The following is a 56,931-nucleotide window of genomic DNA, read 5'->3' as shown; positions in this document are numbered from 1 at the left end:
GCGGCGCCCCCAGCACCTCGCGACTGCGCAGGGCGTCGGCGCGCACGCGTTCGGCGCTGCCGTCGGAGTCCCAGGCGGCCCGCCCCAGCCGGAAGTGACCGGCCTTGGTGATGATCGGAAGGCTCGGCGACCGCTCGCGCGCGACCTGGGCGATCCGCTCGCCCGCGGCGTCGTCGTCGACCGTCGCGTACGCCCGCGCGGTGTCGATCGCGACCACGCCGGCATCGACCGCGGCGCGCACGACCTCCAGGGCACCCTCGATCGTCGCCCCCTCCTTCAGCACGAGGGAGGCCACGCCCAGCACGACGCCGCGGCCCGACAGCGTGAAGCTCATCGACTGACCCCCTCGACGCCGACCGCCGGCGACGGACGCGATGTCGTCATGGTCTGAGAGTAGGGGGCGCCGGACGCCGCGACCAGCGTCGCGGCCGTGCGGTGCCGCCGAGCGGACCGCCCGGTAGCACCACGCGCAGCGACCTGCAAGGCCATCGACGCTCGGCCCACCGGCGGCGAGCATCGCGGGATGAACAGTTCAGAGGTCCTGTCCGATTGGCCCGAGGAGTCGCGAGAGGCGGCGCAGCTCGTGGTCGACACGTACGGCGAGCCGCACGAGGTCACGCCGTCGCAGCTCACCTGGTTCGACGTGGGGGAATGGAAGCGGGTGGTGGCCACGCGTGCGTTCTGGGAGCACCAGTTCCCGGCGCCCCACTTCGACTCCGTCGAGTCGATCATCGACTACCCGGTGCCGCCGTCGAAGTTCAGCGACCTCGCCCGCTTCGACGGCAGCGTCGTCGCGCGGCGCACGGTCGGCGAGCTGTCGGCGACCTGCCATGACGAGGAGGCGAACCGACTCGCGCTGAACCTCGCGCACGACATCGTCGACGGGCAGCGTGACGTCGACGCGGCCCGCGCCTACTACGCCAAGGAGTTCCTCGACGCGCGCCGCAACCAGCCGACGCCGTACATGGAGCGACTGCGCTTCGAGCCGAAGGACGGCACGCCGGATCCCGACCAGCGGATGCTGTCCGACGACGAGCTCGAGCAGGCGGAGGCGTCGTCCTCCTGAGCACCTGGAAGCTCCACCGTTCGGCGCGCTCGCGCGCGGCGGCGGCGCTTTCTCAGCCGCCGGCGACGCGCATCGTCTCCCCGGCCCGCCCGGCGAACGCCGTGGCCGTTTCGGCGATGGTGCGCTGCATGACGTCGACCGCGGCGGTGGGCGCGACATCCGCCGGTCTGGCCAGGCTGATCGTGCGCTCGAGCGTCGGCGCCTCGAGTCGCACGGCACGCAGCCCGGGCCGGTCGATGAGCACCATCGCGGGCACGATCGCGACCCCGAGGCCGCGCTCGGCGAAACGCAGCACGGCGTCCATCTCCGCGCCCTCGAGCACGACCTCGGGGGTGAGCCCGGCGGCGCGGAATGCGGCATCCGTCGTCGACCGCAGGTCGTAGGTCGAGCTGAAGACGATCTGCGGCAGGCGCGCGACCTGGGCGAGCGAGATGCTGGGGCCGTCCGTCACGGGCGCGGCGGCGGCGGATGACACGACGACGAGCTCTTCGACGAGCAGCGGCGTCACGGTGAAGCGTTCGGCGGTGGTGGCATCCGAGGTGACGATGAGCGCGAGGTCGAGTTCGCCGCTGCCGAGCTCGTCGAGCAGCCCCCGCGACCCCTGCTCGGACAGGTGCAGCTCGATGCCCGGATGCTCGGCGTGGAACGCGCTGAGCACCTCGGCGACGAGGCTGATGCAGAGGGTCGGCGTCGCGCCGAGCCGCACGCGGCCGCGTTCGAGGCCGGCCAGCTCGGCGAGTTCGCGACGTACCGACTCGGCGTCGGCGAGCATGCGTCGCGCGAGCGGCAGCAGCGACTCCCCCGCCGCCGTCAGCGTCGAGCCGCCACGGGCGCGGTGGAACAGCTCCGCGCCGAGGCTCTGCTCGAGGGCGGCGATCTGGCGGCTGAGCGACGGTTGCGAGAGGTAGAGCTCCTCGGCGGCACGCGTGAAGTTGCCGAACCGCGCGACCTCGACGAAGGATCGGAGCTGCTCGAGGTTCATGTCGATAGCGTACGCGCATCGCGGCGACACAAAAGATGCATTGGACGCATCCGCGGCGCCTACCTACCGTGGATCACATGAGTACTGCAGAGCGCCAGATCTCCACGACCGTCCTCGTGATCGGCACGGGCGGCTCCGGCCTGCGCGCCGCGATCGAGCTCGCCGAGGCGGGCGTCGACGTGCTCACCCTCGGCAAGCGCGCGAAGTCCGACGCGCACACCGCCCTCGCGGCCGGCGGCATCAACGCCGCCCTCGCGACCATGGACCCCGACGACAGCTGGCAGCAGCACGCGGCCGACACGCTGAAGGAGAGCTACCTCCTCGCGAACCCGCACACCGTCGAGATCGTGACGAAGGGCGCAGCCCGCGGCATCCAGGACCTCGAGCGCTTCGGCATGCCGTTCGCCCGGGAGCAGGACGGTCGCATCTCGCAGCGCTTCTTCGGCGCGCACACGTACCGCCGCACGGCGTTCGCGGGAGACTACACGGGGCTCGAGATCCAGCGCACGCTCGTCAACCGGGCCGCCCAGCTCGGGGTGCCGATCCTCGACACCGTCTACGTGACCCGAATCCTCGTCAACGACGACGGCGCGGTATTCGGCGCCTACGGCTTCGACCTCGAAGACGGCACGCGCTACCTCATCCACGCCGACGCGGTCATCCTCGCCGCCGGCGGCCACAACCGCATCTGGCGTCGCACGTCGTCGCGCCGCGACGAGAACACGGGCGACTCGTGGCGCCTCGCCGTCGAGGCGGGCGGCCGGGTGCGCGACCCCGAGCTGGTGCAGTTCCACCCGTCGGGCATCCTCGAGCCCGAGAACGCGGCCGGCACGCTCATCAGCGAGGCGGCGCGCGGCGAGGGCGGCATCCTCACCAACGGACGCGGCGAGCGCTTCATGTCGAAGTACGACCCCGAGCGCATGGAGCTCTCGACGCGCGACCGCGTCGCCCTCGCGGCCTACACCGAGATCAAGGAGGGTCGCGGCACCCCCAATGGCGGTGTCTGGCTGGATGTCTCGCACCTGCCGCGCGAGACGATCATGCAGCGCCTCCCCCGCGTGTACCAGACGATGCTCGAGCTGCAGATGCGCGACATCACGAAAGAGCCGATCGAGATCGCGCCCACCGCGCACTACTCGATGGGCGGCGTGTGGGTGCGCCCCGACGACCACGGCACCGACGTGCCGGGGCTGTATGCGATCGGCGAGGCCTCCTCTGGCCTGCACGGCGCGAACCGCCTCGGCGGCAACTCGCTCATCGAGCTGCTCGTGTTCGGCCGCACCGTGGGCCAGGCCGCGGCCGAGTATTCGCGCGGGCTCGCCGCGCAGCGCCGCTCGCCGACTGCGGTCGCCGCGGCCCGCGCCGAGATCGACGACCTGCTCGCAGCGGATGGCGCGGAGAACGTGCGCGCCCTGCAGCGCGCCATCCGGAACACCATGACCGAGCACGCCGGCGTCGTGCGCGACGAGCAGGGCCTGCTCAACGGCCTTGCTGAGCTCGACGCGATCGAGGAGCGCACGCGGAACATCGGCGTGCACCCCGACCTCGCCGGCTACCAGGACCTCGCCCACGCGTTCGACCTCAAGTCGGCCGCGCTCGCCGCTCGCGCGACCCTCGAGGCCGCGCTCGAACGACGCGAGACCCGCGGATGCCACAACCGCTCCGACTTCCCCGAGACGGATGCCGCGCTGCAGGTCAACCTCGTCTGGTCGCCCACGACCGGCGTGACCCGCGAGGAGATCCCGTCGATCCCGGCGGAGATCGCGGCGCTCATGGACCGAGAGGTGTCGGTCGCGGGCAAGCTGCTCGAGTAGGTCAGCCGGCGGCGCCGGGAACCCGAGCGTCGCCCGTCAGCGGGAAGACCTCGAGGGCGCCCGCCGATGCCCGCACGTGCAGGTCGTCACCGGCCGGGCTGAGTGCCGCGCTGAAGAGCGCGGCCGGTGAAGCGAGCTCGAGCACCGGCCCGTCGAGGATGAGGCGCAGTCCGTCCGCGGCGGGCACCGTCCACTCCTCGGAACCGATCGTCACCACCGCGGCATCCCGGTTCCGGGTGATCCGGACGAGGCGTTCCCCGCCGCTCGCCACGGTGAGTTCGCCGGTCGGCCCGGTCCACTCGATGTCGGCCGCCCGGCCGGCGATGCGTCCGTCGACGGCACGATCGCCGCGGTGCCGCGCGACGTCGGGGTGCGGTTCCGCCGCGAGCGTTCCCCCGGCTGCCGAGAGCCGGAAGGGCACGCTGTGCGCGCCGACCCAACCGGCCTCCTCGTCGGCGATGCCTCGGATCCAGAACGTCAGGCACGGGCGGCCCTCCGCGTCGAAGAAGAGGGATGGCGCATAGTACCCGTCACCGTAGGTCAGGCGCCCCCATCCGACCGCGTCGAACCGGCCGTTCCGGTACGTGCCCGTCGCGTAGCCGGCGTAGTGCAGCGTGTCGGCGTCCCACACCGAGGAGACCATCGCCTCGACCCCGTCGACCTCGACGAACTGCGGGCACTCCCACAACGCGCCCATCCAGACCGGCTCCCGCTCGGCCGAGGAGCGTGACAGCACCACGCCGTCGTACGACCACGTCCGCAGGTCGGGCGACGTCCAGGACAGGGCCATCGCGGTGCCGTCGCGACGGGCGGCACCGACGAACATGCGCCAGCCGGATCCCTCGCGGCGGACGAACGGGTCGCGGAACGCGATGAGGTCCAGCCCGGCGGGCGCCTCCACGACGACGTCGCCCTTGCGCCAGTCCCGCCATTCCGGGTCCGACGGGAAGGCGGCACGGATGCGACCGATGCCGAAGTCCGGAACGGACGTGGCCGTGTAGAAGATCACGGTGTCGTCGCCGTCCTCGACGAGGCACCCCGTCCAGATGCCGTCGTCACCGTCACCGGGTGCGATGGCGACCGGTCCCTCCGTCAACGACAGCAGATCCGGACCGGTCGCGTGCCCCCAGTGACAGTTCGGCGCCCACGAGGTGCGGTCGGGCACGTACTGGAAGAAGACGTGGTACCGACCGTCACGGCAGGTGATGCCGTGGGGGTCGTTGATCCATCCGCGTCGGGCGGTGAAATGCAGGCTGGGTCGCATGTGGGTCCTCACGGTGGGCGAAAGGCTGGACGGGACGGATGAACGAAGGGGTTCGGGCGAGGGTCTGCTGGACCGCCCGAACCCCTCCGAGTACTCAGGCCGCGGCTCGGCGGCGCGGCGGCGCGACGGAGTCCCGCTCGATGAGCGGGCACTCGAGCACCTCGGGATCGGCGGCGCGGGGTTGGCCGTCGCGGGTTCCCTGGATCAGGTCGGCGAGCGCCGCCACCGCCCACGCACCCATCTCGTAGTGCGGGAGTGCGACCGTCGTCAGTGCCGGGAACAGGCTCTCCGGCAGCGGCGCCTGGTCGTCGAAGCCGACCACCGAGAGGTCGCTCGGGATCTGCAGTCCTCGATCGGCGGCCGCGCGGTAGGCGCCCATCGCCATGCGGTCGTTGTAGCAGAACACCGCCGTGGGCTCGCGCTCGAGCAGCGCGAGCGTCGCGCGGTAGCCGCCGCGCGCGTCCGATCCCCCCTCGACGATCAGGCCGTCGGTCGACAGCCCCGCCCGCGCCATCCCGTCGAGGTATCCCTGCAGGCGACCGCGGGTGGCCGGCACGTCGTCGGCGCTCGCGGCGAAGCCGATCCGGCGGTGTCCCCGTGCGACGAGCATGTCGACGACGGATGCCGCGCCCCCGCGCTCGTCGGGCAGGACGGCCGGGATCGAGCCGGCGGTGTCCCGCGCACCGATCAGCGCGGCCGGACGCATGAGGAGGTTCTCGGGCGCCTCGATCACGTCGTGGTAGACGGTCGCGTAGATGATCCCGTCCGCCTGCCGGTCGAGGAACGCCTGGATCTGCGACTCGTCCATCTCGGGATCGGGGTGCAGTTCCGAGTTGATGATGGCGAGGGTGAGGTTTCGGCGGCTGGCTTCCTCCTGGGCGCCGAGGATGATCCGTCCGGCGTGGGGGGTCGTCGCGATCTCCTCGGTCAGCAGGCCGATCATGTCGGATGCCTGGGTCCGCAGGCCTCGCGCGAGACGGTTGGGCCGGTATCCCAGCTCCTCGGCCGCAGCACGGACGCGCGCCGCGGTCTCCTCGCTCACCCGGGTGTGCGGCGTCTGGTTGAGGACGTGCGACACCGTGGTCGGCGACACGCCGGCCAACGCGGCGACATCCCTGATTCCGCTCGTCTTCTCGGACACCCGGCTCCCTGTCATCGTCGACCCCTCACGTTCGTACCACCTTCGAGCCCGACACGTCGGGCGACGCCGCCGGAAGCGGCGGCAGGGCCCTGACGGCGTTGACCGTGCGGTCCGCCTGCACCTGCGCCTCGGTGCCGGAGTCGAGGATCGTCGTGCGGGCGGCGCTGGGTTCGACGGAGACGGTCGTGACCTCCAGGGGCAGGTCGCCGTCGGTCGCCAGCAGCGCGTCGACCTGCGCGGCGAAGCAGGAGTCGCTCGAGCCCACGGTGACATCCTTCGCGACGATGTGGTTGGCGGCGATGTAATTGCCGTTCCCCTCGAGCACCTTGATGATCACGGGCGTCGCGCCCTCGGGCCGGATGCGGTGCGCCTCGACGATCTCCGAGAAGTGGTTGCCGATCACGGAGTTGTCGTCGCCGCTGATCGTGAGGAGGCCGTAGCGATCGTCGAGGCCGTTGTCCGCGTCCAGGAACGGCGTCCACGGCTCCTGGTCCCGCAGGAAGTGGTTCGATCCCACGAGGTTCTCCGAGCTGTTCGCGGCGAGGATGACCATGCCCGGATAGAAGGAGTGCAGCCGGTTGTTCGTGACGCTGGACCGTGTGACGCCGTGCAGGTGGATGCTGCTCGCGCCACGCGGGAACACGTTGTTCGCCGTGATGAGCAGGCCCCCGTGGTGCTCGGCGTAGATCGATCGGCCCGTGAAGCCGGCCCCCACCAGGTTGTCGGTGATCTTCGACGCCTGCCCCCAGCCGCGCAGTTCGATGCAGCTGCCGCATTCGGCGATGAAGTTGTCGTGGATGGAGAGGGCATCCGCGTGGTACACGGTGATCGCGTTCTCGAGGTAGACGAACCCCATGCCGGTGATGCGGAAGGAGTCGTTCGCGTCGGCGACGTAGATGCCGGTCTTGCCGTTGACGTACGAGTTCTCGGGGTTCCCGGCGGGGCCCTCGCCCGTGAAGTGCAGGCCGTCGATGCAGAACCCCGAGAGCTCGACGGAGCTGATGCGGGGACTGCCGCTGCGGGCGATGCGGAACGCCGCCCCGTCGGCCTCCTCGCGGAGATCGCGTTCCGGGAGGTCGACGATGATGCGACTGCCGCCCGGCCACAGCTCGTGCAGCTCGGGCCACTCCTCCTGCGGGACGTTGAAGCGGATGCTCGACGAGGTGAATCCGTGTCCGGCCCCCTCGATCCTGAGGAAGCTGAGGTCGATCACGACCTGCGTGCGCAGGCGGTAGTCGCCGGGCGGAATGGTGATGACCGCCCCGGGCTTCCCTCCGTCGTCGGTGGTCGACGCCGCTTGGCGCTGCTTCACGTCGGCGATGATGCTGTTGATCACCGCCCCGATGTCGTCGAAGGGGTCTCCGTCGGGCCAGGCGGTGACGTCGTACGTGGTGGTGCTCGACATGGTCGTCCGTTCGGATCGGAGGCTCAGCCCTTGACTGCGCCGAGGGTGAGGCCGGCGACGATGTGCCGCTGGAGGAACAGGGTCAACAGGATGACGGGCAGCGAGTAGATGGCGGCGAGCGCCGTCATGCCGCCCCAGTCGAGCCCGAACTGGCTCTGGAAGTTGGCGATGACCACGGGGGTGGTCTGCGCACGCACCGAGGTGAGCAGCAAGGCGAAGAGGAACTCGTTCCACGACGCGAGGAACGCGAAGATCGCGGTCACCGCCAAGCCGCCGGACACGACCGGCAGGACGACGCGGACCATGGCCTGGACGCGGCTGCAGCCGTCGACCTCGGCCGCTTCGCTGAGCTCATCGGGCACCGCCTCGAAGAAGCTCGCCATCAGCCAGATCGACAGCGGAAGCGAGACGGTGGTGTGCGCGAGTGCGAGTCCGAACGACGTGTCGGTGAGCCCGAGGGTGCGCATCACCTCGATCAGCGGCGCGCCGACGGCGATGGTCGGCACCATCCGCGTGACCAGTGCGGCGACGATGAAGACCCGACCGCTCGGCGTGCGGAAGCGCGTGATCGCGTAGGCGGCGGGTACGGCGAGGACCAGCGACAGCACGGTCGAGACGACGGCCGTGGTGACGCTGTTGATCAGCGCCGCTGGCACACCGCCCCTCGTGAGTGCGGCGACGTAGTTGTCGAGGGTCCACGTCTCGGGCAGGATCGACGGCGGCACCGAGATCGCGTCGAGCGGCGTCTTGAACGACGTGAGCAGGAGGTACAGGAACGGGAAGCCGTAGATGACGATGGCGACGGCCAGCAGCACCCACAGGAGGATGCGGCTCTTGCCTCGGGTTTCGAGTGGATTCATCGTGCGCTGCTCCCGGGTCGCCAGATGAGCATGATCGCGGCGATCGCCACGGCCAGCATCACGACGAGGTAGACCGTCCCCATGGCGCTCGCGAGTCCGGGATCGCCGAACCGCGTCATGGTGCGGTAGATGAGAAGGCTGAGGGTGGTCGTGCTGCCCTGGGGTCCGCCATCCGTCTGGATGAGGATGATGTCGAAGGCGCGCGCCGCGTCGATGCCGCGGACGATCAGCGCGACGGCGATCACCGGTCGCAGCAGCGGGATGATGATGCTGAACAGGATCCGCGGATACCTGGCTCCGTCGATGCGGGCGGCGTCGATCACGTCCCCCGGGATGTTCTGCAGTCCCGCGAAGAGCACCAGGGTGACGAACGAGGTCGTGAGCCAGATGTCCGGGATCGCCACCGAGAACAACGCGATGTTCGGGTCGCTCAGCCACTGGATCTGGCCGGGACTGGAGATGATGCCGGCTTCGAAGAGCAGCTGGTTGACGATGCCGAAGTTGTCGATCAGGAGGAACCGCCACAGCAGGCCGGCGACCACCGGCGCGATCATCAGCGGGTACATGAAGGCCGTGCGGAAGAGCGCCGAGCGACGCCCCAGCGCCGTGAAGAGCAGGGCGACCGCGAGACCGAGCACGAACTCGGCCGTCACCACGACGATCGTGTAGACGAGGGTCCGGAGCGATGCCGACTGGAACGCGTCGGATGCGAACGCGGTCGCGTAGTTGGCGAAGCCGACGAACGTGCGGGATGCGCCGGCGAACGGCGAGATCTCGAAGAAGCTGTCGTAGACGAACCGCACGAGCGGCCACAGCACGAACGCCGTCAGGAACAGGGCGGCCGGTGCCAGCAGCAGGAGCGCGAATCGTCGGTCCCCCCGGTCCTTGCTGAGGTGCCGGCGCGGTCGAGCGGGACGACGGGTCGGGCCGCCGGGGCCCGGGGCGGGGGCGGCCGGAGCCGCCTCCGCCCGGGCCTGGGGAGCGAGTGTCTCCACGATTGCCTTCCGGGTCGGCCGTCTACTCGACGATCGCTTCGATCTGGGACTTCGCCTCGGAGAGCAGTCGCGCGGTGTCCGCGTCCGGTTCGACGGCCTTCTGCATCAGCGGGACGAGCACCGAGTCGACGATCTCCTGCCACTCGGGCGTCGCGGGACGCGGGAGCGACTGCGGCGCCTCGAGGGTGGTCACGAGCGCCGGGTAGTTCTCGAAACCGGGCTCGCCCGCCTTGCTCTCGAACGCGCTCTTCCGGGCGACCAGCCCGAGCGATGTGTCGGCCGCGAGGGCGTTGTGCTCGTAGGCGAACGCGACGAACTCCTTCGCGGCATCCTGGTTCGCCCCGGAGGCGGGGACCGACAGGTACCAGGCTCCCGGCACGCCCGCGACGCCGGCGGGTCCGCCGATCATCGGAGCGACGCCGATGGAGTCCATCACCGGGGAGTCGTCCGGGGTCTGCCGGTAGGCGTGCCCCCAGAAGCGCATCATCGCGAGGTTGCCCTGATAGAAGAGGTTCTGCGATCCCGCCCAGTCCAGCTGGGCCGCCCCGGCCGGGGCGAAGGGCAGCAGGCTGACGTAGAAGTCGAGGGCCTCCTGGTGCGCGGCGCTGTCGATCGTGACCTCGCCGGTTGCGGCATCCAGCACCATGGTCTCTTCGCCGGCCTGCGAGACGGTCGCGAGCCATTCCGTCTCGACGGCGCCCTTCACGTCGGTGCCGTAGAGGTCGACGGTTCCGTCGCCGTCGGTGTCGCGGGTGAAGAACTCCGCGACGTCGCGGTACTCCTCCCAGGTCGTCGGCGCGGCGAGCGCGTAGCCGTACTCCGCCTCGAAGTCGGCCATGTTCTGGGCGTCCTCGAACAGGTCGGTTCGGTAGAAGAGGATCTCCGAGTTCGTCCACACCGGCATGCCGACGAAGCTGTCGTCGACCTTCGCCTCGCTCACGAGGCCGCCGAAGAGGTCGGACTCGACGTCGTCGGTGTACAGGTCGTCGAGCGGGGCGAGCGCCGGCGCGAACGCGGGGAGCCAGATGGCATCGAGTGCGGCGACGTCGAACGACGGCTGGCCGGCCTGCAGCTCGGACGAGACGCGGTCGTACAGGCCCGCGTAGGGCAACTCGACGAGCGTCACCGTGGTGCCCGTCTCCTCCTTGTAGAGATCGGCGATCGGCTGCAGTTCGGCCTTGCCGCCGCCCTCGACGACGACGGTCAATTCGTCGGTGTCGGATGCGGCCTCCCCCGAGCCGCCCACGCCGCAGCCGCTCAGGACGAGTGCGGCGGCGCTCACCGACGCCGCTGCGATGAGCGTGCGGCGACCGGGCCGCCCCGATCGTGCTGTGCGAAGCTTCATCACTTCGACTCCATTCGATTCATGTGTGACAGGAACGCAGACCCTCTTGGGACGAGTTGCCAATACGTTTTGCCAAATCGTCTTGGCAGGACGGTAGCCGACGCCGGACGGGCCCGTCAAGAAGTCGGCGGTGCCAAAGTGTTTTGCTGCGTCGCCGTCCGCTACAGTCAGCGGCATAGACCTCATCACCGCCCCGTCATCCGCGACCCCGTCGACCCGCCGGTGGGGTCTTCTTCATGCCCTCGTCGGGGTCGGCATCTTCGCCCTCTGCATCCTCGGGCCGTCGCTGCTCCCGGCCGAATGGGTGAGCTACCCGGTGTGGCTGGCGATCGTCTTCGCCCTTCCCGTGCTCGTCACGGCCTGGATCGTGGTCGTGTCGCGAAGATGGGGCACCGGCGACCTCATCCGCGACTACGGGCTGAGCTTCCGGTGGATCGACCTGCTCGGCATCCCCGCCGCATTCGCCGCCATCTGGTTCATCCAGCCCGTCGTGGTGTACCTCGCGCTGCTGATGTTCGGCGACCCGGGCGGTCTCGACTCGAACGTGTTCGTCACGCCCGAACCGGCGATCTGGGTTCCGAGCCTCATCCTGTCGGTCATCGCGGCGCCGTTCATCGAGGAGGTCGTCTTCCGCGGCATGCTGCAGCCTTCGCTGAAGCGCTGGTTCGACGGGCCGGACCCCGACCAGATCCGCAGCTTCCGGGCGACGAACGCCGCCGTGCTGATCACCGCCGCGACGTTCGCCGCGCTCCACCTCCCCCAGAGCCTCGCGGGCGTGAACGGCGTCGCCCTCACCGCGGCGACGCTGTTCGCCGGTATCGTCCTCGGCGCCCTCGCCATGGCGACCCGGCGCACCGCACCGTCGATCGTCGTGCACGCGGCATCCAACCTCGTCGCGAACGCCACGGCGTACGGGCTCGTGGCATGACCGCCAAGGAGGCGATCGTGCAGTTCGTCGGTCGGTTCGCGGCGCTCCCCAAGCGGGTCAGGATGGCCGCGATCGCCGGGGGCCTGGTGGTCGTCGTCGGTGCCGTGTCGATCCCGGTCGCCGCGGTCGCCGTCGAGGAGCATCACCGGCAGCATGCGCTCGAGGTCGCCGCCATGCAGGCGGCCGCGGAGCGGGTCGCCGAGGAGGCGAACGCACTCGCCGAGGCGAAGGACGAGGCAGCCGGGCTGAATGCGGAGCTCGCCGGACTGACGGGCTCACTCGGGGCCACAGTGCATCCGGATGCCGCGGCGGCACTCGAGGATGCGCGCATCCGACTCGCGTTCGCCATCGCGGGCGGGGATCACGATGCGGTCGCGTCGAGCTTCGCCGACGTGACCGAGGCCCTCCGCGCGCTCGTCGCGAGCGCCGAGGGCCAAGCCGCCGCACTCATCGATGCGAGCCCCCTCGCCGGCGGATCCAGGGATGCGCTCACCCGAGCGATCGCCGATCTCGCGACCGCCGACGACGTGGTGGCCGCACTCCACCTGGTGAAGGATGCCTCGGACGCCGTCGTCGCAGCGCAGAAGGCGGGCGTGGCAGCGGCTGAGGCTGCCGCGAAGGAGGCTGCCGCGCGCGAGGCGGAAGCGCGGGCCCGAAGCGGTGGCAGCGGTGGCGGGGGCGGTCAGGCCGCCCCCGACGGCGGCAGCGGGGCGGGTTCGTCCGAGAGTCCGGGCATCATCGGCATGGAGCCGGGCGCACGCGGAAGCTGCGGCGAGAACCCCACCGGACAGGTCGTCACCCTCGGGTTCGGCTGGCAGGCCCGCGAGGGCAACACCGTCGCCATCTCCTACGCCTACACCGATGGCGACTACCAGGCGACGGGCGGGTTCATCCTGCTGGCATCCGGCCTCGGGCCGTCGGGTTCGGTCAGTATCCCGGTGCCGTGCCCGGTCGGTCCCGGACCCCACACCTTCGTCACCGTCAAGGCCGTCGCGAGCAATGCGAACGGGTCGGCGGCCGCGTACTACTGGGGGCTGTGACCGGGACGGCACGCAATGAGACGTGAACCGACCGATCGACCTCGGCGACGATACTCGACGGGAGGTCAGGCAGGCGCCAACCCGGTGGCGCGCAATTGCAGCCATGCCGCGAGTCTCCGGTCGGGTCGATCCAGACGGATGCCGCGCTCCTCCTCGGCTCGGCGCAACCGGTGTCGCACCGTGTTCTGGTGCACCCCCAATCGATCGGCGGTCTGCGCGACATTGCCGAAGCACTCGAGCCAGACGAGGAGCGTCTCGGCGACGCGGCGGGTCGACGGATCCGCCGACAGCGCTTCGAGGGCCGGGTCGCTCAGCTCGTCCGCGTCGGCGAACAGTTCCGCGACCCGCTCGATGACGAGCCGGGGGCGGACGCTCGAGGTGGTCACCACCCGACCGGCACCCGACTGGGGATCGTCGGCCGCCGCCTCGAGCAACCGGTCTGCGAGTTCACGGGCGCCCGCGACCGCGCCCGAGCGGTGCACTGGGTCCGCCACCGCGATGAGGGTGCCCGCCCCGACGAGTCGGTCCAGCAGCGGGATGAGCGGCTGGGCGGCTCGGACGGCCTCATCGGTGTCTCCCGCTGTGAAGAGCGCGTAGACGCGTCCCCGGTGGGCGACGGCGACGGTGTCGGGTCGGTGGAGCACGAGGTGGCGGATGACCGTCGAGCGGAGCTGCGCGACCGCGGTCGGGCTGGCGTGCGGGACGTCGAACGCGAGGAGCGCGGCACCGGGCTCCTCGGGGATGCCGAGCTCCGCGAACTCGGTGCCGGTCAGGTCGATGCCGGTCAGCAGCGTGCGAAGGCGATCCTCCCGGGGTCGTTGGCTGGTCGCGTGCGCCCGGAGGTCGTCCAGCAGGTGGGCCCCCGCGAGGGCGCTGGCGCGACGCATCCGCTCGGCCTGCTCATCGGTCACGGGACCGTCGCCTGACGCGTCGATCGCCCAGATCGTGCCGAGCGGGACCGCGCCCGCCCGGATCGCGTACGCGACGCGCGGCTCCTCGTCGCCGAGCCGCGGGTACTTGATCGGGTGATCCGACCGCAGCACGGTGCGGTACTGGTCGTCGTTGTACGGCGAGGCCGGCACCCGCCGCGCAAGGATGCCGTGGGTTCGCAGCTCGTCGATGAGCTGTCCCGGCACCGAGGAGTACGCGAGGATGTTGCGGCTCAGGTCCTCGATCGCGACCGACCCGCCGAAGTGCTCCGCCAGCTCGTTCGCCACCGCGAACAGCGGCTCGGCACCGCGATCCTGGGGCGTCGAGAGCGTGGCGTCGGACTCGCCGAGCAGGTGCGTGAGCTGCGCGTCGAGGAGGCGCCAACTGATCCGGTCGGCGACCCGCAGCATCGTCAATCCAGTCGACTCCGCGATCGCCGCGATCGCCCCGACCCGATCGGGGCTGCACTTGAGCGCCAGGCCCGCCGCGCCGGCGTCCGCGGCGGCGGCGGCGACGGCCGCGAGGCGGGCCGTGCTCAGCGATGCGGTGGAAGGCGCCAGCAGCAAGGTGCCGGCGGCATCCGCGATCTCGTCGGCGATGTCCAGGAACTCCGTGCCCGTGACGGCCATGGAGGCGTCGGCCGGGCCGATCGCGGCGATGGTCCTCGGGCCGAGCTGGTCGATCAGTTGGGCCAACGTCGTGCGGGGGATCGCCGCGGGCACCTCCGTTGGAGAAAGCGCTGCACTCATATGCCGAAGTTATCGCACATCTCCAACCCAGTGGAGGCGTGATCTTCCTAGGCTGGCCATCGCGATGGCGAAGACGCCACTGAGGAGGAACGAATGACCGCGAACCGGCCGGCCCCCGTGGGCACGCGTCTCGACGAACTCTGGCGCATCCTGCCCGAGGAGGCGACCGCGACGCCCGACGGGGTGCTCGAGATCGGCGGCGTGGCCGTCACCGAGCTCGCCGAGCGGTTCGGCACGCCGCTCCACGTCTACGACGAATCCGGGCTGCGCCGGCAGGCCCGCCGCTTCGTCGACGGGCTGCGGGCGCGATGGCCGAACTCGGACGTGCTCTTCGCCTCGAAGTCGCTCCCCGCCGTCGGCATGTACCGCCTCGCGCAGGACGAAGGGCTGTCGGTGGACATCGCCGGCGGCGGGGAGCTGCAGCTCGCGCTCGCAGCGGGCGTCGACCCGTCGCGTCTGCATTTCCACGGCAACGCGAAGACCGACGCCGAGCTGCGCATGGCGCTCGACGCCGGGATCGACACGATCATCGTCGACAACGACGACGAACTGGACCGCCTCGAGCGATTGCTCCAGCGCCCGCAGAAGCTGTTGCTCCGCGTCATCCCGGGCGTCGATGCCAAGACGCACGCCTCGCAGGCGACCGGGGGCGCGGACTCGAAGTTCGGCCTGCCGTGGGACCAGGCGGAGCGCGCCATCCGTCGCATGCGCACGCACCCGCTCATGCGGTTCGAAGGCGTGCATCTGCACATCGGCTCCCAGATCCTCGACACCGCGCAGTTCGCCGAGGCGGTCGCCAAGATCTCGACCATCGGCACCTTCGACACGTACGACGTCGGGGGCGGGCTCGGCGTCTCGTACACCTACGACGAGCACGCCCCGAGCGTCGAGGACTACCTCGACGCCATCGTGGCCGCGGCACGAGCGAACCTTCCCGCCGACGCGCGGCTGCTCATCGAGCCCGGCCGCTCGATGGTGGCGCGCGCGGGCGTGACCCTGTACCGGACTACGACCGTCAAGCGGACCGGACGCACCTTCGTGGCCGTCGACGGCGGCCTTGCCGACCAGATGGACATCGCCCTCACGCACCAGCGCTACGAGGCGGTGCTCGCCGACCGGCTCCTCGAGCCGTGGACGGAGACCGTGCAACTCGTGGGTCGCCAGTGCGAGTCGGGCGACCTGCTCGTCGACGGCGCCCCGATGCCGCCGGCCCGGGTCGGCGACCTCGTCGTGATGGCCGCGACCGGCGCCTACGCCTACACGATGTCGAACAACTACAACGGCGCGCTCAAGCCCGCGATCGTCTTCGTCGCGGATGGCGCCGCGCGCCTCGTCACGCGGCGCGAGACGTACGACGACCTGCTCGCCACCCATGCGCCGGCGATGGCCCGCGCACTGGTGTGACGCAACCTCCCCTCAGCCCAGCACCCGATGACGAAGGAGTCACCATGATCACCCGCCGCCTCATTCCCGCGATCGGCGCCACCGCCGCCGTCGCCGCCCTCGTGCTCACCGGATGCTCCGGGCTGACCGCCTCCGCCGGAGCTGCCGGCGGCGCCGGCGGCGGGCCCGACCTCCCGAAGGGCGACGAGATCTCGACGACCGCGGACCCCGAGCTGACCGCGCTGCTGCCCGAGGCGATCGCCGAGAAGGGTCGCCTCGACATCGCCGTCGACATCCCGTTCCCGCCCATGGCGATGTACGACGAGACCAACCGCGAGATCGGGTTCGACCCCGAGCTCGCGCGCCTCATCGGGCAGAAGCTCGACATCGACGTCTCCATCAACAAGCAGGCGTTCGACTCCGTCATCCCGTCGCTGCAGGCCGGGAAGAACGACCTCATCATGAGCGGCATGAACGACACTCCCGAACGCCAGGAGACGCTGAACTTCGTCGACTACACCTACGGCGGCTTCGCCATCCTCGTCGCGGCGGGGAACCCCGGTGGCATCGTCACGCAGTCCGACCTCTGCGGCACGACCGTGTCGGTGCAGAAGGCGACCGTGCAGGGCGACCTGCTCCGGGCGATGGACTGCGGGTCCGACCCCGTCCGGGTGACCGAACTGCCGTCGGACCTCGACGCGCAGACCGCGCTGCGTGCCGGAAAGAGCGATGCGTACGTCGCGGACGCCGTGGTCGCGGAGTACGCCGCGGCAACGACGGGCGACGGCTCGGTCTTCGATGTGGTGCGCGATCCGGAGAACCCGGCCGGCTTCTCGCCCGTGTACAGCGGCATCGGCATCCTCAAGGCCGACGCGGAGCTCACCGAGGCGATCCGGGCGACCCTGCAGGCGCTGATCGACGAGGGGACCTACCAGCAGGTGCTCGAGCGCAACAACATCGGCGCGTACGCCGTCGAGTCGGCCGAGGTGAACCAGGGGGCGGCGTCATGACGGCCACCCGTGGGGCGGACGCGCGGGCCTCCGCGGCGCCGCCGGCATTCGACGCGACCGAGGACGATGTCGTCGCCATCCCGCTGCGCCGGCCCTGGCGGGTCGTCGGCGGCGCGCTGGTCCTGGTGCTCGTCGTGTCGTTCGCGGCATCCGTGCTGACCAACCCGAACATCGACTTCCAGGCCATCGGCGCGTTCGTCTTCGATCCGCGCATCCTCGACGGAGTGGGCCTGACCCTGCTGATCACCTTCATCGCGATGGTCGTCTCGACGTTCCTCGCGATCGTGGTCGCCGGCATGCGGCTCTCGTCGAACCCGGTCCTCGTCTCGGTCGCCTGGTGCTACGTCTGGGTCTTCCGCGGCACGCCGCTGCTCGTGCAGATCGTGCTGTGGGGGTACCTCGGCCTGCTGTACGAGAGCCTCACCATCGGCATCCCGTTCACGGACATCGCGTTCTGGCAGGCCGACACGAATGCGCTCATCAGCGCGTTCACCGCGGGCCTGCTCGCGCTCACGCTCAACCAGGCGGCGTACTCCTCCGAGATCGTGCGAGCGGGCATGCTCTCCGTCGACGAGGGGCAGCGCGAGGCGGCCGCGTCGCTCGGGATGTCGCCGCTGTACACCTTCCGTCGCGTGCTGCTGCCCCAGGCGATGCGTGTGATCATCCCGCCCATGGGCAACGAGACCATCTCCATGCTGAAGAACACGTCGCTGCTGTCGGTCATCGCGGTGCTCGAGCTCTACACGCAGGCCACCGTCATCTCGTCGCAGAACCTCAAGCAGGTCGAGCTGCTCATCGTCGCGAGCCTCTGGTACCTGTTCCTCACGAGCGTCCTGTCGATCCCGCAGTACTACCTCGAGCGACGCTACGGCCGAGGATCGAGCCGTTCGCTTCCACCGACGCCGATCGCGCGGCTGCGCCGCGCGATCGACGCGCGCCGACCCGGGCCGGACCCCGCTCCCGAGACCAAGGAGGTCCGAGTCGTATGAGCACCACCGACACCGCACACACCGCCGGCGCCGCCCGCACTCCGACGGGACCGCTCGTCGAGATCCGACGCGTGCGCAAGAGCTTCGGCGCCCACCAGGTGCTCCGCGACATCTCGCTCGAGGTGCCCGAGGGCACCGTGACCGTACTGCTCGGGCCGTCCGGCTCAGGGAAATCGACCCTCCTCCGGTGCATCAACCACCTCGAGACGATCGACGGCGGCCGCATCATCGTCGACGGCGAGCTCATCGGCTACCGTCAGGCGGGTCACGCCACGCACGAGATGACGCCGCGGCAGATCGCGCGCCAGCGCCGCGGGATCGGCATGGTGTTCCAGCGGTTCAACCTGTTCCCGCACATGACCGCGCTCGAGAACATCACCGAGGCGCCCGTCGGCATCGCCAGGATCCCGAGCGCCACGGCGAAGGCCCGCGCCCGCGAGCTCCTCGACCGGGTCGGCCTCGCCGACTTCGCCGGGCACTACCCGTCACAGCTCTCCGGCGGTCAGCAGCAACGCGTCGCGATCGCCCGGGCGCTCGCGATGAGCCCGAAGCTCATGCTCTTCGACGAGCCGACCTCGGCGCTCGACCCCGAGCTCGTCGGCGACGTGCTCGACGTCATGCGCGAACTCGCCGATGACGGCATGACCATGATCGTCGTGACGCACGAGATCGGCTTCGCCCGGGGCGTCGCCGATCAGGTCGTCTTCATGGACGGCGGTGTGGTGGTCGAGTCGGGCACGGCCGCCGCGGTGATCGACACCCCGCAGCGCCAGCGGACGCGGAACTTCCTCGAGAGCGTGCGCTGACCGCGGGCCGGTGCTCCGATTCGACCATCGGAGCACCGGTCGACTGCTGCCGCCCCCGGAATGCCCCGCCGCGCCCGGCGTTGGAATCCTGTATGAAGCGCATCGGTTTCCTCTCGTTCGGCCACTGGTCGAACTCGCCCGGCTCGCAGACGCGATCGGCGTCGGACGTGCTGCTGCAGTCGATCGACCTCGCGGTCGCAGCCGAGGAGGTCGGTGCCGATGGCGCCTACTTCCGGGTGCATCACTACGCGAACCAGCTCGCCAGCCCGTTCCCGCTCCTCGCAGCGGCGGGCGCCAAGACGAGTCGCATCGAGCTCGGCACGGGCGTGATCGACATGCGCTACGAGAACCCGCTCTACATGGCCGAGGATGCCGGTGCCGCCGACCTCATCGCGGGCGGGCGCCTGCAGCTCGGCGTCTCGCGCGGGTCACCCGAGCAGGTGATCGACGGCTACCGCTACTTCGGCTACGAAGCACCCGAGGGCAGGACGATGGCGGATGTCGCCCGCGACAACACGCTGGTGTTCCTGAAGGTTATCGACGGGGCGCGGTTCGCCGAGCCGAACCCCCGCCCCATGTTCCCCAACCCGCACCCGGGGCCGCTCGGCATCCAGCCGCAGTCGCCGGGCCTCCGCGACCGCATCTGGTGGGGTGCCGGCTCGGACTCGACCGCCGTGTGGGCGGCCGAGCAGGGCATGAACCTCATGAGCTCGACGCTCAAGGAGGACGAGTCGGGCGAGCCCTTCCATGTGCAGCAGCGCAAGCAGATCGAGGCGTTCCGGGCCGCGTGGGCCGAGGCGGGGCACGAGCGCGAGCCGCGAGTCTCGGTGAGCCGGTCGATCTTCGCGATCACGAACGACCTGGACCGGAAGTACTTCATCGGTGGTGGCGACCGCTCGGACCAGTTCGGCGTGATCGACGACTACCGCGCCGTCTTCGGCCGCAGCTACGCCGCCGAACCCGACGTCCTCATCGAGCAGCTGCGCGAAGACGAGGCGATCACCGCCGCCGACACCCTCCTGCTCACCGTGCCCAACCAGCTGGGCGTCGACTACAACGCGCACGTGCTCGAGTCGATCCTGAGGCACGTCGCGCCGGCGCTGGGCTGGCGCTAGCCAAAGCTGGGTCGGTCGACAACGGATGCGGATGTGGCACCTGCGGGTGCGACGGATGCGGCGGTGCGCTCAGGTCGTGGAGAACAGCGCAAATCCGGCCACGACGGCGCCGATCAGCACCAAGCCCACTCCGACGTACGCGATTCCAGCGCGAACCCGGCGCTCGAGGAGCGCCGATACTCCGAACGAGTTGAACGCGACGCCGGAGAGCAGCAGCACGATCCATGCCGTCACGCCGGCGACTGCGTGCGTTTCGCCACCGAGCAACGCGATGACGAACACGACCGCCATGCCGATGAGTGCCGCGAGCGCCGCGGCTACACCGAGACGGAATCCGATCTCACCGGCGCGTTCAGCAGGCGCCGACAAGGGTGGCGACAGTTCTCGCTGACGTGCGACCTTCGCCTCGAACCGCTCCCGGTAACTCGGCACGCGGTCCCTCACCAGGGCGTCGAGAGCGAGGGTGGCAGTTCCCGGAGGAATGCTGAGGAACTCGCGTACGGAGCGCGGAGAGGGATCTCGACCGGCGAGCAGGCGCGCGAGCCGGTCCTGCTCCAGGTCGGTCGTCCAGCCGTCGAGGACGATGCCCCATCGCCCGGCTTGGTCGTGATAGCCGAGCTCGCGGTAGAGCTCCGCGAGTGCGCGTCGTTGCCGGAACGGGAATCGCTCGGCAGCCGCAGCAGGCTTGAGCAAGTCCAGCGCCGCTCTCTGCCGTCCGTGCTCGAGCAGCTCGCGAGCGCGCGTGATCCGGTCCGCCGCGAGCTCCTCGCTGAAGCCTCGGTCGCTCTCGAACGTCACCGGTCCGGCAACCCACAGGTCGTTCTCGGCCGAACTCGCAATCGATGCGCCGACCCGATCTCGTTCAGCGCGGTCGGACCCGGCGGCGGACTCCTCTTCGGCGAGACCCCGAGCAGCAACGTTCATCCCGTGACCGTAGACCCCGACCGCGATGACGCCGCTGATGACGGTCGCGACACCGTAGAGATCCCAAGGATCGTTCCCCGCGCCGACCGCCAAGCCGACGCCGGCAATGGTCGCTGCGAGCGCAGCCAGGATGCCGGCGCGGCCGATCCATGGCTTGGCGGCTTCGTGGGCCCGGCCTCGCGCCCAATCATCATGGGCATCGCTGGAGTAGCCCGGGAATCCGAAGTAGGGGTTCCTCGGGAATCGGCCCGCGCGGATGAGGACGTATTGGATCCCGCAGAGCAGAGCGCTGAGGCCGAACCCGAGGCACAGCACCAGCAGCAAGCGAGACACCGCCTCATCCTAGGCGGCGACCAGGCCCACCACGCATGTCGCGCCGGCGCTGGGCTGGCGCTAGCGCGGGCTGAGCCGGGCGGGCCCCGAGCGTGCCACCGGGCCTACTGGCGAATGTGCACCAGCTGCACTCCTCCGTCCGCGATGGCCGAGCGGATGGCGCTGCCGAGCTCCGCACGGTCGGAAACCGATCGGCCCGTCGCTCCGAAGGCGTCGGCGAGCGCCGCCCAGTCGGGCTGCACCAGCTCGACCCCGATCGGTCGGATGCCGCGGTCCACCTCGTTCTGCCGGATCTCGGCATACCCGCCGTTGTCGACGCAGACGATCGTCACGTCCAGGCGCTGCTCCACGGCGGTGGCGAGCTCGTTGACGGCGAACATCAGTGCGCCGTCGCCGAGCACGGCCACCACGGGCCGGTCGGCCTGCGCGACCTTCGCGCCGATCGCCGCGGGAAGGCCGTAGCCGAGCGTCGCGTACGTCGGCGTGTAGAGCAGCGAGTGCGGGCTCGAGCATTCGAGCACGTTCGCGAGCGCCAGGTAGATGATCTGTGACGAGTCGCCGGCCACGATGACGTCGTCGGGCAGGGCCTCCGCGATCTGCTCGGCGAGCGCGACGGTGTCGGGCGCGGTCGAGCGGATCTCGTCCGCGATCGCCCGACGAGCCGTCGAGAGCTCCGGTGACCGCCGGTCCGAGACCGGCAGCGCGGCGGTGAGCTCGGCGGTCACGGCAGCGCAGTCCCCCACGATCCCGACGGTCGCCTCGAGGTTCTTGTCGAGTTGCGCCGCCGAGCGGTCGATCCGGATGACCCGGCCGCCGGCTCGGAGCGACGGCGCCCACAACTCGGCTTCCCCGAGCTTCGAACCGAGCACGACGAGCACGTCGGCCTCCTCGGCGACGGCGCGAGCCGCTGCGAGCCGCAGGTTCGAGCCCAGTGCGAGCGGATGGCGCTCATCGACGGTTCCCTTGCCGTTGAGCGTGGTCAGGACCGGCGCGTGGAGCCGTTCGGCGAGCGCGGTGACCTCGGCGGTCGCGCTGGTCGCGCCACCACCGGCGATGATCACCGGCGACGCCGCGGAGGCGAGCAGGTCGGCCGCCTGCCGGATCAGCTCCGCCTCACCGCGGTCCGACGGCGGCGCGGGACGTGCCATCCGTGCAGCCGCCGGCACCTCGGCCGGCGACTCCAGCACGTCCAGCGGGATCTCGATGTGCACGGGGCGCGGCCGGCCGGTGCGGAACAGCTCGAATGCGTCGTGGACCGCGTCGACGGCCTCGGCGGCCGACGTCACCCGACGCGACCATTCCGCGATGGCCGCGACCATGGCCGAGGCGTCCTTCGTCTCGTGCAGCGTCCCGACGTCGCGGAACTCCTCGCCGAGCGCGACGCCCGGCGAGAGCACGATCAGGGGTCGCGATTCGCAGAACGCGGTGCCGATGGCGCTCATCGCGTTCTGCAGTCCGGGCCCCGACGTCGTGATGACGACGCCCGGCAGCCCCGTCTGCTGCGCCCAGCCGTCGGCGCCGTAACCGGCTCCCTGTTCATGCCGGCTGGTCACCGCGCGGATGCCGAGGTCGGCGAGCGGACGGTACAGCTCGAGGTTGTGGGTGCCCGGGATGCCGAAGATCGTTGTCACCCCGTAGGCGCGGATGGTCTCGAGCACGGCCCGGCCGGCGGTGTCGGCATACGGGGCGGCGAGGTCGACCGGCGTCTGCGTCATCGTCATGATCATCCCCTTCGTCAGGCCGCGCGGTGGCGCGGCTCCCCGCCGACCCAGGTCTCGAGCACGCTGATCCCGGCGATCCGCTCGGGATCGACCGCGAGCGGATCGTCGGCGAGGACGGCGAAGTCCGCGTACTTGCCGACCTCGAGCGAACCGAGGTCGTCCTCGCGCCCGAGCGACACCGCACCCTCGTACGTATGCGCGCGCAGCGCCGCCTCCGCCGAGATCCGCAGGTCGTCGGATCCGAGCTGATGCCCGCGCCGCGTGACCCGGGTGACCGCGGTCTGGATCGCCTCGAGCGGGATCGGGTCGGCGACCGGCGCGTCCGACGAGATGGTGATCGGCACGCCGGCCGCGGCGAACTCCCCGAGCGGGTTGAACCGCTCGCCCGGGGTGCCGATGGCGTCCTCGACGCCCTCGCCCCAGTTGTAGTAGTGCTGCGGCTGGTTCACCGGGCGGATGCCGGCCTTCGCCATCCGCTCGATCTGCCCCGGGCTCGGCAGCCCGCAGTGCTCGATGCGGTGCCGCGCATCGTCGTCGGGTCGCTCGACGAGCGCGGCCTCGATCGCCGAGACGACCATCTCGATCGCGGTCGGCGACTGGGCGTGCGTCGCGGTCTGCAGGCCGGCGACGTGCGCCTTGCGGATCAGCTCGGCGTACGCGGCGGGCTCGTGGTACAGCTGCCCCGTGCGACACGGATCGCCGACGTAGCCGTCCGGAAAGTACGCGGTCCAGCCGCCGAGGGTGCCGTCGGCGTAGAGCTTGATGCCCGCGAAGCTCAAGTGGGCGTTGCCGAACTGGCCGACGAGCCCCATGTCGAGCGCGTCGTCGAGCAGGTGCGAGAGCAGGTACATCGAGACCCGCAGTTCGAGCCGTCCGGCCTCCGCCAGCCGCAGGTACATGTCGAACTCGCGCCGGGACACCTGCGCGTCGCCGATCGTCGTGACCCCGCCCGCGAGGAAGCGCTGGGTCGCGACATCCAATTGCCGCAGGTGCTCGTCCGGCTCGTCGGCGAGGTGGAAGTTCGGCCCGTGGTGGCCGATCTTGACGCCGTGCACCCCGGTCAGGATGTTGCACGCGGCATCCGACAACTCGCCCGTGAGCTCGCCGTCGGCGTCGCGGAAGAACTCGCCGCCGTCGGGGTTCGGGGTGTCGCGGTCGACGCCGTTGATCTCGAGCGTGTGCGAGTTCACGACGCCTCCGTGCCCCGACGCGTTCATGAGGTAGACCTGGCGGTCGGTCGCCACTTCGTCGAGTTCGAAGCGGGTCGGATGGCGCTGCTCGACGAGGTTGCGGTGCTCGTAGCCGTAGCCGCGCACCGGCCGCCCCTCGGGCAGCTCGGCCGCCGCGGCCTTCAGCAGCGCGATGATCTCGGGGATGCTCGCCGCCTTCGCCGGCCCGCAGTCGACCCACGTCATCATCTGCCCGTACATCAGCGGATGCGCGTGCGGGTCGATGAATCCGGGGACGACGACCGCGTCGCCGAGGTCGGTGCGCTCGGGCGCCAGCCTCGCGGCCTCGGCCGCGGCCTCGCAGTCGGCCGCGGAGCCGATCGCGAGGATGCGGCCGCGGTCGAGGAGCATCGCCGTCGCCGTGGAGGACGCCCGGTCGACGGTGTGGATGGCGCGGGCGGTCACGATGCGCGGCGCGGCCTGGGCCGGCCGGTCGAAGGCGGTGAGCTTCCTCATGCCGTGCGGTTCGCCGTCGTGTCGGTGCGGGCCTCGAACGATGCCGTGACCGGAGCCTCGTCGGAGTGCTGCGGGGCGAGCTTCGTGCAGATGCCGGCGAGGATGGCCATGCCGGCGAACATGGCGATGACCGACCAGATGCTGCCCGTCCAGGCGATGAGCATCGTGGCGAACCACGGCGAGAAGCCGGCCCAGATCGCGGCACCGACGCCGTACGACAGCGCGATGGAGGTGTAGCGCGCCTGCGGGCGGAACATCTGGGCGAGGATCGCGGCGATGGGCGCGTAGGTCGCGCTCATCGCGATGCGCACGAGCGAGGCCAGCAGGAAGATGAGCGGCTCGATCCGGCCCGGCAGCACCAGCATGAACGGGATGAACGTCAACACCGAGGTGACCAGGCCGATGTACATGATGTTCTTGCGGCCCCACTTGTCGCCGAGCCACGCGATCGGGAGCGTCACCACGAACTCGACGAACGAGGCGATCGTCATCGCGTCGAGGATGACCTGCTCGCTGATCGAGATGGGCTCACCGGTCGCGTAGGCGGTGGCGAACGTGGTGGCGAGGTAGTAGCCGCCGGTCGAGATCGGCAGCAGGCCGATGCCGAGCAGGATCGGCTTCCAGTTGTTCCGCAGCGCGAACGCGAGCGGCATCGACTGCTTGCGTCCTCCGACCTTCTGCTCGAAGACCGGCGTCTCCTCGACGCGGTAGCGGACCCAGAGGCCCACGCCGATGAGCACGATCGAGAGCAGGAAGGGGATGCGCCATCCGCCGTTGATGATGAAGTCGTCGCCGAAGCGGGTCATGATCGCGAACACACCCGACGCGAGCAGGGCACCCGCCGGGTTGCCGAGCTGGGTGAAGCCGCCGTAGAAGGTCTTCGACTTCTCGGGCGCGTGCTCGACGCTCATGAGCACCGCGCCGCCCCACTCGCCGCCGACCGCGAGGCCCTGCAGGGCGCGGAGGAAGATCAGGAGGATGGGTGCGGCGAGGCCGATCGTCTCGTACGTCGGCAGCAGGCCGACCAGGACGGTGGCGATGCCCATGAGCAGGAGCGTGAGCACCAGCGAGAGCCGGCGGCCGAGCTTGTCGCCGATGTGGCCGAACAGGATGCCACCGAACGGCCGCACGACGAAGGCGACGGCGAACGTCGCGAACGCGGCTGCGGTCTCGGCGAGCGGGTCGCCGCTCGGGAAGAACAGTGGGCCGAAGACGAGCGCCGCCGCGGTGGCGTAGACGTAGAAGTCGTACCACTCGATGGTGGTGCCGACGAATGCCGCGAACCCGGCTCGCCTGGCCGATCTGTGCGATGTGGTCATGACCGCTCCTTTGCGGATGGATGCTCCTGGGCCCAGCGAGACCTGGACGCCGTTCGGGGATGCACCGCCGAAGAGCCGGCGACGCGTGAAGGTTATGGCTCAGGCCGGAGGGCGGCAACCACGGAACTCCAGCGGAGAGCAGCATCCGCTGAATTTCTGCACGGGTGATGGTGCATTTCGGCACTTGGTGCTGACTTTGCGCCCGCGTACGCTGGTGATATGTCACGGGGCTTGCGCGTTCGAAGGAATCTCGGCGAATCGGGCGAACGGCGGTGAACTTCGACGCCGACCTCATCCGCGCGCTGCAGGACGACGGCCGCGCAAGCATCCACGACCTGGCGTTGCGACTCGGCCATTCGCGGGCCGCCGTCTCGTCGCGCCTTCGGGCGATGGTGCGGGATGGCACGGTTCGCGTCATGGCGGCGGTCGACCCCGCGTTCCTCGGCCAGAACGTCCTCGCGCACGTGTCCATCCGAACGGATGGCGCGACCGAGCCGGTCGCGGAGCACCTCCGCGGCGTCACCGAGACCGTGCTCGTCTCCGCGGTGGGCGGCGTCCACGACCTCGTCACCGAGATCCGGCTCGGCACCATGCCGGCCCTCCACGCCCTGCTCGCCGAGATCCGCGCGCTGCCCGGCGTCGTCGACATCAACACCCTGATCTACTCGAAGGTGATCAAGGGCTTCTTCGTCTCCGAGTACCGCGGCGGCGTCAGGATCGACGGGATCGACGCGGAGCTCATCGAGCACCTGCAGCGTGACGGCCGCGCGAGCTTCCGCGCGCTGGGCGAGGCGGTGCGGCTCTCGCCGTCCGCGGTCGCGACGCGCGTCGAGCGGCTCATCTCGGGCGGCGTCATCAAGATCAGCGCGGTCGAGGCGCGCGGGCTGGTGCAGCGGCAGCTCTCCCTCGGCGTCGGGCTGAACCTGTCCGGCGACGACGACGCGGTGATCGAGGCGATCCGCGGATGGCGCGGCATCGACTTCGCAGCCCGCACGCTCGGCAGGTTCGACCTCGTGATGACCCTCGTCGAGCCCTCCCCCGGTGCGCTGTACGAGGCGCTCGAGCGGATCCGCGCCCTTCCGGGCGTGAGCCACACCGAGGCGTGGTTCCACCTCGCGGTGCTGAAGGAGGACTACACCCGGACGCTGCGCGCGGCCGAGGTGATCACCGCTGGGCAGGCGTGAGCGCGGCAGCCTAGGCTGTCGCCGTGACCCAGCCGCTGGATGACGGGCCGTTCTACCACGGCACGAAGGCCGACCTGCAGCTCGGCGACCTGCTCACGCCGGGGTTCCAGTCGAACTACCGGCCCGAGATCGTGATGAACCACATCTACTTCACCGCGACGCGCGACGGCGCCGGCCTCGCGGCGGAACTCGCGGCCGGAGACGCCCCGCCGCGGGTCTACCTCGTCGAGCCGACCGGGCCGTTCGAGGACGACCCGAACGTGACCGACAAGAAGTTCCCCGGCAACCCCACCCGCTCGTACCGCAGCAGCGCGCCGCTCCGGGTCGTGGGCGAGGTCGACGACTGGGTGCGGCTGACCCCCGAGCAACTGCAGGCGTGGCGGGACCGGATCGCCGCGATCAACGCCGAGCGGGGCGAGATCATCAACTGACGCCGTCGGCTTCCCGCCCCCCCTGGACCGGGCGCCGGCCCGCAGGGCATGGCACGGCAGGGTCGGATGGCAGCACCTCGCCTTTCCGTCGACTCCCGTATCGAGGTCGAACGCCTCCACGTGATCGCCACGGCAAGGCCGGCGTCACGCCTCCCGAGGTGATCAGGTGTGATCAGAGGTGGATGACCTCGATATCGCCCCAACCGGCCGCAAGATACTCGGCGGCCAGTCTGCGGTGGCAGTGATCCGGCGTGGGCTCCGAGCAGAGCAGAACAGCGTTATCGAAGTCCTCGGGGCGGAGCGAGGTTTCGACGTGACGCCCACGGATGACCTCGAGGTACGCGCCCGCGTACGTCTCCCAGGACAACTTGCCCTTCTTGTACGCGGCCAAGAGCTCGTCACTCGGCGCCAAGCGCAGCTCGTGTCGGTAGGACATGTCGCACAACTCCCGCGCGAAGAACTGCAGGTCGTCGCGCTTCGTGAAGCCGGCGAGTTGCGAGACGTTGTTCAGGCGGGTGTCGACGAGCGTCGTCGCGCCACTGTGACGAAGCAGTCCGAAGAACTCAGCCGCGGACTTCTTCGTGAACCCGATCGTGAACAGCTTCACGGGGCGACACTTTCGGGCGTGGCGGCGGCGATCTGCTGTCCCTGAAGGCGCCGAGCAAGGCCGAACGGGTCGATCGGCAACGGAGAGGCTTCGAGCGTGAGAACGTTCGGCACGGTCAGCGACCTCCTTCAGCCGCGAGATCCTTCATGACCGGACCCGCGGATCAAGCTCAAACTACTCGCGCTGCTCGACCGGGTGCGCCCGCTTGCGCCGCCGCGGGTGACCTGCACGAGCCGATTCGAGGTCGCACGGCAACGTCACGCCACCGACGGTTCACCTCCCGCGAACCGCAGGGGCGGGAGCCGGCTGCCGGCGCGTGACGCGAGCCCGCGATGCACCGCAAGTCGGAATCCGGCTATGCGATCCCCCCGCCGTCCACGACGAGTGCCGAGCCCGTGACGTAGCTCGATTCGTCGCTCGCGAGCCAGACCACCGCCGCGGCGATCTCCCGCGGCTCGCCCATGCGTCGCAGCGGTCGGTCGGCGGCCTCCGCGAGGAACGCCGCCGTGTCCTCGCCGAGCTGCTGCGCCTCATCCCGGAGCATGCCCGTGTTCACGTCGCCGGGGTTCACGGAGTTGACGCGGATGCCCTGCGGACCGTGGTCGATGGCGAGCGCTCGGGTCATGTTGACGACCGCGCCCTTGGAGGCGCAGTACGAGATGGCTCGGCCGCCGCCCTTCAGGCCCCATCCCGAGCCGGTGTTGATGATGGAGCCGCCGCCCGCGGCCGCCATGATCGGCACGACGTGCTTGCACATGAGGAAGATCGACCGGACGTTGACGCCGAAGACGCGGTCCCACTCCTCGGCGCTCGTCTCTACGGCGGTCGTGCGTCGGATGATGCCCGCGTTGTTGAAGACGACATCAACCCCGCCGAACTCGGCCACCGTGGTGGCCACGACGCGTTCGATGTCGGCCTCGCTCGAGACATCCGCCTGGACGCCGATCGCCCGGAAGCCCGCGTCGCGAATCTCGGCGACGACCGCGTCGGCGGCCTCGCCGTTCAGGTCGACGACGGCGACCTCGGCGCCCTCGGCGGCGAGGGCCATTGCGGTGGCGCGGCCGATGCCGCCCGCCCCTCCGGTGACGATCGCCTTCTTGTGCTCAAGCCGCATGGTCGGCTGCTCCTTCGTTCTCTGTTGCATGGACTGGGTAGATGCTGGTGGTGGACGGGCCGGTGACGACCCGCACGAACCCGGCGAGCCGCGCGTCCACCCGGGTGTCGCCGGTGTCGACGAGGAGCGGACGCCCCTCGAGGTCGATGAGCTTCTGCTCGGGCGCGACCGCGACCACGGGGTCGTCGCCCATCGCGTCGAGCACGCGCGCCGAGAGCTGCTGGTTGCCGCGGCCGAGCAGGAAGCCCTGCCCGCCGATGATCGAGACGATGGCCTGGGCGGGCCCGCCGGCGACCTGGTCGAGCAGGTCCCGCTCGGAGGCGCCCGCGACGACGACCCGGCCGTCGAGCACGACGTCGACGCCGAGCGGCGTCTTCTCGACACCCAGTTCGCGCGCGACCTCGGCCATCGTGCCGCCCGGGCCGAGCAGGTATCTCACCCCGGGGCGCATGCGAGCGACCGCCCCCCGTGCGGCGAGGCGCACCGCCGCCCGCTCATCGGCCGGGGTCGCCGCCTTGCGCGCCTGGGTGCGCCCGGGCCGGAACGGTACCCGGAGCGTGGCGTAGAGTCTGGGCTCGACGCGCGCCCGGCGCAGTTGCGCCTCGTCGACGTCGAGCACCTCGCGCTCCACGGTCGGGAGCCCGCGTTCCTCGACCCAGGCGGCGGCGAGCGCTCCGGCGGCGCTCGGGCCGACCGCGAAGACCGGCGAGTACATCTTGACGCCCGCGGGGATGCCGAGCGCGACCGCCCCGGAGGGGAGGCCCGCCGCGACATCCCGTGCGGTGCCGTCCCCGCCCGCGAAGAGCACCAGCTCGACGCCCACGTCAGCGAGCGCACGAACGGCCGCCGTGGTGTCCGACGGAGACGTCGGCGACCGCGGATGCCACACCACGATGGGCTCGAGTCCGGCGGCGCGGACCGCGTCAGCTCCCATCGGGCCGGCCGCCGTCACGATCCGCTCATCGGGTCGCGCGGATGCCACGACGGCGAGCGCCGCACTGGCACGCTCGGCGGCCCGCGGGCGTGCGCCCCGCTCGCCGGCTCGGCGCTGCACCTCGGTACCGTCGCTGCCCGCGAGCCCGGCGGGTCCCCCGACGCCCGCGACCGGGTTCACGATGAGACCGATCACCTCACACCCCGGCGGCCTGCGGGTACTTCCGACGGTACGCCCGCCAGGTGATGGCCCACCGCTCGGGGTCGTCGAGGTCGTCGTGGTGCGTGTGGTGCACCGTCTGCCGATGCGGCGCCGTGCGCACAATTTCCGGGGTCTCGCGGGCCTCGCGGGCCACCTCGGCGAGCACGTCGGCGTACTCGTCGAGCTCGGCCTTCGAGTACGACTCGGTGGGCTCGAGCGTGAACGGCTGCGGCACGACGTAGGGGTGGTGGCTCGTCCAGTAGTGCATGCCGAAGTCGCTGGCGCGGACGCCGATCTCCTCCGAGCTGATGCCGGTCTCCTCGAACAGCTCCTGCCACGAGTAGCGCACCTGCTCGATGCGGCGACGCCCGGTCGCGTACGGCGCCGACGCTCCGGGGATCTCGAGGATCCGCTTCATCAGGTAGTTGTTGTTCAACACGGCCGTCTCGGCGACGGCGCGCAGCCCCTCGGCACCGAGCGCCATCATCCACGCGTACGCGCGGACGATGTTCGGCACGACCCCGTGGAACGGCCCGATGGAGCCGATCGACAGCGGCCCGGCCTCGCGGACGCCATACGTGTCGCCCTCGCGCACGACGCGCGGACCGGGGAGGAAGGGCGCCAGCGCGGCACTCACTCCGTTCGCGCCCGTGCCGGGCCCACCGGAACCGTGCGGGGTTCCGAAGGTCTTGTGCACGTTGAAGTGGCACACGTCGAAGCCGGCGTCGCGAGCCCTGGTGATGCCGAGGATGCCGTTGGCGTTGGCCTGGTCATAGGAGGCGAGCGCGCCGACGGCGTGGGCGGCGTCGACCCATTCCTTGATCGCCGGGTTGTAGATGCCCGTGTCCTCGGGGTTGGTGACCATGATCGCGGCGGTCCGCGGCGAGAGCGCCCGCTTGAGGGCCTCGAGGTCCGGGTAGCCGTCGGGGTCCGGGTGGAGGGTGATCACCTCGTATCCGGCCGCCTTGGCGGCGGCGGCGTTGGAGGGGTGGCTGAACATGGTCGTGATGACCTCGCGACGCTGCTCGCCCTCGCCGTTCGCCTCGTGGTAGGCGCGGATCATCGCGATGTTCGCCCAGATCGCGGCCGAGCCGCCCTGGGTGTGCAGCGAGACCTCGTCCATGCCGGAGATCTCGGCGAGCATCCGCTCGGTCCGCCAGATGACCTCGAGCGCGCCCTGGGCATCGGCCGGGTCCTGCAGCGGATGCATCGCCGAGAGCTTCGGGGTCGCGATCAGCTGCTCGTTCACCTTCGGCGCGTACTTCATCGTGCACGTGCCCTGCCCCACGTCGACGTTGAAGTCGGCGCCGAGGTTCTCCTGCGACAGGCGCAGGTAGTGCTTGAGCACGCGCATCTGGCCCATCTCGGGGAGGGCCGGCGGCGCCGTCCGGACGAGGCCGTCGGGAAGGGCGGCGGCGACGTCGCCGACGGTGTCGCGGACACCCGGTTCGAGAGGCGTGACGAGCACCCCTCGCTCCCCGGGCGTGGAGAGCTCGAAGATGAGCGGTTCGTCCCAGCGCGCCTGGTGGAATCGGCGATGGGCGGGCTTGGCGGCGATGGGCAGGCTCATGCGCGGTGCTCCTCGTGTGCTGCGATGGGGTCGATCGTGGATGCGGCCTCGGCGGCCGACGCCGCGACGAGACCCGTGACGGCCGCGGCCAGGCGGTCGATGTCCCGCTGCGAGGTCATCTCGGTGACGCACACGACGAGCTCGTGCTCACCGGCCGGGACGCCCGGCTCGATGCCCTCTCCACGCAGTGCGTCGACGACGCCCGCGGCGGTGAGCCCCGCACCCGACACGTCGAGCGCGAACTCGCGCAGATGCACGGCGCGGTCGGTGAGACGGATGCCGGGGATCGCGCCGAGCGCCCGCTGGGCGTAGGCGGTGCGGGCGAGGAGGACCTCGCCGAGGTCGCGCATGCCCTGCGGGCCCATCAGGGCGAGGTGCACGCCCGCGGCGATGCCCCAGAGCGCGGCGGCGGTGCCGACCCACTCCTTCCCCTCCTCGCGGAGGGCGAACGAGGTGCGGTCGTAGGCCACGTCACCGAACCCGATCTCGCCCGGCACGTCGGTCGTGGCGAGCCCGAACAGGCGCGAGGGCATCTCCATGACGAAGCGCGGGTCGTCGTGCACGGCGATGAAGCCGCCGTGCGCGCCGCCGTACCACTGGTGGAGCCCGAGCGACTGGATGTCGCCGCAGACGATGTCGGCGCCCTGCTCGGCGGGCGGCGTGAGGATCCCGTAGCCGACGGGGTCGGTGCCGACGACCAGGATGGCCCCGACAGCATGCGCGGCGTCGGCGAGCGCCTGGATCCGGTGCTCGACGGCCCCGGTGCGGCTCGGCGTCTCGACCCAGACCGCCGCGACGTCGTCGCCCAGCCGCGCGGCGACGGCCGAGACATCCGCCGTGCCGCCGACCGGGGGGACGAACTCGAGGTCGAGGTGCACCCGCACGTAGTCGCGCACCTTCGAGAGCTTCGCGGGGAGCACGTCGCTCGCAACGAGCACGCGGCGGCGGCCGGTGATGCGCCCGGCCATCGACAGTCCGGTCGCCGTGGCCTGGAAGCCGTCGTAGGTGGGCACGTTCACGACGTCCATCGCGAGCAGCTCGCCCATCAGCGACTGGTACTGCCACAACGCCTGGAACCGGCCGTGGTCCTCGTACGGCTCGCCCGCGTACGCGGTGAGGAACTCGCTGCGGCCGATGACCTCGTCGACGACGGCGGGCACGTGGTGGTGGTACGTGCCCTGCCCGAGGAAGCTCAGCCGCTCGGTCGTCGGCACGTTCTTCGCGAGCAGCCCCGAGACGTGCCGGGCGAGGTCCTGCTCGGCGACGAGCGGCTCCGGCAGGTCGAGCGGGCGGCCCAGACGCAGCTCGGCGGGCACGTCGGCGTAGAAGTCCTCGACGGATGCCGCGCCGACGGCGGCGAGCATCTCGGCCCGCACGTCGGGTGCGGTGTTGGGGATATACGGATGCACGAAGGGTTCGCTCATTGGTGGTGCCTCACTCGGTGGTGTCGGACAGGGTGATGAAGGGGGGTTCGGCGCCGCGCGGTGTCGCGAGAACGGCGACGCCGAGGGGCGGGACGACGAGCTGCGGTCGGACGGGCCCGTCACCCAGCAGGTCGGTCGCGCCGTCCGGTGCGTCGACCGTGACCGCACGGGCGCCGTGGTTCAGCACGAAGGTGTAATCGGTGTGCTCGTCGGCCCGCGTGACGGTCTCGAGGTCGGGGTCGGTGCGCTTCCGGGCCGGCAGGCCGGCGTCGGCCAGGACCCGCCGCATGAGGGCGACGAGCCCGTCCGGCGCCGTCACGGCCCCGAGGTACCAGGCGGTGCCCGACCCGTGTTGGCGGCGCGTGATCGCCGGCCGCCCGTCGAGCACTCCGGTCGCGAAGGCGGCGACGACGGACGTGTCGTCCCGCGCCTCGATCCACTCGGTCCAGACGGGCGCGTCGTATCGCGCTCCCCCGAGCTCGATCTGCTCGGCCGACCCGTCGGGGACGGGCCAGGGCTCGTCGACTTCGACGCCGAGCAGGTCGCGGAGGGGGCCCGGCGCGCCACCCGGGTGGACCTTCTCGGTCGGGTCGACGACACCGGAGAACGGGCCGACGGCCAGCGTTCCGCCCGCCGCGACGTAGGCCTCGAGCGCGGCGGCCTGCGCGGCATCCGTCACGTAGAGGTTCGGCACGACGACGAGGTCGTATCGATCGAACGGACCGGTCGCCCGCACGGTGTCCACGGCGTGGCCGAGCGCGTGCAGGGCGGCGTGCCAGTCGCGGGCCTGCTGCAGCCAGCCCAGGCGCTGGGACGGGAGCGATTCGGTCGCGCTGGTGGCCCACCAGGAGTCCCAGTCGACGACGAGCGCCACACGGCTGCGGACGCGCGCGCCGCGGACCGCCGCGAGCCGTTGGAGCTCGCGGCCCAGCGCAGCCGTCTCGCGGAAGGTGCGGGACGACTCGCCGCGGTGCCCGAGCATCGCCGAGTGGAACTTCTCCTGGCCGTACCGGGCCTGCCGCCACTGGAAGAACATGGCGCCGTCGGAACCGTGCGCGACGGCCTGCAGGCTGTCGATGCGCATCCGACCGGGCGCCTTGGGCACGTTGACGTCGCGCCAGCTCACGGCGCTCGCCGCCTGCTCGAGCAGCAGCCACGGCTGTCCGCCCTTCAGCGAGCGCATCAGGCCGTAGTTCAGGGCGGCGGGCACGTGGGCCCGCGGGTCGGCGGGGTCGGGGTACGCGTCATCGGTGACGAGGTCCTCGTGCTCGGCGAAGCGCCAGTAGTCGAGCTCGCGGAACAGGCTCATGAAGTTCGTCGTGACCGGCAGCTCGGGCGTGACCTCGCGGAGCACGTCGACCTCGATGCGGAACAGCTCGAGCAGGGCATCGGAACCGAAGCGCTCGAAGTCGAGCAGCTGGGTCGGGTTGATCGGCCCGGTCGCGCGGCGAGGCGGTTCGACCTGCTCCCAGGCGGTGTACCGCTGGCCCCACACGTTCGCGCCCCATGCCTCGTTGAGGCCGTCGAGGTCCCCGTACCGGTCCTCGAGCCAGCGCCGGAAGTGCGCAGCCGATTCTGGACACCAGCACCGCGCGATGTGGTCGCCGTACTCGTTCGAGACGTGCCAGAGCACGACCGCGGGGTGCTGCCCGTACCGCTCCGCCATCGCGCGTGCCATGCGCGCCACGTGCTCGCGCCAGACGGGCGAGCTCGGGCAGTACGCCTGGCGCGAGCCGAATTCGAGGCGTCGGCCGTCGGCATCCCACGGCAGCATCTCGGGGTGGGCCCGCACCAGCCATGCAGGCGGGGTGGCCGTCGCGGTCGCAAGGTCGATGCGGATGCCGCCGGCCCAGAGGACGTCGATGACGCGGTCGAGCCACGCCCATTCGTAGACGCCGGGCGCGGTCTCGAGCTGCGGCCATGAGAACACGGGCAGGCTCACGAGGTTCACGCCGGCCTCCCGCATGAGGCGCACGTCCTCGTGCCAGACCGCTTCGGGCCACTGGTCCGGGTTGTAGTCGCCGCCGAAGGCGAGGGCATCGAGGCGGATGCGGCGCGGCGTCGCGTCGGTCACGCGGCTCCTCTCGGTCGGATGTCTGTACAGGTCGTTCTGCGCACTGTATTCTGTATACAGACACGCTATGGCGCAAGCCGCCGAGGGTCAAGCCCTAGGCTTACGGCGTCGGCCACGACCGGCTGGAGGATGGATGGCGATCGAACGCAAGAACCTGCGTTCCCAGGTCCGCGACGAGCTGCTCGCCCGGATGCGGGCCGGGCAGGTCCGCCCGGGCGAGGGCATCAACGAGGTGCAGCTCGCCGCAGAGCTCGGCGTCAGTCGGACCCCACTCCGCGAGGCACTCATCGCGCTCGAGAGCGAGGGGCAGATCACCAGCGAGAACGGCAAGGGCTTCCGCTTCGTCCCGCTCTCCGCGACGGAATTCGAGGAGCTCGCCCCGGTCATGGCCGCGCTCGAGACCCTCGCGCTCGAGTTGACGCCCCGCGACGAACTCCAGGCGATCGGCCGCCGACTGGAAGAGCTTAGTGCGGAGTTCCAGCAGGAGGTGGTCGAGCACGCGCTCGTCGTCACGAAGGACGACGAATGGCACTCCGTCATGCTCTCCGCCTGCCCGAACCGACGGCTGCTCGAGGTCATCGAGAGCACGCGCGGCGCATTCCACCGGTACGAGTCGCTCCTCGTGCCCAACGACGTGATGATCGAACGCGTCGCGGCCGAGCACGCCGAGATCGCCCGGCACCTCGCCAAGGGCGATGTCGCCGCGGCATCCGTGGCCCTGAAGGCGAACTGGATGAACGGCATGCGCCGCATTGTCGAGAACGCCTCGAGCGCGTACTTCAGCGCCTGACGAGGCGCGGGCCGGCCGGCCCGCCCCGCGACCTGGTCGGGGCGACGAGGTCACCCCTTGACCGCGCCGCCGAGCAGTCCGGCGACGAACTGCCGTTGGAAGACCAGGAACAGCAGCATCAGCGGGAGCGTCGCAAGCAACGATCCGAGCATGAGACCCGAGTAGTCGACGCGCGAGAGCCCGATCATCGTGTTGAGTGCGACGGGCACCGTGTAATTCGACTCCGTGTTGAGCATCAGCAACGGCCAGATGAAGGCGTTCCACTGGCTGATGAACGTGTAGATGATCAACGCCGCGAGCTGCGGGCGGGCGACGGGCAGCACGATCCGGTAGAAGGTCCGCAGCTCGTTCGCACCGTCGATCCGGGCGGCCTCGATGAGCGAGACGGGGAAGTCCAGGAACGCCTGGCGCATGAGGAAGATGCCGAATGCGTTCGCGAGGAACGGCAGGATCACGGCCTGGTACGTGTCGATCCATCCGGCGCTCGCCATCATCTGGAACAGCGGCACGAGCAGCACCTGCATCGGGATCATCATCGTCACGAGCACGACGACGAGCAGCACCGCGCGACCACGGAACCGGTAGGTCGCGAGGCCGTATCCGCACATGGCACTCACGATCGAGCTGAACACCGTGTAGACCACCGCGATGAACGCGCTGTTGAGCATCACGCGCCCGAACTGCACCGACTCCTCGAGGCGGGCGAGGTTGGTCCAGAGCTCGCCGCCCGGCAGCACCGGCAGGGGCGTCGCGAAGAGCTCCGCCGTCGTGTGCGTCGAGGCGACGACCATCCACGCGAACGGCAGCACCGAGACGACGGCGGCCACGGCGAGCAGGAGGTAGACGGGCGAGCGGAACAGCGCGCGACGCACACGGGATCGCGGCGCGGCGGACGACGGCGGCGGAGGCGGCACTGGCGGGGCGCCCGCCGCTCGCACGGTCGGCGGGTTGGAGACGACGGTCATGGCTTCTCCCTCATGACTCGGAACTGGACGATCGCGATGACCGCGGTGATCCCCACGAGCAGCCACGCGATCGCGGACGCGTAGCCGAAGTCGAACTGGCGGAAGCCGACCTTGTAGAGGTACAGCACCGGCGTGAGCGTGGCGTCGTTCGGGCCGCCTTCGGTGAGGATCCAGTTCTCGTCGAAGAGCTGGAGCGCGCCGATCGTCGAGGTCACGGTCGTGAAGATGAGGACGGGACGCAGCTGCGGCAGCGCCACCCGGGTGAACGTCTGCCAGCGTCCGGCGCCGTCGATCCGCGCCGCCTCGTAGAGCTCGGCCGGGATGGACTGCAGCCCGGCGAGGATGATCACCATGTTGTAGCCCGTCCACCGCCACGTGATCGCCGCGATGAGCGCGACCCGCGACCACCACTCGTGGTTCAGCCAGTCGACCGGCGGGACGCCGACGAGGCCGATGAGCTGGTTGATCGCACCGCCGTCGGTTGCGAGCATGACCCGGAACACGACGGCGTACGCGACCAGCGTGGTGACCGCCGGAAGGAACACCAGCAGGCGGAACCCCGCCCGGAACCGCAGCCACGCCTGGTTCAGGAGGTAGGCCAGCCCCACCGCGAGCGCGATCATGAGCGGCACCTGCACGACGAGGATCAGGCCCGCGTTCATGAGGCTCTTGCCCACGAGCGGGTCCTGGAACAGCCGCGCGTACTGGTCGAGCCCGACCCAGGTCGTGACGCCGCCGGAGGTCGCGTGCAGGCTCTGCCACAGCGAGGTCGCGAGCGGGTAGGCGAAGAAGACGGCGAGCAGCAGCGCGGCCGGGAGCGAGAACCACGCCCCCGGGCGCTGGAGCGTGCGCCCCAGCGCCCGGCGGCGCGTCGTTCCGGCCCCGCCCCGCCCGCGCACCGCGAGGGAGGTGGAGGCCACGGCTACTCGGCGATCTCGCGGCCGGTCGCGGTGGCGATCTGTTCCGCGGCATCCTGCAGCACAGTCGCCGGGTCGGCGCCGTTCAGCACCGCGGCGACGACCGCGTTGCCGACGATGTCGGTCGCCTCGGCGTTGTCGGTCGTGAACGTGATGCCCGGGATCTGCGCGGTCTGCTCGGCGAACAGCTCGTAGACCGGCTGGCCGCCGAAGTAGTCCTGCGGCGCCGAGAAGTAGTCGTCCTCGAGTGCGGGGAGGTAGGAGGGGAACAGTCCCTCCTCGGCCATCATCGAAACCTGGTGCTCGGCGTCGGCCAGCACGAACTCGGTGAAGGCGGCCGCGAGGTCGGGGTTCTCCGCCTGCGCGGGGATCGCCAGCCCGGATCCGCCGGAGTTCGACGTTCGCGCACCGCCCTCCTCGAAGGCCGGCAGCGCGGTGACGCCGTAGGTTCCGGCCAGCTCCGGCGCGTCGCCGAGCAGCGTTCCGATCCACCAGACCGCCTCGGGCGTGACGGCCGAGTCGCCGTTCTTGGCGGAGGTGACGCGGCCGTCCCAGCCCTTGACGTTCTTCAGCAGGCCGCGCTCGTTCATGGTCTGCAGGAGGGTCAGCGCTTCGACGGCCTGGGGCGAGGCGACAGTGATGTCGCCGTCCTCGTCGAAGAGTCCCTGGCCCTGCTGCTGCAGCAGCATCTGGAACCCGCCGCCGGTGGCGACGTCGAGGGAGAGCAGGGTGCGGCCGGTCTCGGCCTTGATCCGCTCCCCCGCCTCGACGAGGTCGTCCCAGGTCTCGACGTCTGCCGGGTCGACGCCCGCCGCCTCGAAGTAGTCCGTCCGGTAGAACAGCCCGACGGTGCCCGAGTCCCACGGGACGATCTTCAGGGCGCCGTCCTCGTCGGAATGGGCCGACCACTTGAACGGGTCGAAGTCCGCCTCGTGCTCGCCGAAGACCGGCGTGAGGTCGACGAGCCCGTTGGGGAACTCGGCGATGTAGCCGGGGGCCCGATCGGTCTCGATGGTGACGAGGTCGGGCAGGCCGCTTCCCGCCTGCAGGCCGACGGACAGCTTGTCGTAGGCGTTGTCGTAGCCGACGTCGACGACCTCGACCGACGTGCCCGGGTGCTCGGCCTCGAACTCGTCGGCGAGGCGCGAGAGCGCGGTCGCGGCGACATCCCACGACCACACGGTGATCTCGCCGGCCGGCGTCGCATCGGGGTCGAGCTCGACGGGTGCGGTTGCGCCCGTTCCGCCCATCGCGCAGCCGGAGAGCAGGGAGAGCGCGGCGATGGGGACGAGCAGGGTGAGGCGTTTCATGTGACTCCTTTGTCGGAAGGGGATGCGTCGGCGGTCGCCGGCGCGGGTTCGGACCGCTCAGTCGTCGTGCGACAGCGCGACCGCGAGGTCGATGAACAGGGCGGCCGACCACCCGAACGCGGTCGTGGCGGAGGCCGCGCGGCGGCCGCTGTGCGGGTCGAAGTGCTCATGCGGCCCGCCCGCGTGCACGACGAGCTCGACGGTGCGCTGGGCGAGCCGGCGTGCGCGGTCCGGATGGCCGGATCGCTCGAGGCCCTCCACGATCAGCGCGTTGGTGTTCACCCAGACCGGACCGCGCCACATGCGGTGGGGGGCGTGATCGGGATCGCCGACCGCCACGGTCGGGATCGGCCACGTCGTGGCGAACCGGCGCGGGTCGTCGAGCGCCGCGACGAGGGCGTCCGCGATCTCGACCGGCAGTTCGCCGGTCAGCAGCGGCATGAGCCCGACGATCGTGTCGCTCGCGACCGGGCAGCCGGCGGCGAGCGAGCGGAATCGTCCGCTCGGCGCGTCCCAGAGCGTGAGCAGGCGCTCGAGCGTCCTTGTCGCGCGCTCGTGATGAGCGAATACCGCTTCCGCGCGGCCGGCGTTGGACGCCGGCTCCGAGCCCCACCGCTCGACGAGCGCGGCGAGCTCGAGGTCCTGCCGCACCAGATACGCGGCGAGGTCGGGCGTCGTCGTCGGAAGGGGACCGTCGAACACCGGGCTGTCGTCGAGGCCCGACGAATAGGGGTGCCCGTACTCGGGCAGGCCATCCCCGTCGAGGTCCGAGTGGGTGAACCACCAGTCCTGCGAGCGGCGGATGGTGCGGATCATCCGTCGCACCCAGTCGGGCGGTGCATCGCCGTCGGCCTCGAGCACCTTCCGCAGCGCCCACGCCGCCAGCGGCGGCTTGGTGAGCGGGACCGGCGCGGTCGGGTCCGCGACGGCGGAGCCCGCTCGACGGAGGGTCTCCCGATCGGAGGCCGGAAGGTCGTCGCTGCTCGCGAGGACCCCGTGCTCATGCACCACGTCGGGCAGTTGCCCCTCGGCGGTGGGGAACCGCAACGCGAGGTCGAGTTGCTCGCGCGCGAGTTCCGGGTCGCCGTGGCGCAGGCCCACGGCGATGAAGTACGCGTCCCACTGCCAGAGGCCGACGTACCCGATCTTCGATGGGACGACGGCCCGCGCGTCGCCGAGGTGCGGGAGTTCGACGATGTTCGCGCCGAGCACCCACCAGCAGAACGCGGCCATCCCCTGCAGGTCGGCGCGCACCACGGGACACCTCGCGAACCAGTTGAGCCACACCTGACGTGAGGCCTCGAGCTGCTCGGCATGGTCGACCGAGCGCGACACCGCGACGTCGCGTCGCGGGCCCACGGCGAACGTGACGGATGCCGCGTCCGCGTCGCCGATGCGAAGCTCCTCGGTGCGCGCGCCCACCCGAGGGGTCCACCGGATCGAGGCACGCCCGCCGCTCCGGACGCCCAACGACAGGGCGGAGGTTCCCGCGAACGTGAGGGCGACGTCGTCGCCGAACTCGATCGCGTGCGGCAGCACCCGAGTGATCGGCATGGGCATGCCGTCGGCGTCGCGCACCTCCAGGGCGTCGATCGCGACGCACTCGGTCAGCGACCGCTCGTACTCCGACGTGTGCACGCGCAGCCGGTCGCCGTCGCGCAGCACGAGGATCCGCGATCCGGGCAGCGTGAACGGCGCCTGCACCAGGTCGAGGTGCTCCGCGGCACGCAGGGCGGCGGATGCGGCATCCGCTCGCCCCGTGACACGCCGGGTCGAGACCGGCGCGGCGCTCATCGCCCGCCCAGCCCGGACGCGGCCATGCTGTTCAGGATGCGGCGCTGCCCGATCACGAAGGCCACGAGCATGGGGATGGTGGCGACGGCGGATGCGGCCATGACGAGTCCGTAGTCGACCGAGCCGAACTGGCCGCGGAAGCTCGCGAGCAGCAGGGGCACGGTGAACAGGTCGGGCGAGTTCAGCAGCACCAGGGGGAACAGGAAGCTGTTCCACACGTCGAGCGCGACGATGATGCCGAGCGCGCCGAGGCCGGGCTTGAGGTTCGGCAGGATGATCGTCCAGAACGTCCGCCAGCGGCCGGCGCCGTCGACAAGCGCGGCCTCCTCCAGCTCCTTCGGCAGGCTGAGCACGAACTGGCGCATGAGGAACACCGCGAAGGGGTTCACGAGCATCGCCGGCACGATGAGCGAGAGGTGGGAGTCGACCCAGCCGAGCTCGGCCATCAGCAGGTAGAACGGGATCAGCGTGACCTGCTTGGGGATCATCTGCGTCGCGAGGAACACGATGAAGAGCACGCGGCTGCCGCGGAAGCGGATCCGCGCAAACGCATACCCGGCCATCGATGCCGTGACCAGGGTGCCGACGACCGCGAGCACGCAGATGTAGATGCTGTTCAGGTAGGCCTGCGCGAAGGGGGCGGCGTTCCACGCGTCGACGTACTTCTCGATGGTCCACGGATCGGGCCAGAAGGCGAGCGGGTCCTGGAGGAGCTGCGGCAGCGTCTTGAAGGAGGTCAGCAGCATCCACAGGAACGGGAACACCATCGCGAGACCCGCGACGATCAGCGCGACGTGGATGAGGACGCGGCCTACGGTGCGGCGGGTGCGGTCCCGTCCGGGGCGACCGGCGGGACGGTCGTCGCGCTCGAGGTCGGGGTCGCCGATGAGCGGCGGGGTCAGGTCTGCGGCGGTCATGCGGCGTCGTCCTCGTAGTGCACGAACTTCTTCTGCGCGCCGAACTGGATCGCCGTGATCACGAGGGTGAGCAGCAGCAGGATCACGGAGGCGGCACTGGAAGGCCCGAACTCGAAGCGCCCGAAGCCCAGGTCGTAGATGTGGTACACGATCGTGCGGGTCGCGTTGTCGGGTCCCGCGTCCGCGGTGAGCACGAAGACAGTGTCGAAGGTCTGCAGCGACGAGATGAAGGCGACGATCGACGAGAAGAACACGATCGGCGACAGCAGTGGCAGTCGGATGGCGCTGAAGAGCCGCCATGCGCCGGCGCCGTCGATGCGCGCCGCCTCGATCACCGACGGCGAGATGTTCTGCAGTCCCGCGAGGAAGATGATCACGTTCAGGCCGAGGGACGACCAGATCGACACGATGCACACCGCGAGGAGCGCGAGGCGCGGGTCGTTGAGCCAGTCGGGGGGCGCGATGTCGAACACGCTCGCGATCGCCGTGCTCAGGACGCCGTCGGCGCGGAAGAGCTGCTGCCAGATCATGGCGACGGCGACGGTGCTCGTGACCACGGGGGCGAAGAACAGGATCAGGTAGAGCGTGCGTGTGCGCAGCCGCTCGAGCGCCACGGCGATGACGACGGCGATGCCGAGGCCCACGGGCACCGTGACGACCGCGATGAGCAGCGTGTTCACGATCGACCGCAGGAGCAGTTCGTCCTGGAGCTGCGCGGCGAAGTTGTCGAAGCCGACCCATTCGAGCTCGGTGAGCCCATTCCACGACGCGAACGCCAGCACGAGGCTCGCCACGAACGGCAGGAGCACGAAGACGGCCATGCCCACGAGCTGCGGGCCCACGAAGACATAGCCCCAGCGGCGGTCGCGGCGGCGCCAAGCGGCCTCGCGGCGCGGGCGCGGTGCGCCGGGTCGCGCCTCGCGCGCGCCGGCCGCCGAGGGCCCGGCGGGCGGTGTTGCGGTCGCGGGCGGGGCGACCGGGGTCCCGGTCGCGCCGCCCGTCGTGATCGCCATGGGTCGACTCACTCCCCCGACTTCTCGGCGACGAGGTCGGCGACGGCGTCGAGGGTCGCCTGGGCGTCGGACTTGCCCTGGTAGAGCTCGAGGAACAGCGCGCTGATGTCGCTCGACAGGCCGGGCACTCGCGCCTCGGCGGGGTGGTTGGCGAAGCCGATGTCGCGCATGTCCAGGAAGGTCTGCGCGTGCGCCGGGTAGCCGTCCTCGAGCACGACGTCGTCGGCACCGGTGATCGAGGGCACCGCGTTGCCGCCGCCCTGGAGGCGGAAGGTCTGCCCCTCGGCCGAGAGGAATTCGGTCCAGAAGGTGAATGCGGCATCCGTCGCCTCGGTGCGACCGTTGATCGCGAGGTACGACGCGGCAACGCCGGTCGGGGCCTCGGCGCCGTCGGGCGTGGGCCAGCGGACGATGTCGTAGTCGCCCTCGACCCCCGCGCTCTCGAGCGTGCCGATCGTGTAGCGCCCCTGCACGAAGAACCCTGCGCCGTGGGTGACGAACTCGCTGTCGGCTCCGGCGCCCTCGGGCATCGTGTCGGCGACGACGAAGGTGCCGTCCTGGAAGTACTCGCCGAGCGTTTCCACGGCCTCGACGGTCGCGCCGTCGGTGTTGCCCACGAAGGCGCCGTCCTCGTCGTAGGCGGTGCCTCCCTGCGCGGAGATCCAGCTGTAGTGCGTCGCCCAGTAGTTCCAGAACATGGAGCCGATCAGCCCGGCTTCGGCGAGCTTGTCGTTCATCTCGAGGTACTTCTCGGTGGTCCACTGGCCCTGCTCGGCGAGCGTGGCCGGGTCTTCGGTGATGCCGGCGGCCTCGAGTGCGCGCTTGTCGTACCAGAGCACGTCGGGGTTGGAGTCGTTGGGGGCGGCGTAGTACTCGCCATCGCGCTCGGCGACGCCGAAGAGGCCCGGGAAGAAGTCGTCGGGTTGCGTCTGGCTCTCGTCCGACTCCATCAGGTCGCGCAGCGGGAGGAGCACGTCGGCGTCGACGAACTGGCCGAGCATGTCGTCGCCGATGTAGAAGACGTCGGGTGCCGTGCCGCTCGTGAGCTGAGCGAGGAGCTTCGAGTGGTAGTCGCTGTAGCTGGCGACCGGCTGGAGCTCGACCGTGATGTCGGGGTGGCGCTTCATGAAGTCCTCGTTGAACTCCTCGAAGCGCGTGAGCTCTTCTGGGGTACCCCACGTCGACCAGACCACGGTGTTCTCATCGGATGCACCGCCTCCTCCGCCGCCACTGCATGCCGCCAGCCCGATCGTCATCAGGCTGACGGCGCCAGCCGCGAGCAGACGCCTCGTCATTGAGTTCGCACGGCGCATCGCGCCCCACCTCTTCCCTCGTTGGTCGTTCGCCGGCGTGCCCGGCACTCAGTATTTTGTATACAGCACGCAGGAAGGTCAAGCAGGGAATTTCGAACTCGCACGCCGGCAGCCCTCCCGGCGCCCGCTGCGATCCGTCCTCCGGGACACCGGGCCCTTCGTCCCGGTGCCCCACCGATGCACCCGTTGCACACTTGAATTGCCGCCAGAACGGACGAGTCCGGGAGGGGGAATCGGATGATCACCGCGCACGATGGTCGAGCACGTGAGGACGCCCGCCAGTGGACGGGCCTGATCGTCACCGGCAGGTGGGCGGCTTTGGCCAGCGTCGCCCTCATCGTGGTGCAGGTCGGGATCTACCTCGCATGGCCCCCACCGCGTGACAGCCGGGGCTTCTTCGACCTGCTCCTGGAGAACCCGATCCTCGGCGTCGTCGCCCTGGATGGCCTCTACGTCGTGAGCAACCTGCTCGCCTTCCTGCTCTACCTGGCACTCGCCGTCGCCCTGTGGCGCGTGAGCCGGTCGGCAGTAGTCATGCGCTCGCCTTCGGCGTGCTCGGGATGGCGGCCTACATGGCCTCTCCGCGCCCGGTCGAGATGCTCACTCTGGCGCACGCCTACGGCCAAGCGGGCGATGCCGAACGGGTCGCCCTCATCGCGGTGGGCGACGGGATGCTCGCAACCTGGACGGGCACCGCCTTCGACGTCTATTACTTCTTCAACCTCGCGACGCTGCTCATCTTCGCCATCCTGATGTTCCGAACGCCCGTGTTCAGGCGATCAACGGCGATCGCGGGCGTCATCGCCGCAGTGCTGATGGCCGTGCCCTCGAACTTCGGCTTGGTCGGCACGGTGTTCGCGCTGTTGTCACTCGTGCCATGGGCCGTGTTCGCCGTCCTGGTGGCCGGCGACCTGGCGCGTCTCGTCACTCCGAAGGAGGCCGTGGCGGCAACCGCATCCGGACGGGACGGCTGACGCGCCGGCCGAGCGAGAGGCGTCCTGCCGGGCTATCCCGCCCGCTCGATCAGCTTTCGCACCTCCGGCACGAGTTCGTCGACCGGCCCTTCGACGGGCAGCCCGGGCGCCACGCTCGTGATCGGCAACACGGCGACGGCGGATGACGCGGCGCCGGCGTCCGCGCGCCATCCGCTGATCTGCTCGGCCGACACGACGTACACGATGCGCCCGAGCCCGACCCACGCGTGCGCCGCCGAGCACATCGGGCAGTGCTCCCCCGACGTGTACACCGTCGCCGCCGCCCGCTCGCCGGCGGTCAAGTTCGCCGCCGCCCAGCGCGCGATCTCGAACTCCGGATGCCGCGTGGCGTCCCCCGCCGTCACCTCGCGGTTGCGGTCTTCGAACCGCACGACGCCGGACGCGTCGACGAGCACCGACCCGAACGGACCGTCGCCGGCCTCGAGTGCTTCGCGCGCGAGCTCGACCGCCCGGCGCAGGTGGACGAGGTCGGCCTCGGAGATCGTCATGCGTCCAAGCTAGGCGCGTGCCCGCGCCGGCGGCACCCCCGTCCATAGGATGTCCCGGTGCCTCTCTTCGACCACATCGGCATCACCGTCGACGACCTCCCCCGCGCGATCGCCCAGTTCGACCCGGTGATGCAGGCGCTCGGGTGCACTCGGCAGGACGCCGACAACAGCGTCGCCTGGTACCTCGACGAGGAGGAGCTGATCCTCTTCCCCGCCCGCGAGCCGGGCACCGGCCCGCACCGGCACGGTCAGGTCGGATGGCAGCACCTCGCCTTCCCCGTCGGCTCGCGCACTGAGGTCGACCGCCTACATCAGATCGCGACGGATGCCGGGTGGACGGCGGTGAGCGGGCCGAAGCTGTTCCCGCGCTTCAACGACCGCTACTACGCGTCCTTCGTCGAGGACGACAACGGCATCCGCCTCGAGTTCATGCACAACCCGCCGCGCGAGTCTGCTCCAGGCTGAAGACTGCCGCGGCCAGGGCGACATCTCGCTATCACGCCGGCGCGCCCTCCAATGAATGGTTGGCGCGGAGCGCGTGGCCTGCGGCATTTCCGCGACCTAGTAGCTTCGGATCATGGCGAAACCTCTGGGCACCTTATCCGGTTGGCTGGACGAGGTCACTTGGCCCCGGGTGCTGTGCCCGGAGTGCCTCGAAGGAACTCTGGCGCTGAAGTCGACCTCGCAATATCCGGACGTGAAGTCACGCGCCCATATCGAGTTGGTTAGGCGGAACCTCGACGGTCCCGACGAACTTAGCGGCAGCTTCACAGGAGTACTCGAATGTGACAACCACGCGTGTAGGCGCGAGGTGATCGTGGCTGGCGATTGGGTCTATTCTTGGGACTTCGACGAAGTACAAGAGAGGGAACGGCTCGTCGACTACTTTGTTCTTCGCTACATCAATCCCGCTCCGCGACTGCTACTCACGCCGAAGAGAACTCCTTCGAAGGTAGTCGAGTCCATCGCAACGGCGTCGTCCGCACTGTGGACGAGTCCAGACCTGGCGGCCACTCAGCTTCGCCTCGCCGTGGAGGAGTTGTTGACGGCGCGCGGGGTGAGGCGCATCGTCATCACCGCGAAGCGGAAGCGAAAGCGGCTCTCAGCACAGGAGCGACTGGACATCTTCGCGGAGACCCACCCTGAGGTCGTTCACGCGCTTGAGGCAGTCAAATGGATCGGGAACGCTGGGACTCACGAGAGCGGCCTGACTGTCGACGATGTGGTGACGGGTGCAAAGTTCCTTGAGCTTGCGCTGAGGCGTTTGTACGACACGAGCGAGTCCGAGCTCTTGTCCACGGCGAAGGAGATCAACCGTCGGCGGGGGCTTCCGCGCAGTCGCTAGTGCCATCGGTAGCGCGCCCGTCCCGTCGACGCGCGCGCTGAGGTCGACCGTCCCGAGGCGATCGCGCGAAGGAGGCGGAATGAACGACCGTCAGCCACCGCTACCGGGGCCAGCGCTTCAAAGTCCGCTACTAGGCCCGGGGAGGCGTCGAGGACGAGAACTGCATCGGGAACGAGTCCGTGAACATCCCGCCACGCGAATCTACGCGCGACTCGTCTATGCGGTGGCGACCGTGCGATGAAGCGATGACCAACAGTTCGCTCATCAAGATTCGCGCGGGACGAGGCAACGGACGAACGCGCCTAGGTCTCTCCACCATTCTTCTCGATCCCTCGGAGCACTCTAGCTCGCGACTCCTCGGCGTAGTCGTGGCTCGCTCTCATTGCCGTTCTGGCTTTGAAAACCGCATCGCGAACCTCGCGTCGAATCCTGCGTTCATCCATGCCCTGCATCGCTTCACGGGTGTTCCGTGCCACTTCGATAAGTTCGACTGGCACCGACTCGAGGCGCGTAACGTCCACGACGAGAGGCAGGCTCCCCGCTTCGGCGCCAACCGTTCGTCGGAGCGGCCCCAGGCGAAGTAGCTGCGATAGATAGTCAGGGCTGAGTGCCGGAGTAGCCGGCGCGTCCTTACCGAGAGAATCACTCAGCCATGCGCCCAACTTGAACGCAGTCTTGTCGAGGGTGAGCCACCACGTCTCGTGCCCGAGTGCGGGACGGGTGCCGCGGCGGAGCTCTATTACTCCCACCGCGTTCTCCACGTCGTGCGCCGCTAAGCGATCTATCACATTGCCGGACTGCCCACGATCGTACTTGGCATGCTTTCTTCGAAAGAGCTCATCGGTCGCGCCCCGCAATGCGACGTCGGCCTTGTCAGCGACCTCCCGCAGGTCGTGACGTCGGATACCAAACTCTTCTGAGAGATACTCCTCGATGTCATGCTCCGGGTTGATGGGGCCACGGATACCATCGGCCCAATCGGCAAAGTGGCGTTCGTCGCGTCCGGACAGCATGTAGGCACTGTAAAGGAAGGGAAGACTGCCATTCCATCGTCCACCGCGGTTTATGTACGCGATACAGCGCTCAATATGAAAACGAAGCTCCTCGATAACGCCGTCAGTAACGTAGAGCTCCACCCCTGAACTTATCGCAGCGGCCAACAGATTCGTCTGGGACCGATCCGCAGGATCATCTATAAGAGTCTCAGCGACGAGGGGAAGGAGAGCAGACGTATCGAGCCAAAGTTTCGCATTCTCGAAAACTCGCGAGAGCGCCTTTTGGACGTCGGGCGTCTGCTGAAGAAAAGCCATGAGCGTGTACGCATCGAGAACGCGAACGAGATGACGATGAGTACGTTCAGAAGGAGAGCCGATTACCTCGAGCACCGCCTCGGCGCCCTGCTTGGGGTGGAGACTCATTCCAATATCCATCCCCGCAAACTGCTCGGAAATTTCATCTGCGGACAGGAAGTCGGCTTGTCCACCCTCGACGGCCGCAGCGAAGCGCTCGCCGCTCACCAGCATCACGCGCTCCAAGGCTATCCGTAGAATCCTTGCCTCGGCTTTGAGGAGGTCGAAATCCCTATCTAACTTTTCGTTGAATCCGTACGCGGCCGCGGCGAGGTCATCCTCCAGCGATTCTTGATCGAGCAAATAGGAGGCCGCCGCGTCTTTCCATTTTTCTGAGGCATCAAATGAGAGATGATACGTACCCTCAGAAGCCCGGTGCTTCACCGGGCCGTGCTTGCGTGTGAGCCGCACTAATGAGGATCGAGTTAGTTCCGCTACCTGGTTGGGAGCGCCATGCGGCACTAGTTCACGCATTCTCGCGACGATCGCGGATTCTTCCAGAGAATCTTCTTGGCTGGTCCCAACTAGGACCGACTGAACTAGCGCATCAAACGAGGTCTTCGTGAGACTTGTGTCGCCGAAGCGATCCGTTTCATTCAGAGCCAACTGCACCATGGCGACGCGGGCGTCCTCGGAAGAGAGTGCCGCGCCGGTCGCGGTTGCGATGCCCCGTGAGGTGACAATCGGGTCAACCACCTGAGCGCAAAGCTCCGCAGCCGCGATCTCGCGTTCCGGCGCGGAGGTTTCTCGCTCGCAGAACCATTCGCGATCCCGAATATCGAGAACCATTCCGTACTCGTCCCACAGCTCAGTTACGAGGTCGTCCGCTTGTGCCCCGATTGCTTGGCTCGTGCAATATATGAGACGCGAGTAGTCCAGTCCATTCGACTGGACGGTTTTGGCAGTTGCCCGGATCTTGGCGTTCCACGATGTGGTCACCGAGTACTGAAAACCGGTCCTCGCTACTCCAGGAAGGGAGAAGATTTCTCCATCTCGCCCCCGGTCGCCTGAAGGTGTCGCCGTTGTCCTCAAGGCGGGGAAGTCCGGAACAAGAAACTCGGAACAAAACCGCTCAAAGAGCAGCCAGTCGCCACTGCCTAACTGTTCGAGAGCGAATCGCAAACGCGCGTGAACCATGCCTGAATGCTAGGGCAAGGAGCCCGCTCAGCCGGTGCCGCCGCCAGTGCACGTTCCACTGACGCTCGCCCGACGCGGGCACACGGCGCGACCCACTGGTAAACCAGCGACCGCGCAGTAGCCGGGACTCCAAACATCGCTTGGCGCGGAAGCCGCAACACCTTCCGTGTCTCGGGTAGATAGGGCGTCAGAAGTCCCAGTCCTCGTCCTCCGTGACGACCGCCTTGCCGATGACGTACGACGAGCCCGACCCCGAGAAGAAGTCGTGGTTCTCGTCGGCGTTCGGCGAGAGTGCCGCGAGGATCGCGGGGTTCACGTCCGTGACGGTCTTCGGGAACATCGGCTCGTAGCCGAGGTTCATGAGGGCCTTGTTGGCGTTATAGTGCAGGAACTTCTTGACATCTTCGGTGAGGCCGACGCCGTCGTAGAGGTCCTGCGTGTACTGCACCTCGTTGTCGTAGAGCTCGTAGAGCAGCGAGAACGTGTAGTCCTTGATCTCCTCGCGCTCGGTCTCCGAAACGCGCTCGAGGCCCTTCTGGAACTTGTAGCCGATGTAGTACCCGTGCACGGCCTCGTCGCGGATGATGAGGCGGATCAGGTCGGCGGTGTTGGTGAGCTTGGCGCGCGACGACCAGTGCATCGGCAGGTAGAAGCCGGAGTAGAAGAGGAATGACTCGAGCAGCGTCGACGCGACCTTGCGCTTCAGCGGCGAGTCGCCCTGGTAGTACTCCATGACGATCGCGGCCTTCTTCTGCAGGTTCGGGTTCTCGACCGACCAGCGGAAGGCGTCGTCGATGTCCTTCGTCGAGCACAGCGTCGAGAAGATCGACGAGTAGCTCTTCGCGTGCACCGACTCCATGAACGCGATGTTGGTGTACACCGCCTCCTCGTGCGGCGTGATCGCATCCGGGATCAGCGACACTGCACCGACCGTGCCCTGGATGGTGTCGAGCAGCGTCAGGCCTGTGAACACCCGCATCGTGAGCTGCTGCTCCTCGGGCGTCAGCGTGTTCCACGACTGGATGTCGTTCGACAGCGGCACCTTCTCGGGCAGCCAGAAGTTGTTCACCAGGCGGTTCCAGACCTCGAGGTCCTTGTCGTCCTGGATGCGGTTCCAGTTGATCGCGTTGACGTGGTCGACCAGCTTGACCTTGCCCTGGTGGGCGGGGTCGTTCGTCGCCGAGTTCACGGGGTCCGTGAGCGTCATGAGCTGCCTCTTTCGTTGTTTCGATCGTCGATGCAGTGCCGGCACGTCTCCTTGAAGACGCCCTTGTTCGTGTGATACCTCGTGTGCGCGCTGCGCACGCTCGAGGGCATTGGCCGGCCCCTCCGGACGGCCGACATCTTCGCTCGCGTCTCGGCGCTCGCGGTCTTGCCGTAGTTCGGGTTCCTCTCGCCGCGCCTCTGCTCCGAGAGCCGTTCGAGCGTTTCGGCCGAGAACACGCGGCCGTAGGAAGGATGATCCGGCCCGAACTTCCCGAAGTTCGGATTCGCTGCCCCGGCGTTGGTTCCCTTGCGAAGCTCGGACCAGCGAGCCTCCTGCTTGTCGGTATGCGAGCGGCCGAACATCGGATTCATCTCGCCAGGGAGGGCGATGCCCTTCCGTCCGAGGTTCCGCTGCCGCGCCGCCTCCCGCATCTCGTCAGTCCATTTGAGACCGACGACACCGAGCCCGCCATCCGTCAGATTGAGGAGTCGATGGCCCTCAGTCCGAAGACCCGCGATCCATCGCTTCTCGGCCTCGCCCAGGTCGTCGAGCGACGTCCAGATGAACTCGAGCGGAACGATGTGCCAGTCATCGGTCTTCCGAAGCCAGTCGTAGAACGCGGTCTTGCGCCCGGACTTCGCCGCTTTGAGGTGCTGCGACATCCGCTTGGTCGTACTGAGCGTCGTCTGGCCGACGTACCGGTACTCGCTCGACCCGAGCGTCCGCACACCGTAGACCGCGCCGACGAGACCGGCATAGCCGATCTCGCGGCGCAGGTCTTCCAGCGTTTCAGACATCCCTTGGCACCCTCAGATTCGAAGACCGATGCTTACAGCGCGCAGCTGACGCACATCTCGAGCTCCGTGCCCTCGAGGGCCATCTGGCGCAGCCGGATGTAGTAGATCGTCTTGATGCCCTTCTTCCACGCGTAGATCTGGGCCTTGTTGATGTCGCGGGTCGTCGCGGTGTCCTTGAAGAACAGCGTGAGCGACAGGCCCTGGTCGACGTGCTGCGTCGCGGCGGCGTACGTGTCGATGACCTTCTCGTAGCCGATCTCGTACGCGTCCTCGTAGTACTCCAGGTTGTCGTTCGTCATGAACGGCGCCGGGTAGTAGACGCGGCCGAGCTTGCCTTCCTTGCGGATCTCGATTTTCGCCGCGATCGGGTGGATCGACGACGTCGAGTTGTTGATGTACGAGATCGAGCCGGTCGGCGGCACCGCCTGCAGGTTCTGGTTGTAGATGCCGTGCTCCTGGATGGAGGCCTTCAGCTCCTGCCAGTCGTGCTGGGTGGGGATGTGCACGCCGGCGTCGGCGAACAGCTGCGCCACCTTCGGGGTCGAGGGCACCCACGCGGCATCCGTGTACTTGTCGAAGAACTCGCCCGATGCGTACTTCGAGTCGCGGAAGCCCTCGAAGGTCTCGCCGCGCTCGATCGCGATCCGGTTCGACGCCCGCAGCGCGTGGAACAGCACCGTGTAGAAGTAGATGTTCGTGAAGTCGATGCCCTCCTCCGAACCGTAGAAGATGCGCTCGCGGGCGAGGTAGCCGTGCAGGTTCATCTGGCCGAGGCCGATGGCGTGCGACTTGTCGTTGCCGTCCTCCACCGAGCGCACCGACGAGATGTGCGACATGTTCGACACCGCGGTGAGGCCACGGATGGCGGTCTCCACCGTCTTGCCGAAGTCCGGCGAGTCCATCGCCAGGGCGATGTTCATCGAACCCAGGTTGCAGGAGATGTCCTTGCCGATCTGCGCGTACGAGAGATCTTCGTTGTACGTCGTCGGGGTGTTGACCTGCAGGATCTCCGAGCACAGGTTCGACATGTTGATCCGGCCCTTGATCGGGTTGGCCTTGTTCACCGTGTCCTCGAACACGATGTACGGGTAGCCCGACTCGAACTGGATCTCGGCGATCGTCTGGAAGAACTCGCGCGCGTTGATCTTCGTCTTCTTGATGCGCGGGTCGTCGACCATGGCGCGGTAGTTCTCGCTCAGCGGCACGTCGGCGAACGGCTTGCCGTAGACGCGCTCGACGTCGTACGGCGAGAACAGGTACATGTCCTCGTTGTTCTTCGCGAGCTCGAACGTGATGTCGGGGATGACGACGCCGAGCGACAGCGTCTTGATGCGGATCTTCTCGTCGGCGTTCTCGCGCTTGGTGTCGAGGAACCGCATGATGTCGGGGTGGTGCGCCGACAGGTACACCGCGCCGGCGCCCTGGCGCGCGCCGAGCTGGTTGGCGTAGCTGAAGGAGTCCTCCAGCAGCTTCATGACGGGGATGATGCCGCTGGACTGGTTCTCGATCTGCTTGATCGGGGCGCCCGCCTCGCGGATGTTCGACAGCAGCAGCGCCACGCCGCCGCCGCGCTTCGACAGCTGCAGCGACGAGTTGATGCCGCGCGCGATCGACTCCATGTTGTCTTCGATGCGGAGCAGGAAGCACGAGACGAGCTCGCCGCGCTGCGCCTTGCCCGTGTTGAGGAACGTGGGCGTCGCCGGCTGGAAGCGGCCCGAGATGATCTCCTCGACGAGCTCGATCGCGAGCTGCTCGTCGCCCTGCGCGAGGCCGAGCGCGGTCATCACGACGCGGTCCTCGAAGCGCTCGAGGTACCGCTTGCCGTCGAACGTCTTCAGCGTGTAGCTCGTGTAGTACTTGAACGCGCCGAGGAAGGTCTCGAAGCGGAACTTCTTCGAGTACGCCAGGTCGTTGAGCTTCTGGATGAACTCGAACGAGTACATCTCGAGCACCTCGGGCTCGTAGTACTCCTTCTCGACGAGGTAGTCGAGGCGCTCCTTGAGGGAGTGGAAGAAGACCGTGTTCTGGTTGACGTGCTGGAGGAAGTACTCCCGTGCCGCCTCCCGGTCCTTCTCGAACTGGATCTTCCCGTCGGGGCCGTACAGGTTCAGCATCGCGTTCAGGGCGTGGTAGTCCATCCCCGCGTTGCTGGTCCGCGGTGCGTCGATGACGCTCACGCCACTGTCGTTGCCGGATGCTGCTGCGTTGACCAAAATGCGTCCAATCCCTCGTCGACGGCGCGAACGTCGTCGGGTGTTCCGAATACTTCGAAGCGATACAGGTGGGGCACGTGGCACTTCGCGGCGATGATGTCGCCCGCGAGGCCGTAGGCCGCACCGAAGTTGGTGTTTCCGGCGGCGATGACGCCGCGGATGAGCGCGCGATTGCGCGGGTCGTTCAGGAACCTGATGACCTGCTTCGGCACGGCGCCCTTGCCGTCGCCTCCGCCGTAGGTCGGCACGACGAGCACGAACGGCTCGTCGGCGACGAGCGGCGCATCGCTCGCGTGAAGCGGGATGCGCGCCGCCGGCCGCCCGAGCTTCTCGATGAACCGGGCGGTGTTGCCCGAGACGCTCGAGAAGTAGATCAGGTTCGTCATGTCACACACCCCCTGTGCAGACCGGTGGTCGAGTCCGTTGGTCGAGTAGCACGCGAAGCGCGCGTATCGAGACCAGGCGTACCGAGACCCAGGGGAGCGTTACGCGAGCCGGCTCGCCAGCTCGTCGATCTTGTCGGGGCGGAAGCCCGACCAGTGGTCCTCGTCGGTGATGACGACCGGGGCCTGCAGGTAGCCGAGCTCCTTGACCGCGGCGAGCGCGGTCTCGTCCTGCGAGAGGTCGAGCACCTCGTACTCGATGCCCTTGCTGTCGAGGGCGCGGTACGTGGCATTGCACTGGACGCAGGAAGGCTTGGTGTAGACCGTGACCGTCATCTCTGTGACCCCTCTTCTCTGGCTCCGACGAGCCGTTTCCCCCGGTGGTGCTTTGGTGTCTTCGATACTACATCTAGTGCCTGAGTAAATGCACGACCACAAGATGCAGTAGTTACATTCGTGTAGTTTTCCACCGCGTTCTCCCCAGCCTGTGCACAGCTCGCCGTGCCCCTGACCGGCGGATTTCCGCGGTTGCCCGACACGTTCTCCACAGCCCTGCTCGTTCGAGCGGATTCGACCTGTGGAGGGATGTCGGGCGTGTCGTCGGCGTGTCGTGCGGCCCCGACATCTGGGCCCCCTCGCCCCGACGACCCCAACATGTGGTGTTGTGTGAGCCATGCTTCCACCACCCGCCGACATTCCGGCGACGGATGCCACGGCGCGTCGCGCCGCCGACCCGCGCGACCTCCCCCAGTTCACGGGTCGGCCCCGCCCTACCGTTCTCGCGACCGACAGGTGAGACTGGAGGGGATGCCGCTCACACCGCCTCGGACCCGCCGCGCCCGCCTGCTCACCGCCGGCGCGGCCGTCGTCGTGCTCGTCGGCGGACTCGGCATCGGGGCGCAGGCCGCCACGGCCGCGGCATCCACCCGCCTCGACGCCGCCGCGACCTCGGCCGCCGCGACCGTCGCCGACGCGCGCGACCGCTACGACGCCCTGCACGCCGAGCAGGAGGCCGCGACCGAGCGCCTCGAGATGAGCGAGATGCTGACCGACCAGTCCTCGCGCGAGACCCTCGCCGCCGCGCTCGACGAGACGCAGTCGCGCGACGTCTCCGCGCGCGCCGAGATCGAGTCGGCCGAGTCGCTGCTCGACCAGGCGAACGGGGTGGACGGCTCCCTGCTCACCTTCGGCGCGCCGCAGCGCGACGCGGCCGACGCGCTCGAGGCCATCGAGTTCGACGACCTCGCCCGGCTCGAGGAGGCCGTCGCCGCACTCGGCGAACCCGTCGACGCCCTCGCGGCCGCCGTCGCCGCGTGGCACCAGGAGCAGGCGCGCATCGAACGCGAACGCTACGTCAACCACGTGTGGGCGGCGGGCTGGTACCCCGAGCTCGACGCGTGCAAGGGCTCCGTCGACCTCACCGCGCGCTACGACGGCGTGCCGACCATCGCCGAGCACTGGTCGTGCGGTGGCAAGGACTTCCCCGACGAGCCCGGCACCGTCATCCGCCTGAAGGGCCAGCACGAGGGCCTCTACCGGGTCGAGGGCATCGTGAAGATGCTGAACCAGAACACCGCGACGAGCGACGACCTCCCCCGCGGCTACGACCTGCTCTACCAGACCTGCCAGAACGGCCAGTCGTCGACGATGTCGATCACCGCGCTGACCAAGGTCGGCTGAGGTCTCGCGCTCCTCGACTCCCGGCAGTCCGCGCGACCCCTATCGCCCAGCGGCGACCGCGGCTAGCCTGACGACGAGCCCGAATCCCGCAGACCCGAGCCTGCGAAGGAGGCCCCATGTCCCACGGCCACACCGCCATCTCGCACGACGGCGCCGCGATCGCCTACGACCGCGAGGGCAGCGGGCCCCCGGTCGTCCTCGTCGGCGGCGCGTTCCAGTTCCGCGCGTTCGACCCGGCCACCAAGCGGATGGCGACGCTGCTCGCCGAACGCGGGTACACGGTCATCAACTACGACCGGCGCGGCCGCGGCGAGAGCGCGCACGACGCCGCCATGGACCTGCACCACAACCTCGCCGACCTCCGCGCCATCGTCTCCGAGCTGGACCGCACCCACGACCTCGGCGAGGGCGTCGCCCTCTTCGGCAACTCGTCCGGCGGGGCGATCGCGCTCGCGGCCGCGGCATCCGGCCTGCCCGTCACCGCGATGGTCGTGTTCGAGGTGCCGATGGGCGCCGAGCAGGGGCCCGACGGGGCCGAGTTCCTCGCCGGCATCCGTGAGCGCGTCGCGGGCGACGACCCCGACGCCGTCGTCGAGTACTTCATGAAGGACATGCCCACCGAGTGGCTCGAGCAGGCCAAGACCAGCCCGTCGTGGCCGCTCATGGTCCGCATCGGCCCCAGCCTCGAAGCGGATGCCGAGTCCCTCGCCTGGACGCAGTCCGCGCCGCACGCCGAGCTGTTCGGAGCGATCGAGGCGCCGACGCTCGTGCTCGTCGGCGAGGAGACCCTCGACGAGATGACGCCCGCCGCCGAAGCGCTCGCCGCGGCCCTGCCGAACGCGGAGCGCCGGTCGATCCGCGCCGTGCAGCACTCCTGGCAGCCCGAGGACCTGGCCGCGACGATCGCGGACTTCCTCGACGCGCACGTGCCGCGCTGACGGCGGCCGACGCCGCACGGATGCCGCGAGCGCGCGG

At 69.5% G+C, this 56,931-nt stretch carries 50 protein-coding genes (1 of these 50 running past the window's edge); 17 read left to right on the top strand and 33 right to left on the bottom strand.

Translation table 11 applies throughout. The features are described from left to right. Positions 1–334, bottom strand: the beginning of a protein-coding gene (locus RH861_RS04290; RefSeq protein ID WP_310519904.1) for an aldo/keto reductase. Its footprint begins 515 nt before the window's first position; the window shows 334 of its 849 coding nt (coding positions 1–334); the start codon lies at positions 332–334; its stop codon lies off the left edge, out of view. Between the two features lie 189 nt (positions 335–523). Between RH861_RS04290 and RH861_RS04285 the strand changes: the two genes are divergently transcribed. Beyond that, positions 524–1,066: a hypothetical protein gene (locus tag RH861_RS04285; protein ID WP_310519903.1), complete on the top strand. Its 543-nt coding sequence runs from the start codon at positions 524–526 to the stop codon at positions 1,064–1,066. Between the two features lie 52 nt (positions 1,067–1,118). Here the strand turns inward: RH861_RS04285 and RH861_RS04280 are convergent, their stop codons facing one another. Next, complete coding sequence (locus RH861_RS04280; protein ID WP_310519902.1) at positions 1,119–2,048, bottom strand: LysR family transcriptional regulator; 930 nt, start codon at positions 2,046–2,048, stop codon at positions 1,119–1,121. Positions 2,049–2,125: 77 nt separating this feature from the next. Between RH861_RS04280 and RH861_RS04275 the strand changes: the two genes are divergently transcribed. Continuing rightward, positions 2,126–3,862 (top strand): L-aspartate oxidase, encoded by a 1,737-nt coding sequence (locus RH861_RS04275; protein ID WP_310519901.1) that lies wholly within the window; start codon positions 2,126–2,128, stop codon positions 3,860–3,862. 1 nt (position 3,863) lies between these two features. Here RH861_RS04275 and RH861_RS04270 read toward each other — a convergent pair whose 3' ends face one another. The 6 genes from RH861_RS04270 to RH861_RS04245 all read right to left on the bottom strand — a co-directional run bounded on the left by RH861_RS04270 (position 3,864) and on the right by RH861_RS04245 (position 10,872). Beyond that, positions 3,864–5,126, bottom strand: coding sequence for a glycoside hydrolase family 32 protein (locus RH861_RS04270; RefSeq protein ID WP_310519900.1), 1,263 nt, complete (start codon positions 5,124–5,126; stop codon positions 3,864–3,866). A gap of 94 nt (positions 5,127–5,220) precedes the next feature. Then, complete coding sequence (locus tag RH861_RS04265) at positions 5,221–6,282, bottom strand: LacI family DNA-binding transcriptional regulator (RefSeq protein ID WP_310519899.1); 1,062 nt, start codon at positions 6,280–6,282, stop codon at positions 5,221–5,223. A 10-nt stretch (positions 6,283–6,292) separates the two neighbouring features. Further along, entirely contained in the window at positions 6,293–7,672 is a 1,380-nt protein-coding gene (locus RH861_RS04260) for a NosD domain-containing protein (protein ID WP_310519898.1), read from the bottom strand. A gap of 23 nt (positions 7,673–7,695) precedes the next feature. After that, positions 7,696–8,532, bottom strand: coding sequence for a carbohydrate ABC transporter permease (locus RH861_RS04255; protein WP_310519897.1), 837 nt, complete (start codon positions 8,530–8,532; stop codon positions 7,696–7,698). Next, on the bottom strand, positions 8,529–9,389 hold the full coding sequence (locus RH861_RS04250) for a carbohydrate ABC transporter permease (RefSeq protein ID WP_310520281.1): 861 nt from the start codon (positions 9,387–9,389) through the stop codon (positions 8,529–8,531). The genes RH861_RS04255 and RH861_RS04250 overlap by 4 nt, the downstream gene beginning before the upstream one ends. Before the next feature lie 160 nt (positions 9,390–9,549). Next, positions 9,550–10,872, bottom strand: a complete 1,323-nt coding sequence (locus tag RH861_RS04245; RefSeq protein WP_310519896.1) for an ABC transporter substrate-binding protein — start codon at positions 10,870–10,872, stop codon at positions 9,550–9,552. 130 nt (positions 10,873–11,002) lie between these two features. On the opposite strand from RH861_RS04245, the gene RH861_RS04240 reads away from it, so the two are divergent. After that, positions 11,003–11,800, top strand: coding sequence for a CPBP family intramembrane glutamic endopeptidase (locus tag RH861_RS04240; RefSeq protein ID WP_310519895.1), 798 nt, complete (start codon positions 11,003–11,005; stop codon positions 11,798–11,800). After that, positions 11,797–12,840 carry a hypothetical protein gene (locus RH861_RS04235; protein ID WP_310519894.1) on the top strand — a complete coding sequence of 348 codons (1,044 nt, stop codon included), beginning with the start codon at positions 11,797–11,799 and terminating at the stop codon, positions 12,838–12,840. The genes RH861_RS04240 and RH861_RS04235 overlap by 4 nt, the downstream gene beginning before the upstream one ends. 65 nt (positions 12,841–12,905) lie before the next feature. On the opposite strand, the gene RH861_RS04230 is transcribed toward RH861_RS04235, so the two are convergent. Beyond that, on the bottom strand, positions 12,906–14,519 hold the full coding sequence (locus tag RH861_RS04230) for a PucR family transcriptional regulator (RefSeq protein WP_310519893.1): 1,614 nt from the start codon (positions 14,517–14,519) through the stop codon (positions 12,906–12,908). Between the two features lie 93 nt (positions 14,520–14,612). Here RH861_RS04230 and lysA point away from each other — a divergent pair, with 93 nt between their 5' ends. The 5 genes from lysA to RH861_RS04205 all read left to right on the top strand — a co-directional run bounded on the left by lysA (position 14,613) and on the right by RH861_RS04205 (position 19,822). After that, positions 14,613–15,923: a diaminopimelate decarboxylase gene (lysA, locus tag RH861_RS04225; RefSeq protein WP_310519892.1), complete on the top strand. Its 1,311-nt coding sequence runs from the start codon at positions 14,613–14,615 to the stop codon at positions 15,921–15,923. A gap of 44 nt (positions 15,924–15,967) precedes the next feature. Beyond that, positions 15,968–16,912, top strand: a complete 945-nt coding sequence (locus RH861_RS04220; protein ID WP_310519891.1) for an ABC transporter substrate-binding protein — start codon at positions 15,968–15,970, stop codon at positions 16,910–16,912. Continuing rightward, a complete protein-coding gene (locus tag RH861_RS04215) occupies positions 16,909–17,901 on the top strand; it encodes an amino acid ABC transporter permease (protein WP_310519890.1) in 993 nt (330 codons plus the stop codon). The genes RH861_RS04220 and RH861_RS04215 overlap by 4 nt, the downstream gene beginning before the upstream one ends. Beyond that, a complete protein-coding gene (locus RH861_RS04210) occupies positions 17,898–18,707 on the top strand; it encodes an amino acid ABC transporter ATP-binding protein (RefSeq protein ID WP_310519889.1) in 810 nt (269 codons plus the stop codon). Before RH861_RS04215 ends, RH861_RS04210 begins: the two co-directional genes overlap by 4 nt. 92 nt (positions 18,708–18,799) lie before the next feature. Continuing rightward, the gene (locus RH861_RS04205; RefSeq protein ID WP_310519888.1) at positions 18,800–19,822 is read left to right on the top strand and encodes an LLM class flavin-dependent oxidoreductase; all 1,023 of its coding nucleotides are present in this window, start codon (positions 18,800–18,802) and stop codon (positions 19,820–19,822) included. Between the two features lie 69 nt (positions 19,823–19,891). Here the strand turns inward: RH861_RS04205 and RH861_RS04200 are convergent, their stop codons facing one another. From RH861_RS04200 to RH861_RS04185, 4 genes are all read right to left on the bottom strand, one after another. Then, complete coding sequence (locus tag RH861_RS04200; protein ID WP_310519887.1) at positions 19,892–21,079, bottom strand: hypothetical protein; 1,188 nt, start codon at positions 21,077–21,079, stop codon at positions 19,892–19,894. Between the two features lie 104 nt (positions 21,080–21,183). After that, positions 21,184–22,794: a thiamine pyrophosphate-binding protein gene (locus tag RH861_RS04195; RefSeq protein WP_374760957.1), complete on the bottom strand. Its 1,611-nt coding sequence runs from the start codon at positions 22,792–22,794 to the stop codon at positions 21,184–21,186. 20 nt (positions 22,795–22,814) lie between these two features. Continuing rightward, positions 22,815–24,485 carry an amidohydrolase gene (locus RH861_RS04190; RefSeq protein WP_310519885.1) on the bottom strand — a complete coding sequence of 557 codons (1,671 nt, stop codon included), beginning with the start codon at positions 24,483–24,485 and terminating at the stop codon, positions 22,815–22,817. Further along, positions 24,482–25,804 (bottom strand): MFS transporter, encoded by a 1,323-nt coding sequence (locus RH861_RS04185; protein ID WP_310519884.1) that lies wholly within the window; start codon positions 25,802–25,804, stop codon positions 24,482–24,484. Before RH861_RS04185 ends, RH861_RS04190 begins: the two co-directional genes overlap by 4 nt. Before the next feature lie 272 nt (positions 25,805–26,076). Here RH861_RS04185 and RH861_RS04180 point away from each other — a divergent pair, with 272 nt between their 5' ends. Both RH861_RS04180 and arr read left to right on the top strand, forming a co-directional pair. Then, positions 26,077–26,988, top strand: a complete 912-nt coding sequence (locus RH861_RS04180) for an Lrp/AsnC family transcriptional regulator (RefSeq protein ID WP_310519883.1) — start codon at positions 26,077–26,079, stop codon at positions 26,986–26,988. A 23-nt stretch (positions 26,989–27,011) separates the two neighbouring features. Then, the gene (gene arr / locus RH861_RS04175) at positions 27,012–27,419 is read left to right on the top strand and encodes an NAD(+)--rifampin ADP-ribosyltransferase (protein ID WP_310519882.1); all 408 of its coding nucleotides are present in this window, start codon (positions 27,012–27,014) and stop codon (positions 27,417–27,419) included. 172 nt (positions 27,420–27,591) lie between these two features. Here arr and RH861_RS04170 read toward each other — a convergent pair whose 3' ends face one another. From RH861_RS04170 to RH861_RS04145, 6 genes are all read right to left on the bottom strand, one after another. Then, positions 27,592–28,026, bottom strand: a complete 435-nt coding sequence (locus RH861_RS04170) for a DUF488 domain-containing protein (RefSeq protein ID WP_310519881.1) — start codon at positions 28,024–28,026, stop codon at positions 27,592–27,594. 355 nt (positions 28,027–28,381) lie between these two features. Then, entirely contained in the window at positions 28,382–29,140 is a 759-nt protein-coding gene (locus tag RH861_RS04165; RefSeq protein WP_310519880.1) for an SDR family NAD(P)-dependent oxidoreductase, read from the bottom strand. Continuing rightward, positions 29,130–30,269, bottom strand: coding sequence for an ATP-NAD kinase family protein (locus RH861_RS04160; RefSeq protein WP_310519879.1), 1,140 nt, complete (start codon positions 30,267–30,269; stop codon positions 29,130–29,132). The genes RH861_RS04165 and RH861_RS04160 overlap by 11 nt, the downstream gene beginning before the upstream one ends. A 1-nt stretch (position 30,270) precedes the next feature. Beyond that, positions 30,271–31,845, bottom strand: coding sequence for an aminomethyl-transferring glycine dehydrogenase subunit GcvPB (gene gcvPB, locus RH861_RS04155; protein WP_310519878.1), 1,575 nt, complete (start codon positions 31,843–31,845; stop codon positions 30,271–30,273). Further along, the gene (gene gcvPA / locus RH861_RS04150; protein WP_310519877.1) at positions 31,842–33,269 is read right to left on the bottom strand and encodes an aminomethyl-transferring glycine dehydrogenase subunit GcvPA; all 1,428 of its coding nucleotides are present in this window, start codon (positions 33,267–33,269) and stop codon (positions 31,842–31,844) included. Before gcvPA ends, gcvPB begins: the two co-directional genes overlap by 4 nt. Positions 33,270–33,279: 10 nt before the next feature. After that, complete coding sequence (locus tag RH861_RS04145) at positions 33,280–35,343, bottom strand: beta-galactosidase (protein WP_310519876.1); 2,064 nt, start codon at positions 35,341–35,343, stop codon at positions 33,280–33,282. Between the two features lie 133 nt (positions 35,344–35,476). Between RH861_RS04145 and RH861_RS04140 the strand changes: the two genes are divergently transcribed. Continuing rightward, entirely contained in the window at positions 35,477–36,133 is a 657-nt protein-coding gene (locus tag RH861_RS04140; RefSeq protein ID WP_310519875.1) for a GntR family transcriptional regulator, read from the top strand. 50 nt (positions 36,134–36,183) lie between these two features. Here the strand turns inward: RH861_RS04140 and RH861_RS04135 are convergent, their stop codons facing one another. The 7 genes from RH861_RS04135 to RH861_RS04105 are packed head-to-tail and all read right to left on the bottom strand — an operon-like array spanning position 36,184 to position 44,242. Then, entirely contained in the window at positions 36,184–37,098 is a 915-nt protein-coding gene (locus RH861_RS04135; protein WP_310519874.1) for a carbohydrate ABC transporter permease, read from the bottom strand. Then, the gene (locus RH861_RS04130; RefSeq protein ID WP_310519873.1) at positions 37,095–38,018 is read right to left on the bottom strand and encodes a carbohydrate ABC transporter permease; all 924 of its coding nucleotides are present in this window, start codon (positions 38,016–38,018) and stop codon (positions 37,095–37,097) included. Before RH861_RS04130 ends, RH861_RS04135 begins: the two co-directional genes overlap by 4 nt. A gap of 2 nt (positions 38,019–38,020) precedes the next feature. Beyond that, positions 38,021–39,325, bottom strand: coding sequence for an ABC transporter substrate-binding protein (locus tag RH861_RS04125; RefSeq protein ID WP_310519872.1), 1,305 nt, complete (start codon positions 39,323–39,325; stop codon positions 38,021–38,023). A 57-nt stretch (positions 39,326–39,382) separates the two neighbouring features. Next, entirely contained in the window at positions 39,383–41,119 is a 1,737-nt protein-coding gene (locus RH861_RS04120) for an amylo-alpha-1,6-glucosidase (protein ID WP_310519871.1), read from the bottom strand. After that, positions 41,116–42,036 (bottom strand): carbohydrate ABC transporter permease, encoded by a 921-nt coding sequence (locus RH861_RS04115; RefSeq protein ID WP_310519870.1) that lies wholly within the window; start codon positions 42,034–42,036, stop codon positions 41,116–41,118. Before RH861_RS04115 ends, RH861_RS04120 begins: the two co-directional genes overlap by 4 nt. Beyond that, complete coding sequence (locus RH861_RS04110; RefSeq protein WP_310519869.1) at positions 42,033–43,049, bottom strand: carbohydrate ABC transporter permease; 1,017 nt, start codon at positions 43,047–43,049, stop codon at positions 42,033–42,035. The genes RH861_RS04115 and RH861_RS04110 overlap by 4 nt, the downstream gene beginning before the upstream one ends. Before the next feature lie 8 nt (positions 43,050–43,057). Beyond that, positions 43,058–44,242 (bottom strand): ABC transporter substrate-binding protein, encoded by a 1,185-nt coding sequence (locus RH861_RS04105; protein ID WP_310519868.1) that lies wholly within the window; start codon positions 44,240–44,242, stop codon positions 43,058–43,060. 626 nt (positions 44,243–44,868) lie between these two features. On the opposite strand from RH861_RS04105, the gene RH861_RS04100 reads away from it, so the two are divergent. Then, complete coding sequence (locus tag RH861_RS04100; protein ID WP_310519867.1) at positions 44,869–45,336, top strand: hypothetical protein; 468 nt, start codon at positions 44,869–44,871, stop codon at positions 45,334–45,336. Between the two features lie 32 nt (positions 45,337–45,368). On the opposite strand, the gene RH861_RS04095 is transcribed toward RH861_RS04100, so the two are convergent. Further along, positions 45,369–45,845, bottom strand: coding sequence for a nucleoside deaminase (locus RH861_RS04095; protein ID WP_310519866.1), 477 nt, complete (start codon positions 45,843–45,845; stop codon positions 45,369–45,371). A 57-nt stretch (positions 45,846–45,902) separates the two neighbouring features. Here RH861_RS04095 and RH861_RS04090 point away from each other — a divergent pair, with 57 nt between their 5' ends. Beyond that, a complete protein-coding gene (locus RH861_RS04090; protein WP_310519865.1) occupies positions 45,903–46,310 on the top strand; it encodes a VOC family protein in 408 nt (135 codons plus the stop codon). A 112-nt stretch (positions 46,311–46,422) separates the two neighbouring features. Further along, positions 46,423–47,190 carry a DUF4145 domain-containing protein gene (locus RH861_RS04085; protein WP_310519864.1) on the top strand — a complete coding sequence of 256 codons (768 nt, stop codon included), beginning with the start codon at positions 46,423–46,425 and terminating at the stop codon, positions 47,188–47,190. Between the two features lie 302 nt (positions 47,191–47,492). On the opposite strand, the gene RH861_RS04080 is transcribed toward RH861_RS04085, so the two are convergent. From RH861_RS04080 to nrdH, 6 genes are all read right to left on the bottom strand, one after another. Beyond that, positions 47,493–49,676 (bottom strand): hypothetical protein, encoded by a 2,184-nt coding sequence (locus tag RH861_RS04080; protein WP_310519863.1) that lies wholly within the window; start codon positions 49,674–49,676, stop codon positions 47,493–47,495. 187 nt (positions 49,677–49,863) lie between these two features. Then, on the bottom strand, positions 49,864–50,883 hold the full coding sequence (gene nrdF / locus RH861_RS04075) for a class 1b ribonucleoside-diphosphate reductase subunit beta (RefSeq protein ID WP_310519862.1): 1,020 nt from the start codon (positions 50,881–50,883) through the stop codon (positions 49,864–49,866). Further along, positions 50,880–51,680 (bottom strand): NUMOD3 domain-containing DNA-binding protein, encoded by an 801-nt coding sequence (locus RH861_RS04070; protein WP_310519861.1) that lies wholly within the window; start codon positions 51,678–51,680, stop codon positions 50,880–50,882. Before RH861_RS04070 ends, nrdF begins: the two co-directional genes overlap by 4 nt. Before the next feature lie 32 nt (positions 51,681–51,712). Next, complete coding sequence (gene nrdE / locus RH861_RS04065) at positions 51,713–53,818, bottom strand: class 1b ribonucleoside-diphosphate reductase subunit alpha (protein ID WP_310520280.1); 2,106 nt, start codon at positions 53,816–53,818, stop codon at positions 51,713–51,715. A 35-nt stretch (positions 53,819–53,853) separates the two neighbouring features. Then, positions 53,854–54,279, bottom strand: a complete 426-nt coding sequence (gene nrdI / locus RH861_RS04060) for a class Ib ribonucleoside-diphosphate reductase assembly flavoprotein NrdI (protein WP_067945993.1) — start codon at positions 54,277–54,279, stop codon at positions 53,854–53,856. Between the two features lie 99 nt (positions 54,280–54,378). Next, positions 54,379–54,612: a glutaredoxin-like protein NrdH gene (gene nrdH / locus RH861_RS04055; protein ID WP_067945991.1), complete on the bottom strand. Its 234-nt coding sequence runs from the start codon at positions 54,610–54,612 to the stop codon at positions 54,379–54,381. A 471-nt stretch (positions 54,613–55,083) separates the two neighbouring features. Between nrdH and RH861_RS04050 the strand changes: the two genes are divergently transcribed. After that, positions 55,084–55,956: a hypothetical protein gene (locus RH861_RS04050; protein WP_310519860.1), complete on the top strand. Its 873-nt coding sequence runs from the start codon at positions 55,084–55,086 to the stop codon at positions 55,954–55,956. Between the two features lie 116 nt (positions 55,957–56,072). Then, positions 56,073–56,894, top strand: a complete 822-nt coding sequence (locus RH861_RS04045) for an alpha/beta fold hydrolase (protein WP_310519859.1) — start codon at positions 56,073–56,075, stop codon at positions 56,892–56,894. The last annotated feature ends 37 nt before the right edge of the window (positions 56,895–56,931 follow it).

Source organism: Agromyces indicus (genome assembly GCF_031432295.1).
GTDB classification, from domain to species: Bacteria; Actinomycetota; Actinomycetes; order Actinomycetales; family Microbacteriaceae; genus Agromyces; species Agromyces indicus.
Note: the sequence above shows the minus strand (reverse complement) of the source record. Positions and strands in the feature narration are given on the sequence as shown.

Bases quoted from the DNA above. Each gene is read 5' to 3' on its own strand.
- RH861_RS04285 (WP_310519903.1), top strand. From the start codon at position 524: ATGAACAGTTCAGAGGTCCTGTCCGATTGGCCCGAGGAGTCGCGAGAG.
- RH861_RS04280 (WP_310519902.1), bottom strand. From the start codon at position 2,048: ATGAACCTCGAGCAGCTCCGATCCTTCGTCGAGGTCGCGCGGTTCGGC.
- RH861_RS04275 (WP_310519901.1), top strand. From the start codon at position 2,126: ATGAGTACTGCAGAGCGCCAGATCTCCACGACCGTCCTCGTGATCGGC.
- RH861_RS04270 (WP_310519900.1), bottom strand. From the start codon at position 5,126: ATGCGACCCAGCCTGCATTTCACCGCCCGACGCGGATGGATCAACGAC.
- RH861_RS04265 (WP_310519899.1), bottom strand. From the start codon at position 6,282: ATGACAGGGAGCCGGGTGTCCGAGAAGACGAGCGGAATCAGGGATGTC.
- RH861_RS04260 (WP_310519898.1), bottom strand. From the start codon at position 7,672: ATGTCGAGCACCACCACGTACGACGTCACCGCCTGGCCCGACGGAGAC.
- RH861_RS04255 (WP_310519897.1), bottom strand. From the start codon at position 8,532: ATGAATCCACTCGAAACCCGAGGCAAGAGCCGCATCCTCCTGTGGGTG.
- RH861_RS04245 (WP_310519896.1), bottom strand. From the start codon at position 10,872: ATGAAGCTTCGCACAGCACGATCGGGGCGGCCCGGTCGCCGCACGCTC.
- RH861_RS04235 (WP_310519894.1), top strand. From the start codon at position 11,797: ATGACCGCCAAGGAGGCGATCGTGCAGTTCGTCGGTCGGTTCGCGGCG.
- RH861_RS04230 (WP_310519893.1), bottom strand. From the start codon at position 14,519: ATGAGTGCAGCGCTTTCTCCAACGGAGGTGCCCGCGGCGATCCCCCGC.
- lysA (WP_310519892.1), top strand. From the start codon at position 14,613: ATGACCGCGAACCGGCCGGCCCCCGTGGGCACGCGTCTCGACGAACTC.
- RH861_RS04220 (WP_310519891.1), top strand. From the start codon at position 15,968: ATGATCACCCGCCGCCTCATTCCCGCGATCGGCGCCACCGCCGCCGTC.
- RH861_RS04215 (WP_310519890.1), top strand. From the start codon at position 16,909: ATGACGGCCACCCGTGGGGCGGACGCGCGGGCCTCCGCGGCGCCGCCG.
- RH861_RS04210 (WP_310519889.1), top strand. From the start codon at position 17,898: ATGAGCACCACCGACACCGCACACACCGCCGGCGCCGCCCGCACTCCG.
- RH861_RS04205 (WP_310519888.1), top strand. From the start codon at position 18,800: ATGAAGCGCATCGGTTTCCTCTCGTTCGGCCACTGGTCGAACTCGCCC.
- RH861_RS04195 (WP_374760957.1), bottom strand. From the start codon at position 22,794: ATGACGCAGACGCCGGTCGACCTCGCCGCCCCGTATGCCGACACCGCC.
- RH861_RS04190 (WP_310519885.1), bottom strand. From the start codon at position 24,485: ATGAGGAAGCTCACCGCCTTCGACCGGCCGGCCCAGGCCGCGCCGCGC.
- RH861_RS04185 (WP_310519884.1), bottom strand. From the start codon at position 25,804: ATGACCACATCGCACAGATCGGCCAGGCGAGCCGGGTTCGCGGCATTC.
- RH861_RS04165 (WP_310519880.1), bottom strand. From the start codon at position 29,140: ATGCGGCTTGAGCACAAGAAGGCGATCGTCACCGGAGGGGCGGGCGGC.
- gcvPB (WP_310519878.1), bottom strand. From the start codon at position 31,845: ATGAGCCTGCCCATCGCCGCCAAGCCCGCCCATCGCCGATTCCACCAG.
- gcvPA (WP_310519877.1), bottom strand. From the start codon at position 33,269: ATGAGCGAACCCTTCGTGCATCCGTATATCCCCAACACCGCACCCGAC.
- RH861_RS04140 (WP_310519875.1), top strand. From the start codon at position 35,477: ATGGCGATCGAACGCAAGAACCTGCGTTCCCAGGTCCGCGACGAGCTG.
- RH861_RS04135 (WP_310519874.1), bottom strand. From the start codon at position 37,098: ATGACCGTCGTCTCCAACCCGCCGACCGTGCGAGCGGCGGGCGCCCCG.
- RH861_RS04125 (WP_310519872.1), bottom strand. From the start codon at position 39,325: ATGAAACGCCTCACCCTGCTCGTCCCCATCGCCGCGCTCTCCCTGCTC.
- RH861_RS04120 (WP_310519871.1), bottom strand. From the start codon at position 41,119: ATGAGCGCCGCGCCGGTCTCGACCCGGCGTGTCACGGGGCGAGCGGAT.
- RH861_RS04115 (WP_310519870.1), bottom strand. From the start codon at position 42,036: ATGACCGCCGCAGACCTGACCCCGCCGCTCATCGGCGACCCCGACCTC.
- RH861_RS04110 (WP_310519869.1), bottom strand. From the start codon at position 43,049: ATGGCGATCACGACGGGCGGCGCGACCGGGACCCCGGTCGCCCCGCCC.
- RH861_RS04095 (WP_310519866.1), bottom strand. From the start codon at position 45,845: ATGACGATCTCCGAGGCCGACCTCGTCCACCTGCGCCGGGCGGTCGAG.
- RH861_RS04085 (WP_310519864.1), top strand. From the start codon at position 46,423: ATGGCGAAACCTCTGGGCACCTTATCCGGTTGGCTGGACGAGGTCACT.
- RH861_RS04080 (WP_310519863.1), bottom strand. From the start codon at position 49,676: ATGGTTCACGCGCGTTTGCGATTCGCTCTCGAACAGTTAGGCAGTGGC.
- nrdF (WP_310519862.1), bottom strand. From the start codon at position 50,883: ATGACGCTCACGGACCCCGTGAACTCGGCGACGAACGACCCCGCCCAC.
- RH861_RS04070 (WP_310519861.1), bottom strand. From the start codon at position 51,680: ATGTCTGAAACGCTGGAAGACCTGCGCCGCGAGATCGGCTATGCCGGT.
- nrdE (WP_310520280.1), bottom strand. From the start codon at position 53,818: ATGGACTACCACGCCCTGAACGCGATGCTGAACCTGTACGGCCCCGAC.
- nrdI (WP_067945993.1), bottom strand. From the start codon at position 54,279: ATGACGAACCTGATCTACTTCTCGAGCGTCTCGGGCAACACCGCCCGG.
- nrdH (WP_067945991.1), bottom strand. From the start codon at position 54,612: ATGACGGTCACGGTCTACACCAAGCCTTCCTGCGTCCAGTGCAATGCC.
- RH861_RS04050 (WP_310519860.1), top strand. From the start codon at position 55,084: ATGCCGCTCACACCGCCTCGGACCCGCCGCGCCCGCCTGCTCACCGCC.
- RH861_RS04045 (WP_310519859.1), top strand. From the start codon at position 56,073: ATGTCCCACGGCCACACCGCCATCTCGCACGACGGCGCCGCGATCGCC.